Annotated in this window: 54 protein-coding genes and 1 tRNA gene (1 of these 55 running past the window's edge); 40 read left to right on the top strand and 15 right to left on the bottom strand. The window is 42.4% G+C overall.

Features of this window, described 5'->3' with window-relative positions:
- Positions 1 to 257 precede the first annotated feature (257 nt).
- Positions 258 to 533: a zinc-ribbon domain-containing protein gene (locus tag GC102_RS40895; RefSeq protein ID WP_446686381.1), complete on the bottom strand. Its 276-nt coding sequence runs from the start codon at positions 531 to 533 to the stop codon at positions 258 to 260.
- Between the two features lie 233 nt (positions 534 to 766).
- Between GC102_RS40895 and GC102_RS24570 the strand changes: the two genes are divergently transcribed.
- The 8 genes from GC102_RS24570 (at position 767) to GC102_RS39655 (ending at position 11689) form a co-directional block, all read left to right on the top strand.
- Positions 767 to 1525 carry a stalk domain-containing protein gene (locus GC102_RS24570; RefSeq protein WP_171691821.1) on the top strand — a complete coding sequence of 253 codons (759 nt, stop codon included), beginning with the start codon at positions 767 to 769 and terminating at the stop codon, positions 1523 to 1525.
- Between the two features lie 177 nt (positions 1526 to 1702).
- A complete protein-coding gene (locus GC102_RS24565) occupies positions 1703 to 2374 on the top strand; it encodes a DUF4309 domain-containing protein (RefSeq protein ID WP_171691820.1) in 672 nt (223 codons plus the stop codon).
- A 92-nt stretch (positions 2375 to 2466) separates the two neighbouring features.
- Positions 2467 to 3642, top strand: coding sequence for an ankyrin repeat domain-containing protein (locus tag GC102_RS24560; RefSeq protein WP_171691819.1), 1176 nt, complete (start codon positions 2467 to 2469; stop codon positions 3640 to 3642).
- A 312-nt stretch (positions 3643 to 3954) separates the two neighbouring features.
- Positions 3955 to 4647, top strand: coding sequence for a stalk domain-containing protein (locus GC102_RS24555; RefSeq protein ID WP_171691818.1), 693 nt, complete (start codon positions 3955 to 3957; stop codon positions 4645 to 4647).
- A 75-nt stretch (positions 4648 to 4722) separates the two neighbouring features.
- Positions 4723 to 5307 carry a stalk domain-containing protein gene (locus GC102_RS24550; protein WP_171691817.1) on the top strand — a complete coding sequence of 195 codons (585 nt, stop codon included), beginning with the start codon at positions 4723 to 4725 and terminating at the stop codon, positions 5305 to 5307.
- Between the two features lie 802 nt (positions 5308 to 6109).
- On the top strand, positions 6110 to 6835 hold the full coding sequence (locus tag GC102_RS24545; RefSeq protein ID WP_171691816.1) for an NPCBM/NEW2 domain-containing protein: 726 nt from the start codon (positions 6110 to 6112) through the stop codon (positions 6833 to 6835).
- Positions 6836 to 7163: 328 nt separating this feature from the next.
- Entirely contained in the window at positions 7164 to 7577 is a 414-nt protein-coding gene (locus tag GC102_RS24540; RefSeq protein ID WP_171691815.1) for an NAD(P)/FAD-dependent oxidoreductase, read from the top strand.
- Positions 7578 to 7888: 311 nt separating this feature from the next.
- The gene (locus tag GC102_RS39655; protein ID WP_246321096.1) at positions 7889 to 11689 is read left to right on the top strand and encodes an SEC-C metal-binding domain-containing protein; all 3801 of its coding nucleotides are present in this window, start codon (positions 7889 to 7891) and stop codon (positions 11687 to 11689) included.
- 235 nt (positions 11690 to 11924) lie between these two features.
- Here the strand turns inward: GC102_RS39655 and GC102_RS24530 are convergent, their stop codons facing one another.
- Entirely contained in the window at positions 11925 to 14156 is a 2232-nt protein-coding gene (locus GC102_RS24530; RefSeq protein ID WP_171691814.1) for a CHAT domain-containing protein, read from the bottom strand.
- A gap of 508 nt (positions 14157 to 14664) precedes the next feature.
- Between GC102_RS24530 and GC102_RS24525 the strand changes: the two genes are divergently transcribed.
- From GC102_RS24525 to GC102_RS24510, 4 genes are all read left to right on the top strand, one after another.
- The gene (locus GC102_RS24525) at positions 14665 to 15021 is read left to right on the top strand and encodes a DNA ligase-like domain-containing protein (protein WP_171691813.1); all 357 of its coding nucleotides are present in this window, start codon (positions 14665 to 14667) and stop codon (positions 15019 to 15021) included.
- 92 nt (positions 15022 to 15113) lie between these two features.
- On the top strand, positions 15114 to 15803 hold the full coding sequence (locus tag GC102_RS24520; protein WP_171691812.1) for a metal-dependent hydrolase: 690 nt from the start codon (positions 15114 to 15116) through the stop codon (positions 15801 to 15803).
- Between the two features lie 28 nt (positions 15804 to 15831).
- Positions 15832 to 16140, top strand: coding sequence for a Dabb family protein (locus GC102_RS24515; protein ID WP_246321095.1), 309 nt, complete (start codon positions 15832 to 15834; stop codon positions 16138 to 16140).
- 23 nt (positions 16141 to 16163) lie between these two features.
- A complete protein-coding gene (locus GC102_RS24510; RefSeq protein WP_171691811.1) occupies positions 16164 to 16886 on the top strand; it encodes a metallophosphoesterase family protein in 723 nt (240 codons plus the stop codon).
- Between the two features lie 7 nt (positions 16887 to 16893).
- Here GC102_RS24510 and GC102_RS24505 read toward each other — a convergent pair whose 3' ends face one another.
- Positions 16894 to 17283, bottom strand: a complete 390-nt coding sequence (locus GC102_RS24505) for a helix-turn-helix domain-containing protein (protein WP_171691810.1) — start codon at positions 17281 to 17283, stop codon at positions 16894 to 16896.
- A gap of 204 nt (positions 17284 to 17487) precedes the next feature.
- Between GC102_RS24505 and GC102_RS24500 the strand changes: the two genes are divergently transcribed.
- The 3 genes from GC102_RS24500 to GC102_RS24490 all read left to right on the top strand — a co-directional run bounded on the left by GC102_RS24500 (position 17488) and on the right by GC102_RS24490 (position 19699).
- On the top strand, positions 17488 to 17703 hold the full coding sequence (locus GC102_RS24500; protein ID WP_216625547.1) for a helix-turn-helix domain-containing protein: 216 nt from the start codon (positions 17488 to 17490) through the stop codon (positions 17701 to 17703).
- A 238-nt stretch (positions 17704 to 17941) separates the two neighbouring features.
- The gene (gene cdaS, locus GC102_RS24495; RefSeq protein WP_171691809.1) at positions 17942 to 18565 is read left to right on the top strand and encodes a sporulation-specific diadenylate cyclase CdaS; all 624 of its coding nucleotides are present in this window, start codon (positions 17942 to 17944) and stop codon (positions 18563 to 18565) included.
- A gap of 189 nt (positions 18566 to 18754) precedes the next feature.
- A complete protein-coding gene (locus GC102_RS24490; RefSeq protein WP_246321103.1) occupies positions 18755 to 19699 on the top strand; it encodes a spermine/spermidine synthase domain-containing protein in 945 nt (314 codons plus the stop codon).
- Between the two features lie 63 nt (positions 19700 to 19762).
- Here the strand turns inward: GC102_RS24490 and GC102_RS24485 are convergent, their stop codons facing one another.
- Positions 19763 to 20641, bottom strand: coding sequence for a helix-turn-helix domain-containing protein (locus tag GC102_RS24485; RefSeq protein ID WP_171691808.1), 879 nt, complete (start codon positions 20639 to 20641; stop codon positions 19763 to 19765).
- A gap of 131 nt (positions 20642 to 20772) precedes the next feature.
- Here GC102_RS24485 and GC102_RS24480 point away from each other — a divergent pair, with 131 nt between their 5' ends.
- From GC102_RS24480 to GC102_RS24455, 6 genes are all read left to right on the top strand, one after another.
- Positions 20773 to 23283, top strand: a complete 2511-nt coding sequence (locus GC102_RS24480) for a glycoside hydrolase family 2 TIM barrel-domain containing protein (RefSeq protein ID WP_171691807.1) — start codon at positions 20773 to 20775, stop codon at positions 23281 to 23283.
- A 70-nt stretch (positions 23284 to 23353) separates the two neighbouring features.
- On the top strand, positions 23354 to 24463 hold the full coding sequence (locus tag GC102_RS24475; protein WP_171691838.1) for a glycoside hydrolase family 88 protein: 1110 nt from the start codon (positions 23354 to 23356) through the stop codon (positions 24461 to 24463).
- A gap of 110 nt (positions 24464 to 24573) precedes the next feature.
- Positions 24574 to 25695, top strand: coding sequence for an alginate lyase family protein (locus tag GC102_RS24470; protein ID WP_246321094.1), 1122 nt, complete (start codon positions 24574 to 24576; stop codon positions 25693 to 25695).
- Positions 25696 to 25964: 269 nt separating this feature from the next.
- Entirely contained in the window at positions 25965 to 28253 is a 2289-nt protein-coding gene (locus GC102_RS24465) for a chondroitinase-B domain-containing protein (protein WP_246321093.1), read from the top strand.
- Between the two features lie 960 nt (positions 28254 to 29213).
- Positions 29214 to 29465, top strand: a complete 252-nt coding sequence (locus tag GC102_RS24460; RefSeq protein ID WP_246321092.1) for a transporter suffix domain-containing protein — start codon at positions 29214 to 29216, stop codon at positions 29463 to 29465.
- A gap of 83 nt (positions 29466 to 29548) precedes the next feature.
- Positions 29549 to 29845, top strand: coding sequence for a DUF6509 family protein (locus tag GC102_RS24455; protein ID WP_171691806.1), 297 nt, complete (start codon positions 29549 to 29551; stop codon positions 29843 to 29845).
- A 265-nt stretch (positions 29846 to 30110) separates the two neighbouring features.
- Here the strand turns inward: GC102_RS24455 and GC102_RS24450 are convergent, their stop codons facing one another.
- A complete protein-coding gene (locus GC102_RS24450) occupies positions 30111 to 31052 on the bottom strand; it encodes an aldo/keto reductase family protein (RefSeq protein ID WP_171691805.1) in 942 nt (313 codons plus the stop codon).
- A gap of 233 nt (positions 31053 to 31285) precedes the next feature.
- Between GC102_RS24450 and GC102_RS24445 the strand changes: the two genes are divergently transcribed.
- Positions 31286 to 31639, top strand: a complete 354-nt coding sequence (locus GC102_RS24445) for a DUF1304 domain-containing protein (RefSeq protein ID WP_171691804.1) — start codon at positions 31286 to 31288, stop codon at positions 31637 to 31639.
- A 110-nt stretch (positions 31640 to 31749) separates the two neighbouring features.
- On the opposite strand, the gene GC102_RS24440 is transcribed toward GC102_RS24445, so the two are convergent.
- The gene (locus tag GC102_RS24440; protein WP_171691803.1) at positions 31750 to 32889 is read right to left on the bottom strand and encodes a GGDEF domain-containing protein; all 1140 of its coding nucleotides are present in this window, start codon (positions 32887 to 32889) and stop codon (positions 31750 to 31752) included.
- 172 nt (positions 32890 to 33061) lie between these two features.
- Here GC102_RS24440 and GC102_RS24435 point away from each other — a divergent pair, with 172 nt between their 5' ends.
- From GC102_RS24435 to GC102_RS24415, 5 genes are read left to right on the top strand one after another with little or no spacing between them, the layout of a single operon-like run.
- Positions 33062 to 34231, top strand: a complete 1170-nt coding sequence (locus tag GC102_RS24435) for a glycosyltransferase family 4 protein (protein ID WP_171691802.1) — start codon at positions 33062 to 33064, stop codon at positions 34229 to 34231.
- A gap of 19 nt (positions 34232 to 34250) precedes the next feature.
- On the top strand, positions 34251 to 35528 hold the full coding sequence (locus tag GC102_RS24430; protein ID WP_171691801.1) for a metallophosphoesterase family protein: 1278 nt from the start codon (positions 34251 to 34253) through the stop codon (positions 35526 to 35528).
- A complete protein-coding gene (locus tag GC102_RS24425; protein ID WP_171691800.1) occupies positions 35525 to 38758 on the top strand; it encodes an AAA family ATPase in 3234 nt (1077 codons plus the stop codon). Before GC102_RS24430 ends, GC102_RS24425 begins: the two co-directional genes overlap by 4 nt.
- A gap of 26 nt (positions 38759 to 38784) precedes the next feature.
- On the top strand, positions 38785 to 39063 hold the full coding sequence (locus GC102_RS24420; protein ID WP_171691799.1) for a hypothetical protein: 279 nt from the start codon (positions 38785 to 38787) through the stop codon (positions 39061 to 39063).
- A gap of 36 nt (positions 39064 to 39099) precedes the next feature.
- Positions 39100 to 39537, top strand: a complete 438-nt coding sequence (locus GC102_RS24415; protein ID WP_171691798.1) for a hypothetical protein — start codon at positions 39100 to 39102, stop codon at positions 39535 to 39537.
- On the opposite strand, the gene GC102_RS24410 is transcribed toward GC102_RS24415, so the two are convergent.
- On the bottom strand, positions 39469 to 40509 hold the full coding sequence (locus GC102_RS24410) for a YkvI family membrane protein (protein WP_171691797.1): 1041 nt from the start codon (positions 40507 to 40509) through the stop codon (positions 39469 to 39471). The genes GC102_RS24415 and GC102_RS24410 overlap by 69 nt on opposite strands.
- Before the next feature lie 141 nt (positions 40510 to 40650).
- Between GC102_RS24410 and GC102_RS24405 the strand changes: the two genes are divergently transcribed.
- The gene (locus GC102_RS24405; RefSeq protein ID WP_171691796.1) at positions 40651 to 41256 is read left to right on the top strand and encodes a DedA family protein; all 606 of its coding nucleotides are present in this window, start codon (positions 40651 to 40653) and stop codon (positions 41254 to 41256) included.
- A gap of 81 nt (positions 41257 to 41337) precedes the next feature.
- Here GC102_RS24405 and GC102_RS24400 read toward each other — a convergent pair whose 3' ends face one another.
- A complete protein-coding gene (locus GC102_RS24400; protein WP_171691795.1) occupies positions 41338 to 42054 on the bottom strand; it encodes a hypothetical protein in 717 nt (238 codons plus the stop codon).
- Between the two features lie 269 nt (positions 42055 to 42323).
- On the opposite strand from GC102_RS24400, the gene GC102_RS24395 reads away from it, so the two are divergent.
- Together GC102_RS24395 and GC102_RS24390 are read left to right on the top strand one after the other, a co-directional pair.
- A complete protein-coding gene (locus tag GC102_RS24395) occupies positions 42324 to 42893 on the top strand; it encodes a xanthine phosphoribosyltransferase (RefSeq protein WP_057306883.1) in 570 nt (189 codons plus the stop codon).
- A gap of 80 nt (positions 42894 to 42973) precedes the next feature.
- The gene (locus tag GC102_RS24390) at positions 42974 to 43300 is read left to right on the top strand and encodes a hypothetical protein (protein WP_057306882.1); all 327 of its coding nucleotides are present in this window, start codon (positions 42974 to 42976) and stop codon (positions 43298 to 43300) included.
- A 94-nt stretch (positions 43301 to 43394) separates the two neighbouring features.
- Here GC102_RS24390 and GC102_RS24385 read toward each other — a convergent pair whose 3' ends face one another.
- On the bottom strand, positions 43395 to 43712 hold the full coding sequence (locus GC102_RS24385) for a hypothetical protein (protein ID WP_171649184.1): 318 nt from the start codon (positions 43710 to 43712) through the stop codon (positions 43395 to 43397).
- A gap of 156 nt (positions 43713 to 43868) precedes the next feature.
- Here GC102_RS24385 and GC102_RS24380 point away from each other — a divergent pair, with 156 nt between their 5' ends.
- Together GC102_RS24380 and GC102_RS24375 are read left to right on the top strand one after the other, a co-directional pair.
- Positions 43869 to 44129: a hypothetical protein gene (locus tag GC102_RS24380; RefSeq protein WP_171691835.1), complete on the top strand. Its 261-nt coding sequence runs from the start codon at positions 43869 to 43871 to the stop codon at positions 44127 to 44129.
- A complete protein-coding gene (locus tag GC102_RS24375; RefSeq protein ID WP_246321091.1) occupies positions 44119 to 44889 on the top strand; it encodes an adenosylcobinamide amidohydrolase in 771 nt (256 codons plus the stop codon). Before GC102_RS24380 ends, GC102_RS24375 begins: the two co-directional genes overlap by 11 nt.
- Before the next feature lie 28 nt (positions 44890 to 44917).
- Here GC102_RS24375 and GC102_RS24370 read toward each other — a convergent pair whose 3' ends face one another.
- Positions 44918 to 45097: a hypothetical protein gene (locus GC102_RS24370; RefSeq protein ID WP_171691793.1), complete on the bottom strand. Its 180-nt coding sequence runs from the start codon at positions 45095 to 45097 to the stop codon at positions 44918 to 44920.
- A gap of 148 nt (positions 45098 to 45245) precedes the next feature.
- Between GC102_RS24370 and GC102_RS24365 the strand changes: the two genes are divergently transcribed.
- The 3 genes from GC102_RS24365 to GC102_RS24355 all read left to right on the top strand — a co-directional run bounded on the left by GC102_RS24365 (position 45246) and on the right by GC102_RS24355 (position 47979).
- Positions 45246 to 45329, top strand: a tRNA-Leu gene (locus GC102_RS24365).
- Between the two features lie 145 nt (positions 45330 to 45474).
- Positions 45475 to 47247 carry an eCIS core domain-containing protein gene (locus GC102_RS24360; RefSeq protein ID WP_216628148.1) on the top strand — a complete coding sequence of 591 codons (1773 nt, stop codon included), beginning with the start codon at positions 45475 to 45477 and terminating at the stop codon, positions 47245 to 47247.
- 78 nt (positions 47248 to 47325) lie between these two features.
- Positions 47326 to 47979, top strand: coding sequence for a Bax inhibitor-1/YccA family protein (locus GC102_RS24355; RefSeq protein WP_171691792.1), 654 nt, complete (start codon positions 47326 to 47328; stop codon positions 47977 to 47979).
- Between the two features lie 82 nt (positions 47980 to 48061).
- On the opposite strand, the gene GC102_RS24350 is transcribed toward GC102_RS24355, so the two are convergent.
- On the bottom strand, positions 48062 to 48301 hold the full coding sequence (locus GC102_RS24350) for a hypothetical protein (RefSeq protein ID WP_171691791.1): 240 nt from the start codon (positions 48299 to 48301) through the stop codon (positions 48062 to 48064).
- Positions 48302 to 48467: 166 nt separating this feature from the next.
- Between GC102_RS24350 and GC102_RS24345 the strand changes: the two genes are divergently transcribed.
- The 3 genes from GC102_RS24345 to GC102_RS24335 all read left to right on the top strand — a co-directional run bounded on the left by GC102_RS24345 (position 48468) and on the right by GC102_RS24335 (position 49806).
- Positions 48468 to 48749 (top strand): hypothetical protein, encoded by a 282-nt coding sequence (locus tag GC102_RS24345; RefSeq protein WP_171649190.1) that lies wholly within the window; start codon positions 48468 to 48470, stop codon positions 48747 to 48749.
- 79 nt (positions 48750 to 48828) lie between these two features.
- Positions 48829 to 49026 carry a YqzE family protein gene (locus GC102_RS24340; protein WP_171649191.1) on the top strand — a complete coding sequence of 66 codons (198 nt, stop codon included), beginning with the start codon at positions 48829 to 48831 and terminating at the stop codon, positions 49024 to 49026.
- A 129-nt stretch (positions 49027 to 49155) separates the two neighbouring features.
- On the top strand, positions 49156 to 49806 hold the full coding sequence (locus tag GC102_RS24335) for an SGNH/GDSL hydrolase family protein (protein WP_171691790.1): 651 nt from the start codon (positions 49156 to 49158) through the stop codon (positions 49804 to 49806).
- 36 nt (positions 49807 to 49842) lie between these two features.
- On the opposite strand, the gene GC102_RS24330 is transcribed toward GC102_RS24335, so the two are convergent.
- The 3 genes from GC102_RS24330 to GC102_RS24320 form a co-directional block, all read right to left on the bottom strand.
- Positions 49843 to 50793 carry a hypothetical protein gene (locus GC102_RS24330; protein ID WP_171691789.1) on the bottom strand — a complete coding sequence of 317 codons (951 nt, stop codon included), beginning with the start codon at positions 50791 to 50793 and terminating at the stop codon, positions 49843 to 49845.
- 124 nt (positions 50794 to 50917) lie between these two features.
- Positions 50918 to 51916 carry a YqhG family protein gene (locus GC102_RS24325; protein WP_171691788.1) on the bottom strand — a complete coding sequence of 333 codons (999 nt, stop codon included), beginning with the start codon at positions 51914 to 51916 and terminating at the stop codon, positions 50918 to 50920.
- Positions 51913 to 53703, bottom strand: coding sequence for a DEAD/DEAH box helicase (locus GC102_RS24320; protein ID WP_171691787.1), 1791 nt, complete (start codon positions 53701 to 53703; stop codon positions 51913 to 51915). The genes GC102_RS24325 and GC102_RS24320 overlap by 4 nt, the downstream gene beginning before the upstream one ends.
- 683 nt (positions 53704 to 54386) lie before the next feature.
- Between GC102_RS24320 and lipM the strand changes: the two genes are divergently transcribed.
- Positions 54387 to 55226, top strand: coding sequence for an octanoyltransferase LipM (lipM, locus tag GC102_RS24315; protein ID WP_171691786.1), 840 nt, complete (start codon positions 54387 to 54389; stop codon positions 55224 to 55226).
- Positions 55227 to 55751: 525 nt separating this feature from the next.
- On the opposite strand, the gene dat is transcribed toward lipM, so the two are convergent.
- On the bottom strand, positions 55752 to 56582 hold the full coding sequence (gene dat / locus GC102_RS24310; protein WP_171691785.1) for a D-amino-acid transaminase: 831 nt from the start codon (positions 56580 to 56582) through the stop codon (positions 55752 to 55754).
- 423 nt (positions 56583 to 57005) lie between these two features.
- Here dat and GC102_RS24305 point away from each other — a divergent pair, with 423 nt between their 5' ends.
- Positions 57006 to 57623: the 5' end (the start) of an adenosylcobalamin-dependent ribonucleoside-diphosphate reductase gene (locus tag GC102_RS24305; RefSeq protein WP_171691784.1), read on the top strand. Its footprint extends 2010 nt past the window's final position; the window shows 618 of its 2628 coding nt (coding positions 1-618); its start codon is at positions 57006 to 57008; the stop codon falls past the right edge of the window.

Raw genomic sequence — 57623 nt, 5'->3', positions numbered from 1 at the left:
ATAACCTTGCAGCCGCCGTTCGGCGTTTGTTCGCATTGGTAACAAAACATGATACATCCTCCATCCGGTGATTTGCTATTTTCTCTTACACCGATTAGCTTATCAGAAACGGGAGGAAGCTTATGTGACGGAAGTCACACCACACTCAATATTTGGGAAATCTTATGAGCAAGTAAATTTTCCAACAAAAAGAAACCTCCGTTCTTCTCTTATGAGAATGCGAGTGGGTTTCTTATGGGTACCTATCGGCGGGTGCGCTACCGCTTCATAAACGGTTCTGTAGGCAATAAAGGGTAGTTCTTTTCATAATCCCATTCTTTTGCAATATGAGGATACAATTCGAGCAATGATCCAGGTATTTGCGTTGTCATTTTCACACATATTCTGCAATCAACAAATCGTACTCGACTCTTTACTTTCATTCTAATGGAATGGTTTAGACAAAATGTCCACCATACATATACCTCGCTGCGGGGAAATAAGTATTGGGGATTTAAGCCAATGTTCTTTTCGTAATCCCTAAAGTTAAACATAAAGGGTTCCACATATTAGTCATGTGTAATATGATGAGCCCTTTATTTTATCTGATTTTCTTAAATTTTGCTCTTGATAAACTGAGAAAATAAAGTTCTAGACTAGGCAGCGACGTTAAGCTAACGGGCAGTAGAGCGTGGTGTCAGCGGGCTTCTTTTGTTCATAGAAGGAGTTATGTTAATAGTTAAATATGTTTAATTATGGTATATTGGGAGAAAAAGGAGCTTACAAAATGAGGAAAATCCTTCTCACTCTTTCCATCTGCATGTTGATCGGCTTAACTGCAACAGCCGTAGCGGCTTCCAATGATTCAGTACAAGCAAGCATTGCAAAATTTGTGTTCAAAGTGAATGGTGAAGAGAAGGAACTAAAGAACAACCCGTTAGTAGTTGACGGAACATCCTACTTACCATTGCGAGAAGTTGCTGGTCTGCTCGGATACGAGCTTGGTTATGACGATACAACGAGAACAATTAGTTTTGAACAAAAGCAAGTCGATAGCAATCAATATCAAGAATTAACCAAAGCCCCCGACTTATCGGAATGGATTAATTTTCTTGATCTCATTCGATTTTATGATGGGAACGATATAAAAGCATCCTTATCTGGTGATAACTTAACTACTCACCTTACGATAGGTGTTTTTGGAATTGGTTTCCCATTTCCATTTGAAGAGCAATACAAACTAGGAGATATCCCTAGACTGTACCAGAGACCAAAAGGGGAATTCTCCATGCTGGTTTATAAAAATAATATCTTTGTCAATAAATCTGATATCCAAAAATTAGGATTTCCTATTGAGGATGAATGGGTACCAATAGCGGATCTCTCAAAGTCCTCTACAAAATTTGATTTCAGTTTACTCAATGGTGTGAAAAAAATGAAGCCTGTTTTTTTATACACAGAACAAGGAATAATCCGTGCAATGAACTCTAAAACTGGAATATTACTAAACAAAGAAGACTTAAGAGCAAGAGGATTAATTGGTTAATGGTTCTTAATTAATGCATTAAACGACCTGAAAAAGGCTTCCGGCAAATCGGCAGCCTTTTTCTCAATTAACGAGTAGTATGGTGGAATAGTCTAAGTAATAAAAGTTAAAATATGGAAACTTTTGCTTGTTCGTTTCGTCTTATTAATTAGAACTCAACAATAGGAGTGATGAATTATGAAGAAGTTTGTTTTAGGTCTAATATGCGGAATTGGTTTAACCGCGACAACTAGTGTTTACGCCATAGACACAATTCAAGCGTATTTGTTTCCTGCCAAATTTGTATTTAATGGAGTAAACAAAGTAGTGGAGGCTAGTGAATATGTAGTGTTGAATCACCAAGGTCATGCATATGTACCTATTCGTTTCGTAGCTGAAAATATGGGGGCTTTGGTCAATTATAAGGAAGATACAAAGACCATCCAAATCTCCGATGCGCCTTTGAGCAAAAAGTTACAGCTGAATGCTGACTTTCTTAGTACAGCAACAGAAGGGAAGCTCTTAGGTATCGAATTCGGGATTGGATCTGCTAAGGAAGATGTGTTTCAAAAGTGGGGTGAACCTCATCGGATGGGAAAGAGGCAGGTCGGTTTTTACGCATGGTTTGATTACAATTACTTTTTCTCGGGTCCAAACGAAACTGTCGGAGCGATAGGGGTGAGCGGAGAGACAGTAAGATATTCTGTAGAAGAAGTCAAAAAAGCATTAGGTCAACCGAAATATGAGGGTCTTAGCATGATAGAAGCAGGTTGGGAAATGTCTTACAAGGTCGGCGAGTACGTTTTGTTCTTTTCCGCCGATAGGAAGGATGGAAACGTCCACTATATGACATTTAAGAAGATTGAGTGAGATTTTGAAAAGGGTTGAACTAACGGGAAACGAGATGCGGAGATTCCAAATATATTATTTACTAATTTCTCATAGTAGGGGGAGTGATTCGTTTGAAAAAATTTATTTCAGGTTTACTTGTGGGGGCCATTGCTAGTTTCTCTACCGTGGCGATTGCATCAGATACCATACAAGCATTGATCTTCCCAGCAAAAATTAATATTAATGGTGTCACCCATGAAGTGAGTGATGAATATCGGATTCTAAATGTGGATGGTCACGCGTATGTACCAGTTCGTTATATAGCTGAAAATACCGGTTCTATCGTAGGTTACGACCAAAAAAATCAAGTTATTTCGTTGGCCTATGGGCAAATCAATATCCAAGATCCAAATGACAAATCGATTTCCATCGGGGATTTAGTAGTTGAACCTATTCAGGTTAATTTAGAAAAATTAAAAGGACATATAAAAGTAGATCGAACAGATACAAGCTATGTAAATATAACAATTGAATTTTACGATAAAGATGGTAAAATACTGGGTTCTACAGACATTTTTGATGATTTTAAGCCGGGGATTCAATCTTTTGAATCGACACTCTCTGGATTTAATTCCACGGGGTATACAACAGTCAAGGTTCGATTGAATGAAGTACGTGACGGTGTTAAGTCATACCTTGAAAATCTTATTGCTTCTGCTAAACAACATGATGAAAAACAAATTCAGTCTACTCTTTCACAATTGCCTTCGGAAAAACTTGATCTTCTTCTTTTGGAATTTATGAAGCGTTTATTAAACTACGACCAGGATGCTTACTCCTATCTGTATCCATATATTATAAATACAAAAGCAAATGTTGATGTGATCGATAAGGTAACAGGTTATACACCTCTCATGTATGCAAGTTTTTATTTCCCAACGATGATAGATTCCTTGTTGAAAAAAAATGCTGACGTTAATATTGCTACTAAGCATGGTGGGACAGCGTTAATGATAATTGCAGGTAGGAATAATCCTGATGTTGTAAAAAAGTTTCTTGATCTTGGAGCAGATCCAAATGCAAGAACTGATGACGGAGGTAGTGTTTTATATTCGGCTATTTACCCATTATTTAGAAATTATACTGAGGAAACTGTCAAATCAGTTCAGTATCTGCTTGATGCGAATGCATCTATTAATGTTACAGGTCCAGATGGCAAGTCTCTTCTGGAAGGATTTGACGATTTCATGGGCATACCAACTGCGAAACAAATTTATGATCTGTTAGTGGCTAAGGGTGCAAGATAAACCTCAAGATCAACCGAAAATGGTTAGACTTGTAGCAGGAGGTGATTTTTTATGCTATGGATTACGTTGGGGTTCGTTAAACGGAAAACGATATTTGAATAAAAGTGAAGTTTCGTTAACCCATCTCACTATGGGTTTTTCTTATGCCTAGACTTGCCACGACTTCATTACAGGAATTATGAGAGCTAAAGAGGATTAAGTGTTACCAATAGTTTGAGTAGTCACAGTTCTCTAACGGAGAACGATAGTAAATGAGCTAGTTTCGCGGAAGCTTCTTTTTTGATAATTAAAGTAAGGACAGGAAGTGTAAATATGAGGAAATATGCCATAGGTCTTTTTGCTGGATTATTATTATCATTCTGTACGATTGTTAGTGCTTCTGAAACTGTTCAAGCCTACTTGTTTCCTTCAAAAATTATTATTAATGGTGAGCAAAAGGAGCTTGGACCAATGTATGAAGTAATAAATTATAAAGATTCCGCATACGTTCCAATCCGTTTTTTCTCTGAGACAATGGAAGCAAAAGTTGAATATTTAGAGAGCCCTAGAACCATATCGGTAACTTATGAAGACATGTATTTACTGGATCTGAAAATCGTCGATGAAATCTCCTTAAGTGGGGTAAAGTTACTTCAGCCCGAAGATGATGTAATAAGTGCATTAGGTACAGGCCAAAGTATTGATGGTTGTTTTGGATGTGGATTATATACTTATTACCCAGAAAAGAAATTATATGTAATCACATCTAATAACCAAGGAGATTTAAAAAATAAAGTAGTTAATATGATAACCACTAATAAAAATGACAACGTATTAGGAATAAAAATAGGAGATTCACTTAGCGCGGTAAAGTCGATTTTAGATCAATATAAATTTAAGTACGATGACTCTTTGGGTGCCTTCGTTAAAGGTGACTTAATACTTCGACTCATCGATGAGAATCATGATAAAATAATCGATCAAATATATTTTGGATTAAATACAAAGAGTCGATTCATACGATAAAAAAATATAAACATGAAATTTTTCCGGATTAGACTGTCTAACAGAAAGACTTTTAAATAAGGGAGTTGACTTTTTATGAAAAAACTTATTTTGGGTGTCGTGCTCGGCGCTACTTTATCGGGTGTGACAGCTGCTTATGCAAACGATATTCAAACATACTTATTTCCTTCTCATTTTTACATCAACGGGAGTATAACACCTGTAGATCCAGAATATGAGGTGTTAAATTACAATGGACATGCTTATGTACCAGTCCGGTTTATTACCGAAAACATGGGGGGGGATATCGGTTACGAAAACAATAATAATACAAATTCCATTACAATCAATTATTTTCCTGCGGGTAAGGAAGTATTGGCCGATTCGACTAATCCACAAGTTCGTGCCGGGTTAATTAACCTTTTTCTTGATGGAGATTCTACCGTCATTGCTGGTTTGCTCTCTATTGATGTGAGTTCCGATCCCAAGGACACTCTTTATAGCGTTGCATATGAGCTTTCGTTCTACGACAAAGTTGAAAACCTCATTGCTACATATAAATACGATACCGCTGAAAAACCAATTAAAAACAAAGAAATTCAATTTACCTATGGCTCTGTTATTGGGGATGTAACGCATTATGATCATGTGAAATTAAAGGTTATAAAAGTAAATAAGTAAAAAAGAATTTCTGCACTTGTCTCAATCTATTTGGTTAAAGACTTATCTACAACTGAAGCCATGAATAGAAAGCTTGATGATCTTCCTTTAGAAACTATACTTGGCTTACCGACGTTTGTTGAATTACAGAATAGATCACAAAGGTTTTGATGATAGTTCAATACATGAAGGGCTGACCGTATGGCAGTCCTTTACTCAAGTGACGAGCAGTTATGTTCAATAGGTTGAGGAAGACTTAGAAGTAAACCTTGTGAAGACAAACAACGTTTATTACGTGAATAGCTCATATAGGTGGTGTTAATTTGCACATAGTCAGGCATTTAATTCTATGGATTTTTTTTATTATTGTATTCTGTGTTGGAGCATTGTGTTTGGAACTATCAGAAGGATACAAAGTCACCACAACCGAATATTATGGTCTGCGTAATACACGGGCGTCCTTGATGAACTAAAGGATTCAACTAACGAGGAATTGATAGTTCAACATTAGAAGGGCTGCCGAGTTGCAGCCTTTCAATCCGCTAACGGGAAGTCATCTTCAGTAATTCCCCTGTGGTAAAGTAATCGGCGGCATCTTTTCCCCTTTTTATATCCCCTGGTCTACGGTAAAGGCCCCCATCCCCGCTATCGATCAGCAGCTTGAGACCATATTGCTCAGCCAATCATTCAGTGAGAAGAAGATGCCAGTTCTCTTCTCGTAATATTTTTGCCGGACTCACGTTATTCAATGAAGGAATAATAGCAGATTCTGTCGAATAAAGATTACATGCAATAGAAAAATTAACCATCAGGGGTGGACATTTTGAAAGAGAAATTTAAAGGTTTTATTTATGGTTGTATTGTTACATCTATGTTAACGGGGTCAGTAGCTTATGCTGCAACATCAACATCTATCGAGGTATACTTTAAAAATTTAAAGTACAAAATTGACGGTGTAGACAAAGTGCCAACTGAAGGTAAGGGGTTTATTTATGATGGCACCACATATGTTCCTCTGCGGTTTATTGGAGAATCTTTGGGCAAAAGTGTAGCGTGGGATGGTGAAACTGAAACTATTTGGGTTGGTAAAAAAGATGGTAAACATACAGAACTAACTTCACTTAAATTCGCAAGGTATGATGCAGAGGGTAATACTGAAATTTGGACAGACGCAAAAGAAGGCACTATTAATGTTGCAGGAGTTAACTACCAAAAGGGAATCAGTGGAAGAGTTTATAACATTTCAAGTTCTGAAAAGAAAGCGTCCATTGATTATAATGTGAACGGTAAGTATAAAAAACTTACAGCCATAGTAGGTATGGATGATGCTTCAAAGAATGCAAAAACTACAGGAACCATTAGAGTCATAGGTGATGGTAAAGAACTGAAAGTTATTTCTAACTTAAGAGGCGGAGATAATGCTTCTAATATTGAAGTTGATGTCACCAACGTCTTAAAGCTTCAAATCGTCTTTGAAGCTGATTTTAATAAAAACAACAATGTAGAAAAGCTCTGGATCGACTTCCTAGAACCTAAATTGTATGAATAAAAAAATGTTATATATTTCTGTATTGATTGTATAAATGAAAAGAGACCATTACAATTATGGCTCCACCTACTCCTAGCCAGAAGCAGCGAGTAGGTGGAGCCGTTTGTCATTAAACTAATGGAGAACTATAGTTGGAGTACAGCTTGTCTTACAATTCGTAAGACAAGCTAGGTGCAGCGGCAGTCTAGGACTTTATATTAGGACCTAGCCATGCCTTTTTTTTCTTTTATTGGGGTTAGTCTTAAACTTTTGTACGAACCCCTATCGTGCTTCCGGCCCTTATTCTGGTGGTAGAAGGGAAGAGCAGCATCAAGCCATATCCAAAACAATGGAGAATTATGTCCAAGGGATTTTACAACTCATACCGGAAAATAAGCGGGATCAAGTTGTCGAAAGCTTCCCTTTTCCTTTGTTTGGTCGTCCTGTACCGGAGCCAACAACTGTTATTGATTCGGCAGGGTTTAAAGAGCTATTGGAGAGTGGAAAACCAAATCAAAGACCAATGTTTATTTCGATGTACGAGGATGGTGTTGTTTGGGGGGATGGGGAGAAAGAGCACGTGGATGCGATCATATTTGCTACTGGGTTCAGTCCTAATTTATCTTTTTTGGCGGGATTGAATGCGTTAGATGATCGTGGATTTCCAAGACACAGGTTTGGAATTAGCAGTTCTGAAAATAGACTATATTTTATAGGATTATCAGGGCAACGATCAATCTCATCGGCTACTTTTTCAAATTAAACAGTAGTCTAGCTTTAAAAAAAGATATCGATTAGGTAGCTTTCTTAAAATACTTTGACCGTGGAATATGTTATTAATATATAAGTGGATCGTATAAACTGTGATCCCTTATTCTTTATTTGAATTCAATGGAAAATATTAGAATTTTGTTGGTAAATGTGTGGTAAAATAATTATATTTATTCCTACCATATTTTTGATATAACAAGATATGTGATGTGGGTAACTAAGTATATTAAATAAATTCGGAAAATATTTTAAGGAATTTAGGTGTAGTTTATTCCTTAGGAATTTGGGGTAGGGAGGATCTTTATGCAATTGCCCGGCAGAAATGATCCCTGTAGTTGTGGGAGTGGAAAAAAATATAAAAAATGCTGTATAAACAAAACAGACTTTGATAGCTCAATTCGTTATATTAAAGAAATCTTCAAGGATTATAACCCACATTGTCTGTCGATGGCATTGTTTGCTATAGCCTCGTGGTTACCAAATATATCAGCTAACGTTAAGATTCACTTAATATACAAAATATTTCTAAATATTCAGGAGAATGAGTTTTCAGGTAATCAAGAAATAATAGAATACAAGGATTTTCAAAGTTTTTGTAATAGACTATTTGATGTAATACCACATTTTACAATGCTTGAAGATTATTGGCCAGAGCAGGACTTCGGAGAAATTCGATTTTATCATGAAAGTAATTTATATAAGGTCTTCTATGGTGGTGGATTTGAAAATAGCTATGAATACCTTTATATGTTTCAAATATTTTTTCTACCCTTGGAACAAGAGTTTTCCGAAAATATAGATAGATCACCTAGTAATGAACTTACATCTGTTTTACGCCTTCAAGAATACCTAATATCAAACCTGAGTACTAACAGAAAATTAGATAGCGAAGATATCCCAAGTGGATTTTTAGAATGTCCATCAAAAAACTTTTATGAACAAGTTTGTGAGCTGTGGAAAGGGAAACACAGAGATTTATATTTTATAATGGATCAAAACTACTTAGAGGCATATTCGTGCAAGTTTGGCGATGTACATTATAAAGAATTGCAAGAGTCAACTTTTATTAATAATTTCTTTGAAACAACAAATAAAACTTTGTTTATTAATTATTCGGACGAATTAATACCTATCTTTAGTCGTGACTACGCGGTTATATTGTTTAATGAATGGGGAAAGTTGTATGATCAACTTACTCAAAAAACTAAAATCAAAACCAAAAGTGTTTCGGATAAAAGCATTTCAAGATTTATCGAAGATAGATTCTCAACAGATAAAATAGTTTCCCTTATAAGTCCAATTAATGAAGGAAAACCTCTTGAGATTACTTATACAAGTGCGTATATCTCTCAAGATGAAATTCACTTTGTTTATACAATGGATCCTGGAAGCAAGAATTTTGAAGGTGAATTGGATAGTATTAAAAATGATTTACAACAAACATCAAACTTAATTAAATCCGGACAATTTTTATTTGCTCTTCGTGGTAATAATCAAGCAGTTTCCATTGAAACTAAGAAGGTTTTAAAACCAAGATTCATTATAGTAATTCCAAGTCTATCAACAGAAACTATGATTTTGCATGTTCCAAATGATATTTCAGCAGATTTTATTTTCCTAAGAGAATATATTGCGATTGTTGATGAGATTGATGATTTGGATCAATTTAGCGATTTTTTTGTATTTATGGAAGAGATGGAGAATAAGACTTTTCATAGTAGTAAATTGGATTTATTTGGAGCTTTTAAAGACTCAAATTCAGTGTTGATTGAAGGCGCTAATGATTTCAATATGGTTATGTTAGATACTAATTGGGGTTCTCATTTTCGTTATGAAAACTTATATTTATTCTGGACTTTATTTCCCGAAATTGCATATCACAATCATCCCAGATCTTGGACAATCACAAAAGAAAATAAAAGTATTCGCCTTGTAAGTAAAAAGGATCGAGAGGTCAATTACTACCGGAAAATTGGAAACTGTTACTTATTCATTAGTACTAATCTTAATATGAGCTTTGACCAAGCTAGGTTAAGTTTTTTTGTTACAGAATGTTTAGAATACAATCTACATTCATTTAGTAAAGAATTGTTCGAACTTCAATATTTCCAAAAGCGTCAGGTGATTAATGTGAAAATTTATCCTGCGTCTTTGGTTGGAAATAATGAACTATATTCACATGTCCATCACTTAGTACCAAGTGGAGGACTATGGACAATAGATTCTAAGTATAGTCCAGAGGGATTGTATGATATAAATATTGTTTTTGATGAAGAACTAATTCAAAAAAACTTTTTAAGTGTTTTAAACCGACGAGTGGAAAACAAACTAATAACTGACTTCTTATTAAGTATTAAGGGAATAGCTGATGAAGAACATACTCAAAAAATATTATGTGATATTGAAAAAACAACTGATAATAAGCCAGGTTTTGTATTAAATGAATTAAGTTTTGATTATGCTGTAGATGAAAAGGTACATGTACTATTACCTGATGCAATACATTTTAAAAAAGTTCGTAATAAAATTGCTTTATTATGTAAAAATGCTTCATTAGAACCCGGTACATATGATTTTGAAACAGGAATATTAAACTTAAACAAAATATGTAAGCTTATCCTATCTGAACTAAAATGTGAACTGTCACGTTATGAATCAAGGCAGTTATATTGGCTCTTGATTAATCAATCAGACGCATTCATTCATAATAACAATTTGAAACATGGTCAGCTCGGCTATACTCATTTAATGGATGTGGATTTCGATCGAGAAGAAATATTAAAAGAGAATGAAGATGATTTCATTAGATATCATAAAAGTATTAGATATTTAATTGAAAGTTCATTACTGATTGAGAATAGCGGAAATATTAAGCTTGATTTCGGTGCATATAAATATCTTCTAGCTTTAGTTGATTGGTTATTTGTTGTTTATACTGCAAGTGACTCAATGCATTATCAAATTCATATTGACTGTACATTGGAAATAACTAAGGATTTCCTAGTAAATGTTAACTATGACGATGCAACTAAATTAAACATGGATTCCTATCAAACTTTTTTGGCGAGGCAGCAATTAAAACTAAGCCAAAACAAAGGTGAAATTGAAGTTATTGATAATTTAAAGATATATCTCGATGAAATAGATCAAGCATTTTTAAAAGATTTAAAATTTACTTTTAAGAATATGTGTCTTGTTCTGCATGTTTTAAGTACCTGGACTGCACAAAATAATGGATTTTATAGGGAAGCTTTGCTTGAAGACGTTATACAGGAGTGTTTAAGTGTTATCTCAGATATCACCATTGATGAGGTTACAACAATTATTGATTTTTTGAAGTTAGATAAGACTATGCTTCTAAAAACAATGGATTCTAATGGTAGGTTTGAGGATTTAGTGACATTTAAAATTAATGAAGATATTCCGGTTTGGGAATATTCTAAACGTCCGTGGCGATATAGTATAAGACCATTAATATACAAAGATAACTCCATCAGTTGGGGAGTTGTATCAACTGATAAAGCTCAGAAAATTTGGATGCGAGGTCTTAGTAATTTTCATATGCCTTATTCTATACCTAGCAAGGCAATTGACACAGTACTTATATCACAAGAAAAGAAGTTTCAAGATAAGCTTGTAGATGTTACTTTTCAGATTACTAAAAATATTGTACCAGAAGTAATGAAAGAAGTTGAGTTGTTTAAAATAGATAGATCGGGTAATCATCCCAGAAATCTTGGGGATTATGATGTGTTAGCTTTTTGGGAAAAGAAAAACATTATTTTTAATATTGAATGTAAATATATTCGAGATTCATACTGTATGAAAGACGCAAAAAGGGATTTGGATAAAATATTTTTTGGTAAATCAGATAAAGGGAAAAGTTATATTTCTAAACTTCTAAATCGACAATCATATTTATCAGATCATTTTGTAGAAATATGCAATGCTAAAAGAATCAATTTTAATGATCCTTCTTTAGTTAAAGTTATTCCAATATTTTTAACAAAAAGAAGTATGTACTGGACTAAATTCCCACCAATTGAATCCAATATTGTTTTCTTAGGATTAAACGAGCTAGAAGAATATTTGTTATCTTTTTAGATAATGAATACTTAAATATTAATTGGAAATTAGTCAGTTATATCTATAAAAGTCGAGAATTAAAAATCGGTGAAAATTAATATTAGACAGAAAAGAAGCCCATTTTTTAACATAAATGAGCTTCTTTTTTGTAAGTCTAATAGGAGTGCTTTATTTTGCTTGCTAAATTAATTACAAGTAATAACAGTTTCTGATTATATTAAACCTACAAAATATATTACCAGTAACATTTAAGTTACATGAACATTATAGGCGAACAAGAATAGAAAAGATCTTTCATATTTTTACTGGTGTACTCCTTAATAAGGTCGAAATCTTTGTTTATTTTTTTCATTTCTTCAATTACGGTTTCATTACCACATTTCATAATATTAATTGAATCAGACAGTGCTTTGCTGGGTGATGATCCCTTAACTAAAGCATTTGCAAGAAAGCTGCCTAGAATTGTACTAGCAGTAAAATCAACAGTCCATAAATGGCCAATTACGGATTGGTACTCTGATGTAAGCAAAGGTGCCAATCCTAGAAATCCCATTGAATTGAATCGAACAGCTGATGAGCTACTTTGACAAGCATTTAAAACAAGGATTCTTCTAGATTTATCAGAGAAGTCTAAAGAGGATAATTCTCGTGCAGTAATAGGATTATCCATTTCAATAATAAGCTCAGAGTCAGTGGGATCATCTGGATTAAATTTACCATGACACATAAGCCAAATTAAATCATAATCAGGATTGGAATATAATTTTCCGAAAAGTTCTTTAGTACATTGAGAACCTTCAAACAAATCATAAGTAACGCCGTAATTATGAAGTTGCTGAGTAATAAACTCTTTTTCAATAACAGAAAAATTTAAGCTTTGATCTGGATCACACCATATCAATACTTTTTTAATTGCTTTTAATGGAAATGGTTGGTTTGTTACAAGAGAACTAAAGTTATAATTTGTATTACTTTCTAGAAGAGGTATAAAAGGTATATTACTCCAAGATAATTCAAATGTTCTAATTTCTAGAGATTTATCTAATCTTAAGATTTCCTGTTCAAGTAACTTTAAGTTAAAATATTCCTCTATCATTTCTTCATATTTGTTAGATAAGGAAACATCAATATTGCCTAAATTTTGATAATCATATACAAATGAATCTGGATTTTCTAAGCTTACCATCCATGTACCCTCTATTTTACTTTGTAATTCAAAAATCTCTGACAAAGAAATAGAATTTTTTTTCTTAAGTACTTTGATTGTATCGTTCACTCTTAAAATGTGTATAACATTATTGTCGACCATATTACTAATAGTAAATAGAACAACTGACTTCATTTCACTATCATACAATTCATTTACTTTCCATCGATAAGCGAATTCCATTGCCAAATCCCATCGATTTATCTCTAAGCAAAATAATACTAGATCAATAATTACTTGACTATAACTTTGTCTTATCAGTTTATTCAGAATTGCATCGGCAAAACTAGTATTGATTACGTTAAATAAATTTTCATATGCAGAAGTTAGTTCTTCTACATTAAAACTGGATCTACTATTTATAATTCTCAATTTCAATATTAGATGTGCAGCCTCTAATTTTTGCGTATCTAACAGGCCATTAGTTGCAGAATTTAGAGCGATTTGAAAATAAGTCAGATTTTTAGTTATAAGAAATAATGTATTTGCTATGTCAAATACATTATGGTTGTTTTTATTTATTTCGAAATTCAATTGCAGCGACAGTCTATCAATTGTTTCATTTAATCGCTCATCATCCCGGTGGTATTTATTTAAGAATTCACCGAGAGCACATAAATAAATTACATCTGATTTTGTCGCATCATTTCCGAGAATAATTAAATCCTTCATGAATAAGTAGTCATTTAATCCCTCATGGTTAATATCTCCCATAGTTGAACGTAGTTTTAGTTGAAGTATTTCTCTTTGTAGGTATGCTTCTCTTAAATAAGGATTTTCAAGCATATTTGCTCGCCAGTATAAATCGAACATAAAAAATCGAGATTGATTCAAATGAGCTTCACCAATGTGTGTATCTCTGTTGTAGATTTCAATAAAAGGGTCGAAGGATTTCATTAAATATTTGTATGACTCACCTGGCAGTCCAATTTTTTCGAGAATCCATGAAAACCTACAATTAACAATCATTGTACCTATTAATATTTGTGAATTAATTACTTCTTCACTATTTTTTGTATTAAATAAGTCCTCGGGTTTTATTGTTAAAGTTTCAAAATACTTTGTTGTAAATGAATTGAATAAATCAACTGTTTTTCTGAGTTCATAATAATAATGAGGTTCTGTCTCATTAAGTACATAAATAATAATTTGGTGTAATTGTAATACAATCTTCGGTAGTAGTTTTTTTGATAGTATTCTTTTACATTGTCTAATTTTTGATGTATTTAAGCGCTTAATTATAAATAGCTCATCAAAAAGATCATTTAATTCTTTCATTATTTAAATCAACCTTTCGGTACTATTAGTGAAGCAACAGATATATTCTACAATATAATTCTAGAATATTGTAAATAAATATATACAATTTTTCTTGCTCATATTTATTGTTAATATTGTTGCACCATGTAGAAATCTCAATTTATTGATTTTTTGTATTACCATTTCTGATAAAGGACGGAGGATGAAAGAACTCAAATCTATGCATGGCTAGGAATGAATTTAGGAGCTCTCTTTTTTATTCGTCATTCTTTTATAAAATCTCAGGTCTAGAAAAGAAATGAATGCTTGTTGTCATTGGTATATTTAGAAGCAACCTAAGAAACAAATATAAGTGAATTGTACATAAATAAGAAGAATTAAGACTTTAATGTACAATAATTAATTATGTACAGTTTTAAATTATATTTAAATATGATTGATTTACCTTAAATAGGATTAATTTTATAATTATATGTACAATTACTTTATATAGATACTGATTAAGCGAAAGAATTCCAAATACCAAGTGGATACCAAGAGTGACGATTGGCTGAAAATCAAATATTTTAAAACGATTGACGTTGTTATTTTGGGGTACAGAACGAATCCATTTGGCCTTGTTATCGGCTTGAATTTCAGAACGGTGAAGAATAAGCCAGTTGGTGTGGTTGAGTTTGGTTTTCTATCAGAAGATAAGCAAATGTTTTTAATGTTAGCTAAGCAATTGAGCACGTTCATGGAAGACAAAACGCAGTGGATCGAACCACGCTTGTGCTGCCGGATTGACTATTTGGAGCGGACAGATACGCATCAGTTAAGGACTACGGTGTTTCGTGGTTTTTTGCCGGATAAGAAGCCTGAGGAATGTAAATGGGAATCGTAAAGAAGCAAGTGGTAAATAAAGTATGCTAAAATAGGCTGAAGCCAAACCAAGAATAATGAATTGAAATCAGCTAATTACAAAGGAGCGATTTGATGAACGTTATTTTTCATGGACAAAGCTGTGTTGAGATTCGATTAAAGGAGCATACGCTCATCATTGATCCCTTCTTGAACCATAACCCTCTAGCCACTGCAAAACCGGAAGAAATTAAGGCCGATTACATACTCGTCACACATGGTCATGCTGATCATTTAGGTGATTCACTAGAGATTGCAAAGCGCAACGAAGCCACGATTATTGCACCCAATGATTTGGGGAGGTACTTGTCATTCCAAGGGGCAAAAACCCACGGAATGGGGATCGGCGGAGAATATCAGTTTCCTTTTGGTAAAGTGAAAATGACACTGGCGCTGCACGATTCTTCTTATAACCCTCCTGGAACCAAAGAAAATATTTATACAGGAATGGCTAGTGGTTTCCTCATTACAGCAGAGGGGAAAACGATATACCATGCAGGGGACACGGGCCTTTTTGGAGATATGCAATTGCTGGGCAAATTAAATACAATCGATCTTGCCTTCCTTCCAATTGGTGACAACTATACCATGGGCCCCCGCGACGCTGTTATCGCTGCACAATTTTTACAAGCAAAAATGGTCGTTCCGATGCACTACAATACATTTCCGCTCATTAAGCAGGATCCGACGGTTTTTGTTGAGAGTTTGGCTGCTGAGGGAATTAAGGGTGTAGTCATGGAACCTGGTCAAAGTCTAACATGCTAAATTAAACCTAAAGGAGGCTTTTTTAGCCATGATGTTTGAGCACCTGGTTTCGTTCAGATTTAAAGAGCATTTAGATCCACAGAAGGAAAAGGAATTGCTTGAAACCTTATTTTCTTTAAAAAATAAGATCCCTGGTATTGTCGATTTGACGGCCGGCGTAAATGTGACGGAAGAAACAGATAATGTGCAAGGATACACGTTAGGTCTTCGTGTGACTTTTGAAGATCAAGAATCTCTGCGACAATACGGACCACATCCTGCGCACCAGCAATTCGTGAAATCATTAGAGGGAATTATTGAGAATGTTATAGTGATTGATTACCCAATCGGTAAATGAGTGATAAATAGGGGGAAAACCGAGTGAAATTAGCCTTTATTTCGGATATACATGGGAATGCAATCGCACTGGAAGCCGTTCTGGAAGATTTAAGGAAGAATCAGATTGACCGCGTTTATGTGCTGGGTGATCTTTGCTACCGTGGACCGGATCCCAAACGATCTCTTGCATTGGTCCGATCCTTAAACACTCAGATCATTAAGGGAAACGCGGATGAATGGGTTGTGCGCGGTATAAATCAAGGAGAAGTCCCGGAACAGGTCATTGAAATGATGAAGATGGAACTGGAGTGGACGGTTGCGCAATTGGACAAGCAGGATATCGAATATTTGGCGAGTCTGCCCACTGAAATGAAGCTTGAGATTGAGGGTATCACTATTCATGCGTTCCATGCGACGCCAGATAGCTTGTTCGAAATTGTTCTTCCTGGCGCTGGCGATGAGGTGCTGAAGTCTAAGCTTATGTCCGCGTCAGATGCGGATATATTCATTTATGCTCATATCCACAGGCCATTTATCCGTTATATGGATGGCAAAATACTGTTGAATATTGGAAGCGTAGGTCTGCCTTTTGACGGTATGCCAAAAGCTGCTTATGCCGTTGTAGAAATTGAAAATGGACAAATCCGAACCTCGATTGAACGTGTTCCATATCGGATTGAAGACGTGGTTAAGCAATATGAAGAAGCTCAGTACCCGAACGCAGAAATGATGACAAGAATTGTTCGAAACGGTCTTGTGAAATAAAATTGAATCATTGACCGTCGGATGTATTCGTTTGACGGTCTTTCCAAAATAAGACAGTCAGCATACGCTCGACCCATTCTTTATCTTCAGCCGTAAGTACAAAACCATCAAACATAAGCTCATTCTCACGGAGAAAACGTCGCAAATTAACGGGATTACTTTGATATTGCTGTTCAGACGGAGAGGACTCCAGATATCCAGCGATATCCATCAGTTCGGAATAGGAAGTGTTAAGTCCTTCTGACAGCTTCATTAATACTTCCGGTGAAGGTATGCCGCGATTTCCGTTCTCTAGTTGGGAAATATAAGCTGCTGAGACTCCTGAACGGTCGGCAAGCTCGCGGATGGTGAAGCCTTTTAATTTGCGCATATCTTTTAATTTATCGTAGAAATACATAGACTCTCACTCACCTCACTTACAAAAGTAAACATTAGTAAACGATTTAATATTAGCAGTTTACTAATGTAATTACAATTGGAGAAATGGATAAAAATGATCCACATTTGGTTACTTATGTAAACAAAATTGGTTGCATAAGTAAAATTCCAGTGGTATAATGTTTGTGAGGGGAACAAAATGAGAACGGGGGTCTATGGCAGAATGAATATCAAGATCTTGGCGAAGACCGATGTTTTTATTAAAGCGAGAGTCATTAAAGGCTACTCCCAGAGAGAGTTGGCGAAGCACTCGGGTTTAAGTCATGCTTATATCAGTCTGCTTGAACGATCAATTAAATCAGTCGGCCCATCCACAGCTAAGAAATTGAGTGATTTGCTAGATAAGGATTTGGAAGAATTGTTTCTGATTGAGATGTAGTGTAGTTTAAATGAAATGGTAATGAAGAAAAATAAATGTAAACTAAGACCCGCAGCATGTTGCTGTGGGTCCTCTTTTTTTTGGATTGTTTCCGATCTAAGCAGTTTCCGATCTAAGCAGTTTACGATTACATTTAAAGTAATACATATAAGGAAGAATGTACATATTAATTCATAGGTATACTGAAGGTTGATTAACGTATTCGTGAATATAATAATGAAGTTCTGAGGTGTAACGAGTGCAGCAAGTAAATTGTGACATATCCCCGATGAAAGAACAGTTGAAGCGACAATTACGCCACATTTCTGCTGAAATAGAGTGCAGCTTGGATACCTTAGATAATGATGAAAATAACTGTCTTTTAAGTCGATTTGACGACATTCGTGAAGCATTTAAACAAGTCGAATCCATAGCTGCTTCCTTCTATTTGCAATGTTATTTATCCTCTTTCACGACCCATTATTTAGACTTGTCCATTTGCATTCAGCATCTGTCGGAACGCCGGCATGGTGCTTTGATCGTGATCCAGAGGAACGATCTGCTGGATATGTTTATGCACTCTGGCATTAGGTTGGAAGCAACGCTGACTTACTCGTTATTAGAAGCCATCTTTTACCCAGGCAATCCGCTGCATGATGGAGCCCTATTGATTCAATCCGATCGAATCGTTTCGGCTGCGAATGTTTTGCCAGTATCTAATATAACGGTTGACAAAAAACTGGGGACAAGGCATCGTGCCGCGATAGGCTTGACAGAGCGAACCGATGCTCTTGTACTCGTCGTTTCAGAGGAAACCGGCAATGCATCCTTTGCCTATAAGGGAATCCTGCACCCCATTAATTCATTGGATACAATGATCTAGCCGATAACAGCTCGATAGATTCAAATCACTTTTTTTCTGATAAAAAACTGCCCAACTGTCCAGTCATAGGCAATTCGAAGAGAACCGCAGCCCACACTTTCTCGAAAATGATGGCATATCATAATTTTAATTTGTTTGGAAAATTCAAGGAGACTGTAATTATTATGTGAGGTGAAATCATTGCAAAAAATGACAAAGACTCCAAGTAGGATGAAAAAGTTGATACCTAAAAAACCAAACTCTAATCAAATGCGGGGGGATATATGGGATCAATACACACTAAAGCATTTATTGCAAAGGAAACCTAAAATCATATATAAAGGTAAAAGTCGGTATCAAAATATAGTCTTGCTCGAAGCCAGAGATGTACGAATGTATCTGGATAAGCAGCTGCAATTCAGTTCATTGGATGAACGCTTTTATCACGAGGCACTTGTTCACCCGGCAATGACGATGTCGCTTAGTCGCCGAAATGTTTTGATATTAGGTGGTGGCGATGGATTCGCAGTACGAGAAGTGCTTAAATACAAGGATGTTAAAACGGTTGATCTGGTTGAGTTGGATCCGAAAATCATCGAAATGGCTAAAAGAAAGCCCATATCTACATTAAATCATCGTTCATTATTTGATAAACGTGTAAAGGTTCATAAAATGGATGCAAAATTATTTTTCCCTACATCCAAATCCTATCATGTGATTATCGTTGATTTTCCCGATCCATCAGATAGAGTGATTAGTAAGTTGTACACAAAAGAATTTCTTCAACGTGTAGTAAAATCGCTTGCTCCAGGCGGTATCGTTGTCATCCAATCCAATTCCACAGAAGATATGCCGCGAGTATATTGGAGCATTCATCATACGTTGAAAAGCATAGGTATGAAGACGAAAAGCTACAATGTTTATGTCCCTTCTTTCGGAGATTGGGGCTTCCAGATCGCTTCATTTAAAAACTTTATCCCAGGTAGAAAGAAAGTGCCTGTCCCCAACCAAACACTCCCCAAAAACCTTTCAACATTGTTCAAATTGCCGGCAGAAGTTCTTGAATCAAGAAATCAAGCTCTACCAAATAGCTTGAAAAATCTGAGGTTATTTAAATATTATCATCTTGATCAAAAAGTATCCGTAGGGCGCTAAGGAAAAGATAGAGGGCTATGGGATAGTCCTCTTTTGTCTTGCTGTTTTTAATATATGAATCTTTCATGGCTGGTCTGACGTACTTTTAAACTGATAGGGGGTCAATCCCACGTGTTTCTTAAACATTTGGCAAAAATAAGAGAAGTTCCCCAAACCTACAGCCTGCCCGATTCCCTGTATAGAGATGTCACTTGTTTTAAGCAATAAGCAGGCTTGACGAATGCGTCTAGCAGTCAAATATTCGGTAATGCTGCTGCCTACGATTTGCTTAAAGACAGCTGATATGTGATTTGGCGATAAATGAATGGCCTGTGCAAGTTGATTAAGCTCAAATGGCTCCATGTAATGGAGTTCAATCCATTCCATGACCTTCTCAGCAATGGATGAGGACTTTACTTTGGAATTGCGCTCAGTGGATAGGTTGTAGCCGGTTAATGGATAGGAAGTTTTCAAATGATGCATCAGGTTGGTCAAGAAGAACAATTGCTCTTCCAGCAAATGTTCCGGTTTGGCATGCTCAATTGTTTGATGGTGCGCTTGAAGCAAGTTATGCAGAGCCTCTGTGTCTAGTCCGCTGATCTTTTGAATAGACAAGGGGTCTTTCCAAAGCTTCTGGAAAAATTCACGTGTGGAAGGGAACGCCCCCAAACAGCTATCAAGCAGTGCAGGTTCGAATACGAAAAAAGATCGGATGTACGCTTGTTGGGCTAGTTCGTTCATACGAATCCGATGAAGCTGGAAAGGTCTGAAGTAAAAGAGCATGCCAGGTGCTAGGTCGAAAATTTGTTGTTCCACAATGACTGTGCCGGTGCCTTCGTGGACGATAAGGATTTCCATACCTTGATGTGCGTGATAGATTTCAGCAAATGCATTTGTCCGATTTCGGTAAAATTGAAGATGTGCAGGGTGTTGATTAAGGTTCAAGTAATTCATTACCTTCATGGTCCGAATGACTCCCCTCTCTCAAATCTGTTAAATCATAATACAACAACATTTTATCATAAGAGCACTACACTCTGTTCGATTGATTTTTGCTATACTGAGGGCAAGAATTTCGGTGGGAGTGATTGACATTGCTAGGTCAACGGTTGAATCAGAATTGGGAGCATTACTGTGGAAGTCTAGGAGGCGTGTGGGAGGTATGGCGGGGCGATAAGCTCCAAAATCACTATAATGTCCCATGGAAGCAAGTAGAGCTTCCGCATTCTTACAATGCTTTGGATACGATGGACCCAGACAGTAAGTACTATCAAGGTCAGGGCTGGTATCGCACGAAGCTGGAGGTGAACAATCCGTATCCGAACGGCCGAACGCTCTTGCACTTCGAAGGAGCTGGACAGCGTTCTAGCGTATTTGTTTATACCGAGCAGGTGGGCGAACACCTTGGGGGTTATGATGAATTCACGGTTGATATTACGGAAGCTGCTGCACGAGCGCAGGGAATTGAACGCTATGAGGGTAAAGTCGCCGTAGCCGTCATGTGCGATAACAGCCGTGAGCTTGAGACGATTCCGTCAGATGCTAGTGATTTCCACCTATATGGCGGTGTGTATCGCTATCTGAATCTGGTCTATGTGCCAGCGATGTCGCTGGAGAAAGTACATATCGAGACCGACACGCAAGCCTTGCAAAAGTCGACGGTAACCGGCTCGGGTTCGATATCCTCCTGTACGGTGAAAGTTCGCGCTGCGTTATATAATCCGAAGGGCTTGAACGAAAACCTGCAATTGACGATCCAATTAATGGACCCGACGGGAAAAGTGATAGCGGTTTCAAATGTGAGCTCAATGCCATGGGAAGGTGAAAAGGAGCTAACCGTGTTCGAGCTCGATACACCTCAGCTCTGGTCGACGGATCAACCTGTTTTGTATGGTTGTAAGGTGACTCTTTCGAGCGTCCATGGAGAGACTACGGTTAACGAGAAATTCGGGGTTCGTTTCTTTGAGTTCATGAAGCAAGGTCCTTTCAAGCTTAATGGTGAGCGGTTATTGCTTCGCGGTACACATCGACATGAGGATCATGCCGGTGTTGGGCCTGCAATGACAGAAGAAATGATTCGTGAAGAAATGCGATTGATTAAGAGCATGGGGGCTAACTTTATTCGGCTGGGGCATTACCAGCAATCGAGAATTGTACTGAATCTTTGCGATGATCTCGGCATTTTGGTTTGGGAGGAAATCCCTTGGTGCCGTGGAGGGTTAGGGGGTGAAGCTTACCGGCAGCAATGTCGCGATATGCTAAGTTCGATGATCTCTCAGCATTACAATCATCCGTCCGTGATTCTTTGGGGGCTTGGCAATGAAAATGATTGGGAATGCGATTTTGATTATTTTGATCAGGAAGAAATCCGTGGCTTTATGAAAGAGCTTCATGACCTGTCACACCAGTTGGATGCAGGGCGTCTGACCGCGATACGTCGATGTGAGTTTTGCAAAGATATTATTGATGTCTACTCGCCATCCATTTGGGCAGGGTGGTATCGAGGTATATACACAGACTACGAGAAAAGCTCCAGGATGGCCTTTGAACAGGTAGACTCCTTTTTCCATATGGAATGGGGGGCTGATAATTTGCCAACTCGGCATGTGGAGAAAACATACACCGGTTTCGAGTATATCCCTCGCGGAAACGGAGCTACAGAAGAGCGAGATGGGGATTATTTACTTACAGGTGGCGAAACGCGTGTCTCTCGTGATGGGGATTGGTCGGAGACCTACTTCTGTGAAATGATCGATTGGTATTTAAAATGCCAAGAGGGAATGGATTGGCTAACAGGAGCGGCACAATGGTCTTTCAAGGATTTCGCCACGCCAGTCCGCCCGGATTCACCGATTCCATATCTGAATATGAAGGGAATCGTTGAACGTGATTTGACGAAGAAGGAAGCTTTTTATGTCTTCCAATCCTATTGGTCTAAAGAACCTATGGTGCGTATCTACGGTCACACGATGCCAGTCCGTTGGGGGGCTAAGGATGAGCAGAAGTGCCTAAAGGTTTATTCCAACTGCTCTAAGGCAGAGCTTTTCCTTAATGGGGTTAGTTTAGGCGTGAAACAGCGTAATTCCAAAGACTTTCCATGTGCGGGTCTACGTTGGAATACTGCCTTCAATCCTGGCATGAACCATGTGCAGGTCATCGCAGAGAAGGAAGGCATCATCGTGAAAGATGAGATGACTTTCAACTACCAGACAGAGACATGGGGGGAGCCGACGGAGCTTCAGCTTACGTCAATGAAGCAGGATGATGGTCGTATCTATGTGGAAGCGCGTATGTTTGACGAGAAGGGTGTTTTTTGTCCAGATAATTCTCATTTCATTCGTTTCGGACTTAGTGGCGATGGCAAGCTGCTTGATGGTCTTGGCACGATCCATGGCTCGCGGCTCGTACAGCTGGCAACTGGATGTGCGGGGATTTATATCGATCCGCAGGGTGGAAGTGCAGCTGCCATTGGTGAGACTGCGTTCATCTCTGCGGGCGGACCAGCCATGGCTGCTTTCAAAGCAGGCAAGGTAGCTCATCTACCGACTTCGGTAGTTAGCGCGAAGTGTGAAGGTATGGCTACTGCTTTTATCACTTTACAATAAAACCAAAGGAGCAAATCGAATGGAAAACAAGACAACTATTCAAGCTGACAAGTGGAAGAACGCGGCAAGTATGAAGGAAGCACTGCCCCTCGTATGGGAGGCGCTGCAGGTAAAAGTAGATAGAATGATCGAGCAGCTCGGGGATAAATCTCCGCATGTGGCTAAGGAAGACGGTATCTACGATGACATGCGCCACGATTGGTGGACATCCGGTTTTTGGCCAGGCATCCTGTGGATTATGCACGAAATGACAGGCAAGGATCATTACAAAAAAGCGGCTTGGAGCTGGGACGAGAAGTTTGAAAAGAAGATGATCGAGGCTAACAACTACCATCATGATGTAGGCTTTCAATTCCTGCCGACGGCGATTATCAAATACAAGCTGACAGGCGATCAGGACGGCAAGCGCCGGGGGCTGTTTGCGGCAAACTTCTTAACGGGACGCTTCAATCTGGCTGGTCAGTTTCTGAGAGCTTGGAATCAAGAAAAAATCGGATGGTCTATCGTGGATTCGTCTATGAACTTGTCTCTGTTGTTTTGGGCTGCACAAGAGTCTGCTGATCCGCGATTTGAGCATGTAGGCAAGGCGCATGCAGATACGGTGGTGGAACACTTTATCCGAGAAGACGGATCTGTGAATCACATTCTTAGCTTTGACCCAAGGTCAGGTGAACTCATCGAATCTCTTGGTGGGCAAGGTGCAGGTCCTCACTCTTCCTGGAGCCGTGGGCAAGCATGGGCGCTGCATGGTATGGCCAACACGTATCGCTACACAGGGGATACCAAATATCTCCATGCGGCTAGGCGCGTAGCACACTATTTCCTTGCTTGCTTGCCAGAGGATCATGTAGCGCATTGGGATTTCCGCGCAGACGAATCGTTGGAGGGCCTCCCGCGCGACACGTCTGCAGCAACCTGCGCTGCGTCTGGTTTGCTTGAGCTGGCTGATGCACTTCCACCCGTAGAGGGCGCACTTTATCGGCGGGCAGCTGAACGGATCCTGCTATCCTTGACCCAGAACTATGCGACATGGGATCAACCGGAGCATGAGGCGATCCTTCGTGGCGGAACTGGCAATTTACCCGCTGGGCAGAACATTGATGTTTCCTTGATCTATGGAGACTATTACTATGTTGAGGCTATTGCAAAACTGCTAGGCTGGAAGAATCGTATTTTCTAGCAAACAGGCCTGTGACCTGCTGATTTCATTATGGAATTAGCAAGTCATAGGCTAATTGCTTTTACAAATGTTGCATCGTAGAAGGATATTAGTTTGCAGGGAGGGGCCTAATGATGGAGATCTTAAAGTTAAACAAGGAACAATGGAAAGATTACTTTGATATGGACAGAATTCTCCATGATGCGGAGGATTCGCTTCACGCTCCGGTGATACATATAACAGATCATATTGCTCCTGGAAGTCCTGGAGGCTTGCATGATTATTATTCGAATGGAGACTACTGGTGGCCGAATCCGGATACGATGGACGGACTTCCGTATATTCGCCGCGATGGTGAAAGTAATCCTGGCAATTTCGATCACCATCGGAGCACGCTGCGGCTTATGAGGTCGCATGTGGTCAGGTTGGCTTCGGCCTATCGGATTACTGAGGACGAACGGTATGCGGCAAAAGCGATACAGCTTTTGAAGGGGTTTTTCTTGGATGAACAGACCCGAATGTATCCGCATCTGCTGTACGCCCAAGCGATTCCTGGCGTATGCGAGGGAAGGGGAATCGGGATTATCGATACGCTCCACTTGATCGACGTTACGGTTGCCGTAAAAGCTTTACAATCGGCATTATCTGTGGATAAATCGACAAGGTTGGGCCTCGCGGATTGGTTCTCCAGTTATTTGAATTGGATAAGCACGCATCATCAAGGTATTGAGGAAAGGGACGCGTCCAATAATCATGGGATCTGCTGGTTTGTGCAAGCAGCGGCATTTGGATGGATGACTGGAAATCAACAAATGCTTGACTTTTGCCGGGAACAATTCAAGACCCGTCTGCTGGCTGAACAAATGGATCAGAACGGCAGTTTGCCGAGGGAATTGGCGCGAACTAAGCCTTATGCTTATTCCATCTTCGCATTGGATAATCTGGTCACTCTCTGCCATATCCTATCGACTCCGAACGATAACCTATGGGATTATCAATTACCCGATGGAAGAGGAATTCGGAAGGGAATCGATTTTCTGACACCATATTTGATGAATAAAGCTGCATGGCCTTATAGACATGATGTGGAGTGCTTTGAAGAGTGGCCTGTCGGGATATCATTGCTATTATTCGCGGGGCTTGCTTACGAAACTGATGATTTGCTGAAGCTGTGGCACGAGCTTGATAAAAGCCCGGCGAGTTCAGAGGTGCGTCGAAATATGGCCATCCGACAACCGCTGCTTTGGTTATAAGAATGTGGGGGCAAGGCCGCGAAGGGATGTCTGGTAACTGAGGACACTCCTTTTTTGCGTTTACATCCATATTTGAATAGCCAGAATAGGTAATGAGGGTGTGGAGTTTCGATTTTAAAGATGAATTTACGATTATGAAGATTTATTATCTCCATGATTTATTTAAAATTGAAGGAGAGTGCGCACTCGACGACAATGAAAGGAGTTTAAAGGTTGGAAAGGATTGGTTGGTTCGAAAATGAAACCAAGTTAAGAGGAGGATGTAATTAATGGGAAGAGGAAAAAAAGCAGGCATTGTTATGTTATTGGTTAGTTTGTTTCTTGCCATGATTCCTTTTTCAGGTTATGCGGCGGACGCTAAATTGTCGGTTGCAGCATCTGGCGTGACTGCGAGTGCGGATGATGGGAACGTACCTGCCAATACGGTGGATGGAAGCTTAACCACCCGCTGGTCTGCAAGTGGTGACGGGCAATGGATCAAGTTCGATTTGGGCTCCGTTAAAAAAGTATCTTTCCTTAAAATTGCTTTTCTAAATGGGGATACGAGAACATCCAATTTTGATATTCAAGTATCTACGGATAATGTTACTTTTACGACGGTTCAGGCTAACGTGATGAGCAGTTTGAATACAAGCCTGCAGATTTTTGATTTTCCGGATGTAGACCCCGTCCGTTATGTGCGGATTGTTGGACATGGCAACTCTGTCAACGCATGGAATAGTTACACAGAAGTTGAAATTTACGGAGACACTTCTGTAAGCGCTTCCGTAGACGCGAAGTTTTCCGTCCCCGGGTCTTCCGTTACCGCTAGCGCGGATGATGGGAATGTGCCTGCTAACACGGTGGATGGAAGCTTAACCACTCGCTGGTCTGCTAATGGTAATGGGCAATGGATCAAGTATGATTTGGGTTCCAGTGTCAAGGTTGCCTTCATTAAGATCGCATTTTTAAGCGGGGATACAAGAACTTCCAGCTTTGATATTCAAACTTCAACCGATAACGTGAATTTCACAACGGTTCAGTCCAACGTGACCAGCAGTTTGAATACAAGCTTACAGACATTTGATTTCCCTGATGTAACGCCAGTCCGTTATGTGCGAATTGTTGGACATGGCAACTCCGTCAACGCATGGAATAGTTATAATGAGGTAGAAATCTATGGCGTTGTTCCAGTTACTCCTGGTATTCCTGTTTCCACATCCGCAGAGTTAACAACGGCCTTGAGCAATGCAAGTGCAGGTACCACGATTGTTCTCGCTAATGGGACCTACTCACAAACAGGCCCCTTCGTTTTGAGCAACAAAAACGGCACAGCGAGCAGCCCCATCACGATCAAGGCAGCTTATCAAGGGCAGGCGATTATTTCTGGTGGGGCGTCTCTCCAGATTCAAAACTCGTCCAATGTCGTTATCGAGGGGCTTAAATTTACAAACTTAGGAAATACAGCTCTTCTCTTAGATGGATCCAATAATATTCGAGTAACTCGAAATCAATTTGCACTACAAGCAACCGGAGGAACACTAATCTGGCTTCAGGTTAGCGGTGTCAATAGTCATCATAATCGAATCGACCATAATGACTTCGGTCCCAAGAGTGACACGGATCCTCTAATTGCCTATCAAGGCGATAATAATGGGAACATTTCTCAGTATGACGTCATCGAATATAATTACTTTCATGATGTGGGTCCATGGGTTGCTAATGGCAAAGAAACGATACGACTTGGATTATCGGGAATCTCCTTGTCTAATGGGTTTAATACCATACAGTACAATCTATTTGAGAACTGCGATGGCGAACCCGAGATCGTTTCGGTGAAAAGCAGCAATAACACAGTTCGCTACAATACCTTTAAGACATCCAAAGGAGGACTAACATCAAGACATGGGCATAACAACTCATTTTACGGAAACTTCTTCCTTGGCGATGGTGTAGAAACGGAAGAAGCGGGCATCCGTATTTATGGCAACGACCATAAGATATACAACAATTACATGGAGAATCTTACGGCTAACGCCATTATTCTTGACAATGGTAATTACGATGGAGGTACGAGTGGGTATCCCTCCAATCCAACGGCTGATGACTTGAGAGCGCAGTGGAAAATTTACAGAGCGCAAGTCGTCAACAATACGATTGTTAACAGCACGACGGGAATTATTGTTGGTTCCAGTAAAACGTATGCAACTCAGGACAGCAGAGTGGCTAATAATATCGTAAAAAATTCCACGGGTACCCTCTATGATGAAGTTGTGACGACCAACACCATATTCGAGGGGAATATTGGGTTTGGCAGTACAGTAAGCAATAATAGTTCGAGGACGGCCGCCCAAATTTGGGGAATAAATCCGTTGCTTACAACTGTAAACGGGTTGCAAAAATTGTCCGCTACCAGTCCGGCAATAAACGCTGCATTGGGAACCTACACCTTTGTGACAGAGGATATGGATGGAGAAACACGCTCCACCACTGATATTGGAGCAGATGAACGGTCTTCAAGCACGTCATTTGGGAAACATCCGTTGGTGGTAACAGAGGTAGGACCGAATGCGCCTTAAGTAACCAGTATGGCTAGAAATGAAGATCGCAACAGCTTAGGCTGTGCGGTCTTTTTTTCATACCAGTCCCCTAACCGTAAACCGCTCAACCGTCCATTTCGTGTCGATTTTCCCATATAGTCGCTCCTTAGCAAGTAGCCAAACAATTAATGTTCACCCACCTGTGAACATATTCTTGATTTTCTACCTGCCCTCGCACTCAACTTTCTACAATAAACACCGTTAAAGGAGCACGTCCATCTCATGGCACAATCACAGGCAAACCGCACCCATAGTTCTTCTATCAGCATCCCAAATTCAACCCGCGCACGGTCTCACCAGATTTTCGCGGAACGTAGAAGCCTTATTTTACTCAAAAACGCCTATATCACGTTTTCGCGGAACGAGGAGCCTCTATTTCCCGCTTTCGAGGCGTAAAAACCGGTAAAACGCCAAAATAGCGCCCCCACGTTCCGCTTACCGGCCCAGAGTCGGCATAATCACCGAAATAGCGGCTGCTCGTTCCCTATGATCCGCAGATTAGCAGCTTATATGTCCGAAATCGCTCCTCAGAGTTGGATTCGATCAGCTGTTTATCAGTATTTGAACAGAATACTATCTACCTGCCGTCGCACCAAACTTTTCACTATACCCTCCAACAACAGAGCACGTCACATGGTTTACAACCGGTCAAAAAATTAATGTTCACTCACCAGTGAACTTATTCTTGCTTATCTACCTGCTCTAAGCACTCAACTTTCTACTGTATACTCCAATAAAGGAGCACATCCATCTCATGGCCCAATCACAGGTAAGCCGCAACCATAGTTCTTCTATCCGCTTCCCAAATTCAACCCGCACCCGTTTGTTTTCTGATCTGTGGGAGAAATGGGGAGTAATCTGTTTTTCTGTCAAACTTGATAATGTTGGAAAAGGCAAGTAGAGTTGTAGGGTAGAAGTTGATAGTAGGGGGTTGTTATTTTGAAAAAACTGGGTATTGCAATGCTAGTCGTCTCTGCGATAGCTCTTTTGTCGGCATTTACGATTCCATTCTTCGTTCATACCGGAGGTGGGATTGCTCGTTGGATAGCTGGTCTTCTCATTGTTAGCGAGATTGCGTTCTGGACAGGCGGCATCATTCTAGGTAAAGAAGTGGCGAGAAAATATAGACGGTACTTAAATCCTAAAAACTGGTCGCGAAAACAGCATAAGTCGAGTAACGATGGAGAATAAAAGAAAAGATACTTCCGCGAAAGTTTAGTTTTTTTCTTATTTTCAGGTATACTATAACCTGCAGATGAAAAAGGGGTGGTCCAATGTTTACAATGACAAGTTACACTGTGGAATTAGTGAAAGATCCATTTGGGATTTTGACGGGGCAGCGATATGAGTTTCTCATTGATATTGAAGTTGAGGAAGATGACGAATTATACTCGGAAAGCGGATTATATATCAGAGCGATCTATAGCGTGGAAGAGGAAAAGTCTGGGATTATGAAGTATGAGCTTTATGAGAAAACGACACAACTCTATCTAGATTTTGATCTAGAGGATGATGAAGTTGCCGCAGTAGAAGCGTTTTGCAAAGAGCACGTTCAAGAAGGAAATGAATAAGTAAGTGAACAGCCATTCGAGATGCATGCATCTTGGATGGCTGTTTTTCATCCTATTGAATCAAGTATCAACATGGGAAACTTCACCTCTTCAAACAAATTTTCCAATGGTTCAACTATTATTCACCCAGAATGATCTGTTAGCGCCGTGTGTATGGCACCGTTCAAATCTTTAGGGCTCGTTGTTTCCAAAATAGCATCCGAACATAAAAAGAAAAACCCCTCACATAGTAAGGGATTTTCATCAAGCTAATCAGGTGTACTTCTTATCCTTGAAGGATGTCTTCGACCTTTTGTAACACATCTTCCGTCAAGCGGATGCCGCTTGCTGCGCAATTTTCAACGACTTGCTCAGGGCGGCTAGCTCCAACGAGGGCACTTGCTACATTGTTTTGTCTGAGAATCCAAGCAATGGCCAGCTGAGAGACCTTGATGCCAAGCTCATCGGCGATTCCAGATAATTGTGCCACTTTATTCAAAGAAGCTTCGTTTAATTGCTTGTCGCTCCAATTCTTGCTGCTTGCTCGGCTATCAGCAGCGATGGGTTGTCCTGCACGATATTTGCCTGTAAGAAGCCCCTGCGCAAGCGGTGAGAAGACAACTTGACCGAATCCCTTAGCTTCGCCAAGTGGGATAATTTCTTTTTCGATGTAGCGATTGAATAGGTTGTAGATCGGTTGATTGACAATGAGCTTATCTAACAGAAGCTTGTCTGCGATTGCGTAAGCTTCAACAATCTGAGCTGGCGTCCATTCGCTGACACCGATGTAGAGCACCTTGCCTTGTGTGACTAAATCGTCCAATGCGCGTAAAGTTTCTTCAAGCGGAGTTTCAGGGTCATAACGGTGGCAATAGTAAATATCAATGTAATCCGCATTCAGTCGACGTAGACTGGCTTCGGCCTGCTCTTTAATATGTTTGCGGGATAAACCGCGATCATTAGGACCATCGCCCATCGTATTAAAAACTTTTGTGGCTAGAACATAGGATTCCCGTGGATAGGAAGAGAGTGCTTTGCCCATCACTTTTTCTGCTTCACCACGTTCGTATACGTTAGCTGTATCAAAGAAATTAACACCCAAATCATAAGCTTGTTCAATAGAACGGACGGCAGGATCATCCCCGACATAACCGCCGTATGTGAGCCAACTGCCAAGACTGATTTCACTGACTTTGAGACCGCTGTTACCGAGTTTGCGATATTGCATGATTGTTATCCTCCTAGTGCAATATGGGATAAATACTAACTATCTATATTATAGAGACATTCCCCGGTTAATGTAAGAACTGACAAATAGGTGATTAAGTTACCTGGAGGTGCGACGCTTACTTCAAGGTAAGTACATATGTGATCGGGAAATAAAGTGAGATGAAGGCAAATCTGCTGTGTAGCCAAGTGCCATCTTTTAACGTAAAATGACTGTGAAAGGAGGAGGTATTTATGTTAGCTTCCCTATTTGTTGGCATCGTAGCCATAGAGCATATTTACATTCTAATTTTGGAAATGTTTTTATGGACGACACCTCGTGGTTTGAAAGCCTTCGGAATGACGAAGGAACAAGCACTGGAAACCAAATCACTTGCGGCTAATCAAGGCTTATACAATGGATTTCTTGCTGCTGGTCTTATTTGGGGGCTCGTTCATCCTGATGCATCTATTGGTCGTTCTATCGAGATCTTCTTCTTAATCTGTGTCATTATTGCTGCCTTGTATGGTGGGGCAACAGCGAAAAAGTCAATTTTACTGGTACAGGGGTTGCCTGCTGTTATCGCTCTTCTTTTTGTCCTTCTGTAAGATCACGACCAACAATACATAAGTAAACAGTCATTCACAAGACTTACATAAGTAAGGTTTTATCGCAATAAATAAGGGAAGTCCCAAGTAGCTATAGGGACTTCCCTTATTTATTGCGCATACTTCACTACCTTATTTTTACCACTCGTTTTTGCTCGATACATGGCTTCATCTGCCTGTTTGATGAGCTCCTCGGCACTCAGGCCGTTCTTATACTTGCTGTAGCCGATACTTGCGGTTACAATCGTTTCCTTTTCGATACGACTGCGAACACGTTCTGCAAACGCATCCATTTTGACACTAGGATCTGTGACCATGACGACCATCTCTTCTCCACCGTACCGGCCTGCAATGCCGCACTCCTCGGCTTCTTCTTTCATAATCAGCGCAACCTGCTTGAGCACATCGTCTCCCATCTGATGACCTTGGGTATCATTTAGCTTCTTGAAATTATCAATGTCGCTAAACAGTATGTACACGGGCAAATGCCGTCCAACATATTGGGCAACGCGATTATAGAAAAATTTGCGATTATATAGTCGGGTAAGCCCGTCCGTAATGGATGAATTGTAAATGGCCTGCATAAGCTCTACGACACGTTCAAATAACAGCATAAACAATAAAAAATAATAAATAATTGGTAAGACATTAGCTGCTATGGATAACAACGGTTGAACATTCCCATACATATAGGCATTTACAAGGTGGACGGATTGAATGAAAAAGTAAACCGTCAATGCCATTTGATATTTGACCTGTTGGCCAATGTACGGCGGGATCGTATAGAAACAAAGAAAGATCAGGACAAATACATAGAGCTCGAGACCAATATCCTGAAGCAATCTAACTTGCTCATGGGTGCCGTTATACATATTTGGCACACTGAAATGAAGGATAGAAACAACTATACCCATAATCATTAAGCCATAGAAGAAGATGTACTGTTTACGATTCGTGCGATTGTATAACTGATAGATCCCCATATTAATAAGGATGAAGGAAATTATTTTAAGCATTAGCAGCATGTAGGCGGTTAAACTAGTATCTATGCCGCTAAGTGTTAAATATAACTGGAGAAGGTAATGAATGCCTACGATAACTAGTGAAATGGTCATCGACATGTAGCCTTTTTTGCGACGGTCTAGAAATAAACGAAGAGAGATTACGAACATAAGGGCAACAATGACAACGATAATGGCATTCGATAATAATGAAGCTAAATCACCGAAAAGCAGATCAACAACGTTCATACTTTCCTCCAAAATCCCCTGTTTTTCGACATGTAATGACTCTATTATAAAGGAAAATGCGAGAGAGGGATAGAATCGATTGTAAGGGCACGATGGTGTTCTCTTTTCTATTCGGCGCACACAAGTTACAATAAGAAGGTAAGCTCAAGGATTTGGGAGAGGGGCTCATGCAATGAACATCTTGCAAGCATTGTTTTTCCCCCCGGAACAGCCGGGTGGGGTGTCATCCATGGTTCCCTATATATTGGACCGTTTTAATAAAAAAGGCTGGGAAATGGAATTATTTTCACTACCAAAGCGGATTCGGGGTAAGGGTACTGAGGAAGTGGAGTTTGTCACTTTTGATTGGCGGAAGTATGCCGGAAACCCGATCGTTGATAAATACATTCAGACGTATAAGGATTATGTTTGGTGGACGAAGCTGAGAATTTCCAAGAAGTATGATATCATCCATGCCCACCATCCAATTGCGGCACTTGCCATGAAGCAGATTTATCCGGAAACACCTGTCATCTTGACGATTCACTCCAGTTTTGAGAGAGAGCTTATTTTGAATGGACGCATTCAGGAGAATGGTGTGGAGCATCAATTCCTAACTCAAATTTACGGGGAGCTTGAAGCGAGAGTCGATCAGATGATCACGGTCTCTAACTCGTTCAAGCAATATATGGCGGAATATGTACAGGATAGTGAACGGATTGGCGTTATTCCAAACGGTTTTGACGAAAAGCGTTTTCGTCCGATTTCACATGAAAATCCAGTTACGCAGTTCATAACCGTTTGCCGTTTAGTGCCTGCCAAAGGGCTCGATACGCTGCTGATTGCGTGCGGAGAGCTGAAAAAACGCGGTCATCCCTTCGTTTTACATATTATAGGTGATGGACCAAGCCGAGAAGAGCTTGAGAAGCTGGCGATTCAGCATAATATTTACGAAGAAACGATTTTCTACGGCTATATGCTGCATCCAGAAGAGTTTATGCCGTTCTTTGATGTATTCGTTCTGCCATCGCGTGCAGAGGCGTTCGGGTCTGTATTTGCGGAGGCAGCTCTGTGCTGGTTGGCGCTAATCGGAACGGACGTCGGAGGGATTGCTGAGCAAATCGAACATGGACATAACGGCTTGCTTGTGCCGGTTGGTGATGCGATGGCGCTTAGCCATGCTTTGGAAAAAGTTGTCATTGATCCGACTTTCCGCTACAATTTGGCACGAACTGCTTGGGAAAAGGCGAAGAAAACCTACTCATTGAACCGTGTGCTGCGGCAGCTGAAAAGTGTGTATGAAAGTTATCAAGTCACAGTACACCCAAATGACGATGATAGTGCGGATAGTGAAAAAACCTGAATAGGAAGGCGTTAGAGCGATGAAACGACTGCGGTTTATGCATGCCGCCGACCTGCATCTGGACAGTCCGTTCAAAGGCATGTCGGCGCTGCCTGAACGGGTTCGTGAGCGAATACGAGAATCGACGTTTGAAGCGCTCAAGGAACTCGTGGCTTTAGCGATACAAGAGCAGGTAGATTTTGTACTCATAAGTGGGGATGTTTATGATTTATCCGATCGTTCTTTGCGCGCTCAAATTCGCTTCCAGAAAGCACTGGAGCAATTAGCTAAGCAGGGAATTCCTACTTACATTATTCATGGTAATCATGACCCGGAGGATGGACGTGCCGCGAAACTGGATTGGCCGGCAGCAGTCCATTTTTTTGCGTGCGATCAAGTGGAGACGATTAGCGTGGAAAAGCCGCATCGCGGCGTCATTGCCCAGATTCATGGCATTTCGTATCGAAGCGCTGGGGTAACGGATAATTTAGCTGTTAAATTTAGAGCAGGGCGAGAAAACGTCTGTCAGATCGGCCTATTACATACGAATGTCGACGGTGATCCCGGTCATGACAATTATGCCCCTTGCAGCAAGCAAGATTTGCTTGAAGCGGGTATGAACTACTGGGCGTTAGGCCATGTACATACGAGGAATGTGCTTCATCAACAGCCAGCGATTGTTTACCCAGGGAACCTGCAGGGCCGAAGTATTCGGGAAACAGGACCACGTGGGTGTTACATCGTCGATATGTCTGAGGATGGACGAGCTGAGCTCACCTTTCATGCGTTGGATCAGGTTCGTTGGTTCCTAGAGCGGCTGTCTGTGGCAGGCCTACAGACAGAGCAGGAATTGAAAGACCGGCTCGGTGAGCAGCTTGAACGGATTCGGACAGAGGCGGACGGCAGAGATGCCGTCGTCCGTCTTGTTCTGGAAGGGCGCAGCGCGGTGCATGGTTTGCTGCGCAAAGGGCGGGCTCTACAGGAGCTGACCGCCGAACTGCGTGAGGATGAAGCAGAGCGGAGCCGCTTCGTTTGGGTGGAATCGTTCGAGGACCGAACGGCAAGTGAGCTCGACCTCGAGGCTTTGCAGCTGGAGAAGAGCTTCCTTGGCGATCTCCTGCGGTATTCGGCTGCGCTGCAAGTCGACGACGAAGCGCTTGCTTTGTTTGCAAGCGAGGCATTGGCCGCGCTGCAGAGCTTGCCGCAAGCAGCCGGTGACCCGGCTGCGGCGGAGCCTGAACGGCTGCGCGAGTGGCTGCGCGCTGCACAAGAATTAGCCGCGGACCTGCTGTCCGCGGATGGGGGGGGACATGGATGAGAATCGTATCCATGCAGGTTCAAGGCTTCGGCAGCCTGCGCGAGCGGCAGCTTGATACGGACAGCCCGCTGGTGCTGTTTTATGGCGCCAACGAAGCGGGCAAGAGCACGCTTATGGGCTTCGTCCGCGCGGTGCTGTTCGGCTTTCCGACTCGTCAAAGCCGGTTGGAGCGATACGAGCCGCTGGGCGGCGGCGCCCATGGTGGCGCGCTAACCCTGCTGGATGAGCAGGGTCAGCTCATTCGCGTCGAGCGCTACGATGCGCCCGCCGCAGGCGGCAAACGAGCCTCTGCGGGGCTCGTTAAGGTCACGCTCGGTGATGGCACCACCGGGGGCGAAGACCTGCTGAACACGCTGCTGGGCGGCCTATCGGCCGACCTCTTCCGCAGCTTGTTCGCTTTCGGTTTAACCGAGCTGCAGGAGCTGCGCACCCTGCAGACGGACGAGCTCAGCGGCTATCTGTATAGCGCTGGGCTCGGTGTGAGCGGCTCGGCTATCATGGAGGCCGAGCGCAAGCTGACGGCGCAGGCCGACGGCCTGTACAGACCCCGCGGGCGCAATCAGGAGATGAACCGTCTCCTGAAGGAGCTTGAGGGTCTGGAGCAGTCGCTGCGCCGCAGCCGGGACCCAGCAGCCGACTACGATCGGCTGCTGGCGGAGCGCCGCTCCGCGGAGGAGCGCATTGCTGCCCTGGAGGGGCAGCAGGAGTCGCTGCGCGCGGAGCTGCACAAGCTTGGCCTGGCCGGCAAGGCGCGCAGCGGATGGATCCGCTTGCGTCAGATCGGCCAGGAGCTTGCGGCGCTGCCTGCGCTGGCGGGCTTCCCCGAGCATGCCTCGGCGAGGCTTGACGCGCTTGAGGCAGAACTGGAGCGCATCCATGCGGAGCGCGCTCGGCTCCTGCTGAGACAGGAGAGCCTAACGAGCCAGTTGCGCGTCATAGAGCTTGTGCCTGATCTGCTCGAGCATCAGATCGAGCTGAATCATTGGCTGGAGCAAGCAGCCACATATGAAGAGAATAAACGCAGCGTGGATCAAATGCGCGTGGAGCAGGAGCACCAACGCGCGCAGGTAGACAGGCTGCTTAAACAAATAGATGTTCACTGGGTGGAGACAGATTTAGCCTCTTTCTCGGTAACGATTTCCCTGCGTGAACAGGTACGAGCTCACAAAGAACGGTTTCATAAGTCCAAGGAGAGTGAGCTGCGCATCAGAACAGAGCTGGAGAGTCTGCAGCAGCAGGTCATTCGAGTTCAAGACACGGTAAGGAGTTTGGAATCCGAGTTACATAAAAGCGGGGTAAGTACTGATGGTTCTACCTCTCCCGGTTGGGGGGGAACAGACCCATCTTCCACCTTGCACCAAATAGCGAGAGATTATGCCAGGTGGCAGCTGCTTGTGAGAGAGCTTGCACATCAAAAAGAACGCGATGCTGTGGAAAACCAGTTCCAGCTTAGTCTGGAAGAAGCAGCAAAAGCAGGCAAAACGGCCTCACGTAGATTACGTCAACGCATCGTTGTCATTACCGGCCTATTGGCCGTCTTGACGCCATTATTGTTGTTATGGCAGGGCAGCTGGGTGGCAGCTCTCTGTGCCTTTCTTTTATTTGCTGGTACTGCGCTCTATTTGCTTGTTTCTGATCGTGCGGAGACAGGGAGTCGCTCTTCACGAGCGATGACTTCGTCCCCGAGCAGGGATGAAAGTCTGAGTGATGAACTTCGCTTGCTGGAGCGCCGCCTTCAAGAACAAATCCAACCTTTTGCCCAACAGCAATTGGGTTATGGTCAAGCTGCGGCAGCATCTGCTATTGATTCTCTGAAGCCGGGCCGTTCTGCATCAATGCCTCTTGAGGTGCTCCAGCCTCAACTAGATGCATGGATGCGTGAAGCCGAGCAAAATAAACAACAACGCAGCGAACTGCTACGTAAGCTTGAGAAGCTGCAGGATACGAAGGAGATGCTGCAATCTCTTCGGCAGCAAGAAGATCAGCGCAGTGGATATTTCAAGGAGCTTGTGATGGAGTCAGATCAGCTCCAGTCGGAGTGGAATCATTGGCTGCAATCGCTGGGACTAAGTACACAGTTATCAGCCGACGCCCTGCTAGAAACGATCCAGACGATTGAGCAAGGGCAGGAAAGTCTTCGTCAGCTTCATAAGCTGGAGTCCAAGCTTGAGACGTTAGTAACAAACATCGATCATTACGAAAAGACAGTCGGTTCACTCCTTCGGCTTTCACCGGCGGTACGGCAAGAACCCGTGTTCGCGCTCAAACGCTGGAAAGAACAGGAGCAAGAACAGGTGAAGCTGCTTGCGGAGAAGAAGCATGGCGAGCAGCTACATTCGGAAACCGAGCAAGAGCTGCAGCTTCTACAGACCAACGAGCAGCGTACTCAAGGCCGTTTGGACCAGCTTTTACAGGAAGCGTCTGCCTTTGACGGTGAAGAACTGCGTATTCATCAGAGAGAGCAGGAAGAACGCAGAAAACTGACAGAAGAACAAACATTGCTGGAATCCTCGCTCGAAACGTTACTTAGCCGCTCCTTACTTGCCAGCTACACCGAGCTTTTGGAAACCCATGGAGAAGAGGATATCGCACTTCAAATGGCATCTCTCCAAGGACAATTAACTGATACCGCGCATGAAACGAATGAACTTCGAGAGGTTGTTGGCAAGCTAACGGGACAAATTGAGAAGTTGGAGCAAGGATCGGAACAGGCAGATCATCTTCTCCAAGCTGAAGCTTATCGAGCAACCATACGACAGCAAGTAGATCAATACGCCGTAGCTTCCTTCGCTTCTCTGCTTATGAAGAAAGCCCGCGATGTTTATGAGCATGAACGTCAGCCCGGCGTGCTTTTGCGAGCATCGGATTATTTTGCGAAGATGACGAACGGTGCATTCACCCATGTCAAAGCACCATTCGGAGAACAGCGTTTAGTGGCAATACGAGCAAATGGAGAGTCGCTTGATACAAGTCAGCTTAGTCGGGGAACGGCAGAGCAGCTCTACTTATCCATGCGTTTCGCACTCGCCCAAGAGTATGCTGGAAAGGCTATTTTACCCCTGGTGATGGACGATATTCTCGTCAATTTCGATGAGGAACGGATGGAGAGCTGTTTGCGTGTTCTTGCAGACTTATGCTGCAGGCATCAGGTTCTGCTCTTTACTTGTCACGGCCACGTGCGAGATGCGGCAGCTAGAGTTATTCCTGGAAATCGCTTAATTCGTTTGTAGAAGCGTGCACAATGGAGGAATCGAAAGTGGAATCAGGAAACGATAAGAAGAAAGACCATCGGGAAATCACTTATCAGGTCGGATGGAAGAAAGGGAAGATCGAATGGAATGAAGGGGCATCGGAAGCTTTATCAGTCAAATCATCCATGGAGGATGAGGGGCATGTTGGAGAAAAGCGTCTCCAGCTGTTTTGGCTTCCAGCCATGAGTCTTCCAAGTTGGCTGCTTCTCCCCTTACTTTATTCGATTCCCGCCTTCTGTTTTCTATTAACGCTTGTTCTCATTTATGGGTTGCGTCATGGCTAGCAGCAAGTAAGGATTGAAAGAAGGGGGATCAGCTTTATGAACATGCTATTAGCTATTATAGGTGGCCTGTTGGGCCTTTTCGTAACAGGGGTTGCCATATATACAGCTTGGATGGTTCATCAGCTTTGGAAGCAGCAGGCAGCAGCCCCAAAACCAGCAGGTCAGGTGGAAATTGCCGTCAAATACTTTTCCAAATGGACGGTCTTTGATTACGCGGTCATCTTATTATTTATCATCGGGCTTTTACTATTGTTAGCCGAGTTATTTGCTGTTTGGCGAGATCAAACGGTTATTGCCAATTTCCATTTCTCCTACCTGCTCACAGGAATCATTATTTCTGCTATGGGCATGCTTCTGTTGTTTGTACGTTTGATTGTCGTTCTTGGTTTTATTCAGTCAGGTGCCTTACATCGCACGGTTACGGTTGCGCCAGATCATCAGAACGAGCCAGACAACACTGATAAAGCCGAATAAGGGATACAAAGCGGAAAGCAGTATTTTGAAACCAATTTGACTTATCACGTAGCTTAGCGCCAGGATACTGATCAGGATAACCTTAGGGTTTAGTTTCATGCGCTGCTGAAGCTGCTGGGACAAGCCGTAGGCGTCAGCAATAAAGGTTGTGAAAATTTCACCGTAAATAACGAGCAAATAAGCAACTTGCGGTACGGACCCTAGTCGGGTAATAATATTTCCCATTGGGATTTCGAATTGTGCAATACCTGGCATTTGTGCAGAGAGTGCGTAGTGTGCTGATAATAGAAGCAGACCAATGCCTGCACCGCCAAGCAGTCCGCCCCAGTATAGAACAGATCGATTTTGAATAGATGCTCCCATTGGAACGAGCACGGCTTGAGCCATCGCTAAGTTAAAGGCGGTATAGAGGAAAGGTGCGAACCATATTTTTTCTAGTGGATCATCGCTTGTAATGCGCAGCCAGTTTCCTGAAGAAGGCGAATGCCATGTATAAACGACGATGACGAGGCTGAAAAGCAGCATGATGGGAACGACGATTGAATTCACGGTCATAATGGCGCCAATTCCGCGGGACAATACGAAATAGGCGAGCACCAATGTCACGAAGAGTCCTGTTTGGTAAGAGAGGTGCAGCTGTTCCTCAAATACCGTTCCGCCCCCGGCGAGCATGACGGTTGTAATCCCAAATAGAACGATCATCATAAACAAGCTAATGGCGTTACCAATTCTTTGGCCAAAAATGGCACGATTCAAATCCTCATAAGATGCGGCTTTCAGATCATGGGCCATCAGCATGAGTTTAATACCAATCCATATGAAAAGTATGCTGGATAAAGCAATCGTCAACGTGGCGAGCCAGCCGTAACGTGTGAAAAATTGCAGGATCTCCTGTCCAGAAGCGAACCCTGCTCCAACAACCGTTCCAATGTAGGTAAAGGCAACACGGACGATCTGTGAACCTGTTCGCATAGATTGCCCCGCTTTCTTTCGTTTGATATAGTACAAGGTATGTTCGTGATCCCATGCGCATGACTGGAACTTGGGGCAAGCTGTCGTTTCTGCTAAAATGGGAATGAATAAGACGAAGTACAATGCGGGAGTGAGTTTTTTGTGAAGGAATTTCTATATGATTTCATAAGTCATTATGGATATATTGCTTTATATATTTTGCTATCTGCCGGAATCGTTGGGGTACCCGTACCAGATGAAACCCTAATGGCTTTTGTGGGTTCGTTAACGGCACTTGGGGGTCCCTTTGATTTTGGAACAACGTTAATTGTGATTTACGCAGGCACGATGACAGGGATGGTTGTTAGTTATTTAATCGGTCATCGTGTTGGTAAACCCTTTCTTTATCGGTATGGCAAATGGTTCAAACTAACACCGAACCGGATTGAGCGGGCTGAGGGCTGGTTTAAAAAGTATGGGCTCTGGACTGTTTTCTTTGGGTATTTCGTGCCGGGGGTTCGTCATTTCACCTGTTATTTGTCAGGCGTAAGCGGAGTCAAGTTTTATAAGTATTTGTTCTTCGCGGGTACAGGAGCACTGCTGTGGTGTACAACCTTTTTAACATTAGGGCATTTTATTGGCAGTAACTTGGAGGGTTTATTCCAATTAATACATAAATACATGGGAATAAGCTTAGTGACTATAGCGGTTATAGCCATTATTGGAACAGCCCTTTACTTCCGATTCCGGAAGCGGGGAGCGGTCTGATTCCCAGACACATGAAATAAGACCATGAGTGTCATCCTATAAGAGGAGCATTCATGGTCTTTTTTTTGTATTCTTTGTGAATTAATGGTTAGCGAAAAGCTTTATCGATTGGATGGTGCTCTCATTTGGATCAATATCGAGCTTGAGCAGTGTTCCTTGCGACTTGTAGGAGAGAACATAGGTTGAGTTAGTGTCCGGTTTGCCTAAAATTGCAATTGCATCTTCCACTTTCTGACCGAGGCGCAATCCGCGAAGACCTGGATCAATCTCCGTGGAATGTACGTCAACGAACTCAAGAACATCCTTCTTATTGAAGCCTACAGAGAAATCCGTGAAGTCATAGACTTGAATGGCGTCTTCATCTGCATCCATAACGAATTGTTTCTTCGCCTTCCCAAAACGTTCGAGCACAACGTCCTTACTCGTCCCGAGCTTCAAGCCCATCAACGTTGGTTTCTCCTGTTGATACGCATCCTCTGCTTTAATCTTCGGCTTGGCCGTTGGCTTCGCACTTGCAGATAATTGCGGGATGTCGGTTAAATCCGTTTTGGACGAGCCAGCGACTTGTGCCTCGTGCTTGGCCGTGTCTTCCGGTGTTGATGAAGGTGCTGCCGTCGCAGTTGAAACTACGATCGCAGGGGGTGTGCTAACTGGACTCAAGCTATTTTGTACATGGTTAGTTGGATCTATAGTAGGCTGTCCGGAAGGAGCAGATGACTCTTGGCATCCAGCTAACAGTAAAGAAGCAAATGCTACTGGCACAATGCCAAGCATGATAGGTCTAAGCAGGTTGTTCATCGTCATCTATCCTTTCTGCCGAATAATTGGTTTGAAAAATGCAACATTACTAATCATACTGTTTTCTGGTTCTATTTCAATGCATCAAGTTACCCAAATGTGAGCAATTGTAGACAAATTTCAAAATGCTGAAGCCTATATACATATAGACACCTTATACAGAGTAAAAGTTTCACTTCAAAACAGGGATAATCACAAATTGGGACTTGAAACCTACTTCATCAATATGGTAACTTACTCATAATAGACAGGTTTAGGGGGCTAGAATCATGGAATTGTTAAAACAGCGGATCCTAGAGGTCGGTGTAGTCGTATCGGATCAAGTGCTAAAGCTGGATGCCATACTGAATCATCAGGTTGATCCTGTGCTCATCATGGAGATGGGGAAAGAATTTGCAAGATTGTTTAGAGAAACGAAGCCTGATAAGGTGCTTACCGTAGAATCGTCCGGTATTCCGATTGCCTATACGACAGCATTACATCTTGAGGTTCCTATGATATTTGCACGTCGCAAGAAGACGTTGACCATGGATCAAGATACTTATAGTGAACGAGTGCCTTCTTTTACAAAAGGGATTGTCACGGACATTATGGTATCCTCTCATCTGCTTCACAAAGGCGAGCGTGTTCTGCTGATCGATGATTTTATCGCAAATGGAGACGCGGCACGCGGATTAATTCGTATCATTGAAAAGGCAGAAGCTGAACTTGTTGGTGTCGGTATTGCGGTAGAAAAATCATTCCAAGCTGGTGGAAGCTCGATTAGAGAGCGTGGAATTCGTGTGGAATCTTTAGCTCGTATTTCCTCACTGGCGAATGGCCAAATCACTTTTAACTGATTTTACAATTTGTTCATGTCTTCCCTCAAACCGATTTATCCTTTATAATGAATACATGGTATGAGAGGAGGCTGACATCTATGGGTATCGAAAATGGTTCCATTGAATATTTCATGACAAAGCTTGGGGAAGCCAAAACACATTTTGAACGTGCGCTAGATTGTAAACATACAGAGTTTGATGATCTGTATCCGTATATGATCGAACACCCTCAATTTTTCTGGTACAAACGATATGTAGCATGGTCCGAGTTGTTAACGATCGTAAAGCTCTGCACAGAGCTGACTATCGAATGGGAACAACATTTCTCCGCCGCACAAGTGGAGTATATTCAGAAGCGCGTAATGTCTAGCAAAGTCCTTGATTTCTGGTACGAGACGAATGATTCGAAGGAACATGTTAGTTAATTTATGCCCATATAAGGAAGAGGCCAATGGATCCGAAGAGGATTCGTTGGCCTTTTTCTATGATTTAAAATGGTGTTGGTTTCGTGGTTTAAGCTCAGACTCCATTTTCTAGAATGTTCATGCTTTCAATATGCCTTTTCGTTTGTTCAGAACCAAGCTTGTGCAGGGTTCGATACACTTCAGTTAAATAATAATCGTATTCCTGATTGACCTCATTGGAGTAATAAACTTTCCAAGGAAGCCAGGAAGTTGCGTAGCTGCCTTGTGAGGAGTTATCGGTTTCCTCGAAAAGCTCTTGAAGCTTATCAATTTCTTCTTCGGTTGCCGAGATCTCGAATTCGAAATTAAGTGCTCCTTTGTCTTCCAAAACTTCCCCCGTGCCAACGTTAATGTAGTACGTTTTTTTATCCACTATAGAACCTCCCATGGAGTAAGTTTGCTTTTTTGTGTTAGCTTTGTTTCGTCATTAGTTAAGTTAACCTCAGTAAAGCGGTTTTATGTAAAGTTTGATCTAAATGCGAATTGGTGTATGCTAAAGAAGTACATATGAATTTTTGGAGGTACGATGATGATATCTGAAGAACAGCTTGATCAATATAGAGTTGATAGTACATTATTGCGTGTTATTCGGGACGTCAGCCCAACGAATGATGTGCGTGGAATCGTAGTTGCTTGGGATGATGAGAGCGTGTTAATTCGCAAAAAAAACCGCAAAGTAGTCAAGCTCGCACGCAATTATATCTATCAACCATATGAGAACGAAAGACCTCCTGAATTCATGCTTCCACAAGATCCCATCGAACCAGATGGCATTTCTGATGACGAATAAGGATTCATGGATGGGATACATGGAGGTTCCTATCTCTGGTATTCGCATGGAGTTGGTTAGTTCCCACCAAGGTAAGTACCTGCGGATTTGCAGTGAAAACCCGCTGCGAACGCTGAATTCTTCGCCGTGGGGCGGTGGATTCGGCACGCACAAGGTGATGATGAATCGGCAGGTGGACAAGCTGTATAATGAGGCGGATCCGCTCCGTGAGATGGAGGAATTCATCCAACGTGAGGGTTTGAATCCCCAAGAAACAGCGGGTATGCTGACCGCGGCGAAGGTAAAGGACGTTGGCTACAGCAGCCTTACCTGGGAAACGGGCGAAGACGGTGATATCAGCGAATTCGACCAGAAACTTGTGATGAAGCCAGAGCATGAGCCCCTTCAAGTTTGCTCGTGGGTCACGGTGGGGCTGGGGAATAAAGCAAGAGCAGGAGCTGAACTCCCTGCCGCTTCCCTTTACCCTGGAACGATTAACACGATTGTCGTTATCAATGGTTGCTTAACCGATGCGGCCATGGTTAACGCTGTCATAACGGCAACTGAGGCCAAAGCTGCGGCTCTTCAAGCATTAGGTATCCTCGTTGAGGGTCAGCCTGCGACAGGAACGACAACCGATGCCGTACTTATTGCTGCAACGTGCCGTGGCAAGACCTATCCTTACGCAGGTACAGCGACTGCTTTAGGTTACTTGGTAGGAAGAACGGTCTATGAAGCTATCATGTATTCAGGTCAATTGTATGAACAAACGCCCTACTAATCCGTGTGGATAAGTAGGGCAATTTTAGTTAAGTTCTACGGAAAACTCCATAGGCAGCTGCGGTTGCAATGGATCCTAGCCCAGATTCATCCTCATCTTCACTTTTGTAGTTCGGATCATGCACAATGGCTTCAGCTTCACCTTCTGTAAGATGCCTTTGATTGCCTGTATATTTCGGTTCCAAAGCTTTGATTTCTTCCTCATTCATAGTCATTCCTCCTTTGCGAATAGGGTTAGGAGTGAAGGGATGAATTATTCACGAATTGTAAAAAGTACCGTTGACTAGCTCTCATCTCCCATGTTATATTAAATTTTGTCGCAGCTATTATGACTTTGTTCATAGAGCAGTCCTATACGCGATCATGGCGGAATTGGCAGACGCGCACGGTTCAGGTCCGTGTGGGCTTACCCCCGTGGAGGTTCGAGTCCTCTTGATCGCATACGAAGCAACAACCCTTTCAGATACGTCTGAAGGGGTTGTTTTGTTTTTATGAACTATGTTCGCATTTTTCCATAATATGTTACAATATTTTAGAACCCTTACATAAAATGAGTTATTAATTTAATGATAAAGGAGTTTTTCTATTGCGCGATCACCCATCAAAAGTAACTAATAACTCGATTCATAACACATATCAAGGCAACTCATCGCATAGCCCTAAGGTTACTATGACACCTTCACATATGATGCAGCTCCAAAAAACGATCGGAAATCGTGCTGTTGCGCAAATGATACAGACACGCGCCCCCTTAGAGAAGAAAGAGACTCCTCCGTCAACGGGGAGCAACCAGACAAGCATGCCAGCAAATTTGAAATCTGGTATTGAGAACCTTTCGGGACTGTCTATGGACGATGTCAGGGTGCACTATAATTCTTCTAAACCTTCCGAGCTCAATGCTCTAGCTTATGCACAGGGTAGTGATATTCATCTCGGTCCTGGACAAGAGAAGCATTTGCCACATGAAGCTTGGCACGTTGTGCAGCAAAAACAAGGCAGAGTGCAGCCATCTAGACAATTCAAAGGAACGGATGTGAACGACAATCCCGATCTAGAACAAGAAGCTGATGAGATGGGGGCTTTGGCGGAATTGAATATGACTGAGATAGCTGATGCAGGTGAGACACCAATTGCAGGTAGTCCGTTAACCCCGCCAACTTCTTCATCTAACGGGACTGCGCAGCTTTTTGCAGATAAGCATAATGAAGATAGATTGAAAGCTGCTCGTACAGCTTCGGGCGTACAAAAAATGCAGCTGGATCATTCCGTTTCACAAGATACGATGAAAAAACTAGATACAAATATCCAAAAATTAAAGCTTTCGATGACACCTGCCAAAAATTTATTTACGCAAACGAAAGAAGCCTATGACCGATTCATGGTTCAAAGTGGTGACATGGATGAAGCCGCGACACATGCCGATAATTTGAGAACCATGCTTCTTAATTTGAGAAACAATATTACGCCAGGATTTCAAGAAACAACAGGCAATCCAGGCTCGGGATTTGATCCTCAAATCGAAATGGATGGAGAAAACTCGGTGCAAAACGAACTTAGCGCACATTTATTGAAGCTGGATACGAATGCGCGTAAGCTGGAGAGACTCCCTATCCCTTATCAACATGAGGTTGTTCGTATAGAAAACTATAATAAAAAGCTGGATGATGAAATTGCCAATACACTAGATGCAATTACGGAGAGTCTAGCCGCAATAAAAGATGGGGATAAACCCGAATATGATCCAGAAATTTGGTACCGCAATGGCGAGGGCGCAAGTGATAAATACGTGAAGCGCGTTGGGGCGGAATGGAAAGATGCCAAGCCTGATAATTTAGGTGAAGAGGAGGGGCAATATCCTACACTAGCAGAAACGGATTTTGAGTGGGAGTTCAAACTTCCTAATTTTAAAATCTCCGATAAAAATACGGAATTAAATGGTGAGAATCAAATTGAAGGAGAGGATACCTACGAGGAAGATATGGATGTCTACGTATCGGTGAAGATACCCGTTAAGTGCTGGGAGCATATCTATGATCGACATTATATACCGACCTTTAAGGGAGACGTTCAGGCCATTAATACTTTTTGGAAAGAAGACCCACTAACTGCTATCACTGCTGAGCTGCTGGAGCCGGAGATTAATCTGCTGTTAGACCGAAAAATCAATTTGCGAAATATGATAAACAATGAAAATATAACAGAAAATGTAAATGAATTTGTCAATCAATTATTTTTCCAAGGATCCATTGGCGCTACCTACTCTTATGGAACGTTTACGGTGGACGCTGTTCTCAAATCCATTGCTCCCCAAGACTCGAATTTGGGATATGGTATTGAGCCTAATGTTTTGAACTCATAGGGTGTATAGCGGCTTTCATGAAAACTAGGTATAATACATAGTATAGATTGTACATCATTACAAAGGGGCTGATGTTTCATGGATAGAACGATTACGGTTACACATTCTGGTAGTTTTGCTCATGTGCTTCAAACGTTTGCTATTTCCCTGCTGGTTTCCTTCTTAGGGACATTGATTGGTGCCATTGTCGTTCCACCGTCGATGATTATGCTTTTCATCATTGCTGAGGTAGTCATGCTGGTGGCAGCCATTATCATTCGAGTTCGCGGCAAACATATCGGATACGGCTTTCTTTATGCATTTACTGCGATTTCAGGGGTTACCCTGTACCCAGTCATTATGGCTTATGGCGGTATGCTGGGGGCAAACGTTGTATCTGGTGCGTTCTTCGCTACTGCAGCAATTTTCGGCGGACTTGCCTTCTATGCTCATCGTTCGCAGCGTGACTTCAGTTTCCTAGGCGGCTTCTTGTTTGCAGGAACGATTGGGCTTGTGCTCATGAGTGTGGTCGGTATGTTCGTTAACTTTGGTTCCGCGATGAATCTAGTATGGTCGATGATCGGCATCTTGATATTCAGTGGTTGGGTTCTCTACGATGTGGCTCAATACCGAAACGGTGTATCCGCAGAAGAGGTTCCACTTGCAGCATTAAATATTTATCTAGATTTCATTAATCTCTTCTTGTATATCCTGAAGTTCCTAGCCTCAATTGTTGGGTTAAACAGGGATTAAACAGATCGTTAGAAACATCAAAAAGCACTTTCGTATCTCACCCTAGGGTGGGAATCGAAGGTGCTTTTTTTGTTGAAAGCTATCATAGGAGATCGAGCTCAGGCTTGATCTGATCTTGTACGGAATGAAAATAGGAGATATCTCCGCGGAAGCTTCGATTAATTTCGAGCAGAGTATGCAGGATTTGGATGAGTTCAGCATGGTTCAATCGAACGATGGCTGTCTCTTCTTGCTCGGTTCTGCTCAATCTAACCTCGAGTAGATGATTGGATTCGTCCATTTGAATCTCTAGCTGCTCCGTCAGCAGCATCTGTTTCCACATCCAAGCCAACACCTCTCTCTCTCTACTTGCTCTATTGTATGCTTGGATAACGTGAATAGAAGTGTAAAACTAAGCTATGATCAGTGGATTTTAAAGAAACAAGCACGATTTGCTTTCTCAGTTCATACAATTTAATGATCCTATAAGGGGAGAGAGGAGATGACCTATGGCGGCTTGCAGCACATGGACGTATAGAGGGATTTCGTCTTCGGTATTCAAATCCTTACAACAAGTCGGCAGAAAGCAGGGCTTTACGATTCCTAATGCAGCACAAGGCAAGTTTATGATTACGGTGGTTGGCATGAATGTCGGATTCCAATATGCGTGGGATACAAACGCTCATACTTTGTTATTGCAGTGTGACAATAAACCGATGCTGCTCGGATGCAGCACAATTAAATCTTTTGCAGACAAAATCATTGCGGAGAGTGGCGGAAAACTCGGTTAATCCCCTATTTCCACCTGTCTTTTGCAAGTTTAAGCTCCTGTCTCTGTGGTTAAAATAGGGATAGAAGGCAGGTGGACATATGGCAAAAAGCGATGATCTGGTTAAGTACATAACACAGCAAGTCGTCACGTATATAGAAACACCAAGGGAAGTTCGACAGCAAGTCAAAGCCATAAGCAAGGAACAGCGAGAAAGCTGGCAAACACGCTGGTTCGGTATGCTGCCGCTGGCCACACGGATGCTAATTGATCAGGCAAAACCCAAAAAGGTAAAATGACAAGGCCTCTTCACCTATAATCGGGAGATTTGCTTCATCCTGATGATTGGTGCGAGAGGTTTTTTTGTTTACATATCGAATATAGTCAGGGGACGAACGTACTACCAAAAATTGGGGGAAGAAGTCATAATGAAACTTGAAAAAAACAATAAGCTTGTCATGATTGGTGATTCCGTTACGGATTGTGAACGATCAAGACCGATTGGCGAAGGATTATTCGGTGCTTTAGGTAAAGGCTATGTTTCTATTGTGGACGGGCTGATCAATGCAACGTATCCAGAGCTTCAAATTCGTACCGTTAATGTGGGTACCAGCGGCAATACCGCACCTGATCTCAAAGCCAGATGGCAAACGGATGTCATCGATTTGAAGCCGGACTGGTTGTCTATCATGATCGGTATTAATGACGTATGGAGGCATTTTGACGTACCGCATCAAAAGGAAAGGCATGTGGGCATTGAGACTTATGAAAAGACGTTAAGGGAGCTAGTCGAACAGACACGTCCTCTTGTCAAAGGGCTTGTATTGATGACTCCCTTTTATATAGAGCCGAATCCTCAAGATGCCATGCGTTCCAAGATGGATCAATACGGGGCAATCGTGAAACAGATAGCTGAAGAAACGGGCTCCCTCTTCGTGGATACACAAGCGGCTTTCGAACCTGTTCTTCAGGCTTACTACCCTGCCTACATCGCTTGGGATCGTGTCCATCCGAATAACGTTGGTCATACCATTTTAGCTAAAGCTTTTCTTAAAGCTATTGATTTTACTTGGAAATAATACGGAAAGCCTTAGACCAGCGGTCTAAGGCTTTTTTTACGGAAAAATATGTCCTAACTTTAAAGCGTTCTCCAGCAGCACATAACGTGGTCCAACATGATCTAAAGTCAGGTAGGTATCCCCAGATACCCATTGTTGATAACCCAGAATGGCCAGCGGCAGCGTGACTTGACCATCATAGAGCTCTGTGACATAAGTTAACTTTGCTTGAGGGTTCAAAGCCTTTTGGAGTTCACTTAGTTTAGTTACCGGAAGCGGTTTTCCTTGGACCCATGGGAGTCGATCATAAGGATCAAAGGCAGGATATAACGTCGTTTGAGCTTTGCTCGACAGATCTGTTGCTACAAGCCGATCCTCTTTGATCCTCGGGGTAGGGTCCTCTTTGAGCGGAAGCAGCTCTCCGGATTTAGCATCCAAATAATAGGTTTGGTCTTGGAGAATTATTTTCCACACAGCGGTTAGTTGGTCCATATAAAGTCTTTCTAAAATAATCGTTTCATTTTGAACAAAATCAGAGTAAGAAGTAGTAGTTGGAATGAGTTCCTGCTGTACCAAAGAACGATACAGCGTAGTCAAGCTGAATAGCGGATTGTTACCAGTTCCGTATTCGGTTAATCGGAAGGACCCGTTGTCAGTGGCATGTACGATCATGTAGCCAACATCCTGTCCATGATCGGTGAGGATAACCACCCAGCCATGTGTGCCTGGCCCGAGCGGATAACTGTTCCAGACTGCCGTCTGCCAGCTTTCAAAACCCGATTCACGAGCGAGAGTTGTTCGCCAATTGTTGATCGTAGCGGTCAATGAGGATTCGCTCCGCAAATCTGGTAATGGCTTCGTCTCTGTGTTACTAGCTATTGTTTCCCTTGCCGTCTGCGTATAGCTTGTCCGTTCTACGGGGTCGCCTGCAGAGGTTTGGAGCGGTAAGAATAATAAACTGCCCACACTAATGAAGCAGGCCGCCGTCAATGTTGTCCACAGCTTCAACCTCGTTCACCTACCTATCGTTAACCTCTAGTGGTATGAACCTATTAATCTATTGTAATTCTTATGCCTTAAAAAGATTGTTAGAACCTGTAGTGTTAATTTTGCGATGTTTTAGCGACTGAAGTCAGTTCCTGGGTGTTCTCCCAGCGTTCAAATGAAACAAACCGCAATTGATGACAGATACGACAATACGAGGTTTGTGCTGCCAGTCAATCTCTTGCAGGCGGTTACGGCATTGGGTTTCGATTTCGTCTCTTTTGTCAGGCTCTGCGCTCAGCAGGAGACCGTTGTAATAAGCTTCCACACGATCGATTTCGCTGCGGTGCTGCTCGTTAGCTTCATCGGCCCAAGTATGATCATAGGCACTGACCTTACGTTCGAGCATCATTTCAAGGGCATTAATGGCTTTGGGCAGTGAAATCGTGTCAGGTAAAATATGACTATTCGCAGGAAGCTTCGGAGAGAGGCTCTTGGTAAGCATATGTTTGTGAAAATGTTCCCGAATTTCACCGCTATTCAGTTGAATAGCGAGAGAGTGAATCTCGCTCCGTTTGCGGTCGCAAGCAAGCTCTACCTTGTAATTGACGCAGAACCAGGTGTCATAGACAAGTGGGGCATGATAGGTAGCACTCATCGGGAAGGGTTCCTCAAACAAATGAACGAATCGTCCGCGCTCACGGACAATAGTAAACATTTGCTCCAAACGTCTACTGCCGAAGGTCACTTCGTCCTGTGGAAGCCGCTGGGAGATGACTGTTGTAGGTACGAAGCCGAAATAGCGGCCGAGAATGCTGTCTGAGTTTCCGTCTGGTGTCTGGGGAGCTTGGCCCTGGCCCTGAGTAGGCGGCCCCACGTTAGGTGGGCTTTTGACAGCTGTTGCAGTGGTCTTCGCTTTCGTCTCTAGCTTCATCTGTTCAGGATCGAAGATGAACTTGTAGGTCATAGTCTCGGCTGCAGCCCCTGTTCGTTCTACGAAGCTCCAATAATAAGGGCGACCTGTCATCTCCCTGTCTGCTTCAGGAGAAAGCTTTGCAGTGACGTATGCTGGTGATTTCTCTAGAATCGTGCAGTTATAAGCTTCAAGAAAACGCATGACGAACGTGTGAATGTTGCGTTTGTTCATGGCCTAACCTCAATGTTTTGCGTGCCGCCAACAGCATCAAGAATGCCTTGGAAAGCTGCCCCGTAGACAGGATTTTGTTCAATTTCCGATTTGACCTCGGTAAATGAATGACCTAGCTCATCGATTTTTCTGCGTATATCTTCGCTTGAGCCTGCCTCCATGACCATGCGGAACAACGATGTTTCGAGTGAGCCTTTTTTCTCGATTTTTTCAAGGATAGTATCGAGTTGGCCGATAACCAGCTCAAACATATTGATTTTCTCATGCAGCAAAGAAAGAATATGCTCTTCAATCGTGTTTCTGGTGGATAGGTTATAGATGTTGACATCATGCGTTTGTCCGAGTCGATGTACACGGCCAATTCGCTGTTCAACCCGCATGGGATTCCAAGGTAAATCGAAATTAATCATGTTATGGCAAAATTGTAGATTAATCCCCTCGCCGCCAGCCTCTGTTGCGACAAGGACTTGTACACGATTACGGAATAAATCCATCATCCAATCTTTTTTACCGCGATTCATACCGCCTCGATAAGGGACGGCTGTTATTTTATGCTCCTTCAAATAATTGAGAAGATATTCTTGGGAAGCTCGGTATTCGGTGAAGATGATGACTTTATCATTAATATCTTGTACGAGCTTCATCGTGGTCTCTGCTTTGGTGTTCGCTTTAATACTGCGGATCAGCTCAACAAGCTCCCATATTTTGGCGCGTTGCGGCGAGTCCTCAGCTGTTTTCTTGAACAAATTGACGAGCGTGATGAATACGGCATCCCGAGAACTGCAGACTTCGCGCTGCAGAGTGATAAGCGAGAGCATACTGCTGAGATCACCAGCGCTCTCTTGATAACGCGTTCGAACGAAATTCGTTACCCCATCGTAGAGTGCCTGTTCATCATTTGAGAGCGTTAGAGGAATGTTCCTAACAACCCTTTTCGTATAATGAACGCCGCCGTCGCCGCGACGATTGCGAATCATAACCTTGGAGAGCTCCTGTTGAAGCTGACCCTCGTTTTTCGGTGTCCTTTTGCCAACCACATAGTTGGTTTTGAAGCTGCTATGAATCCCAAGCTGACCTGGTTTGAGCAGGGTGATGAGATTGAAAAGCTCTTTCAGGTCGTTCTGCACCGGTGTGGCGGTGAGCAGTAGGCAATATTTTTTACGCAGCTCGTTCACGAAGGTGTAATTGGTCGTTTTCTTATTTTTGAGCTTGTGGGCCTCGTCGACGATTAACATGTCATATTCAAGACCCATGACAATTTCGCGATGCGGGTCACGTTTGGCGGTGTCCATGGAGGCAACAATGACGTCGCTTTGCTTCCACATATAGGCTTTTTTATGAGCAACAGCTGGGATGCCGAATTTACTATTCAATTCCCGGACCCATTGCAGCACAAGGGAAGCGGGTACGAGGATGAGCGTTTTGCGGACCAAGCCGCGGATCATGTATTCTTTTAAAATCAAACCAGCCTCAATCGTTTTCCCAAGCCCAACTTCATCGGCCAAAATAGCCCGACCACGCATCTCGTTAAGCACTCGTTTCGCTGTATCAATCTGATGAGCCATAGGTTCAAGCTGCCCCAGATGAACGAGGCACTGCATCTCGTCAAACGTAGAAATTAGCCCCGATTCTTCCGATTCGTAGGCTAGCTGGTAAAGCGTCCAGTCGTCCCAAGGACCACCGCCGCGCACACGATTATCCAGCTCAGTAAACCAGTCCCTCTCAAAGTGCATATCAAGCTGATTATGAATGGGGCGAATGTTCTCTTGCTGTTCATGTTGACGCATCGATGTGCCCTCCTTAAAGTTTTCGTTAGAAAACTAACTTCGTAAGCATGAGCTGAGTTTTCGTTTTAAAATTGAGAGTGAAACAATACTGTGTTTCAGAGCAGGAAAATAGCTCCAAGTTCACTAGTTTTACGTCGAATACGTGTTAGTATGTCCAGAAGAGGCGCTTTCATAACTTTTCCTTGGAAGTTGATGTGAACGTTATCGAAGATAAAAGTCCACCAAGTGGCGCGAAACCTGAAAAGATGTAAAAAGCACATCAAATTCAGCCTGTAGCAGCGTATTTGGAAGAAATGCTGCAAAAAGTGCAGCTAATCTGGCAATTACTGCTCTTTTTGCGCTAGAACTCGGATATTTAATGCACAAAATGCATCATAATTACTTATTAATGAATATGGATGATAATTTGCTGCACATTTTGCATCTACTTATAAGAAGACAGCAGCACCTGACACTCAAACTCATGAAAATTCCGTAAAACCATCTAATTGTAGCTCCCCGTGTAGAGATTTGATTACTTAGAGTAGCTAGCTTTATGCATTTGGAGTTTTATGTACTTATTTCGGATATCATTAGCAAACAGCAGTGGTTCTCCACCGACACTAAAATCGTAAGTATGTACGATTTTATGATATGATATAGGTTGTCTTCGGATAGCAAAGTGGGAAAGGGTGCAGAAAGAGATGACGACATGGCGATTTATACATACAGGAGATCGTTCTCCTGCTGAAAATATGGCATTAGATGAAGCAATATTGACCGCCCACAGTGAAGGAATCGTTCCTCCAACGGTGCGTTTCTACGGATGGAATCCGGCAACGCTGTCGATTGGCTACTTCCAAAAGGCAGCGGAAGTCGATCAGGAAGCGGTAGCAAAGGAGGGAATTGGCTTCGTGCGGCGCCCAACCGGGGGGAGAGCCGTGCTGCACGATAAGGAATTGACGTATAGCATTATCGTTGCCGAGGATTATCCAGGCATTCCGCGTAATGTGACAGAAGCCTATCGCGTGCTGAGCGAAGGGCTTTTGCAAGGGTTTCGGGCGCTCGGATTGGGCGCAGAAATGGTGCAGCTTGCAAGTGATGAGGAGAAGGAGAAGTACGCATCCGCCGGATCAGCGGCCTGCTTCGATTCCCCCTCATGGTATGAGCTGGTTGTTGAGGGACGCAAAGTCGCCGGCAGTGCGCAGGTTCGGCAAAAAAATGTCGTGCTGCAGCACGGTTCCATCCTGCTCGACATGGATACCGATCAGCTATTTCGGATGCTGCGTTTCTCCAACGAGAAGGTTGCGGATCGGATGAAGACGAGCTTTTTGAAGAAAGCTGTTGCGATTAATGAGCTGCTTCGAGCGCATGGAAAAGAGGCGGTAACACTTAGACAAGTGGAGGAAGCGTTTCGTCGTGAAATCGCGCTTGGTCTTGGTGTGGAGCTTGTTGAGGAATCGCTAACACCTTATGAAATTGAGCTCTCTGAGCAACTTGTGCGTGAGAAATATGGCACGGATGAGTGGAATTTACGTCGTTAAAGCGCGCGAAAGAGCAAAAAAGCACGGACCTTTCTAAGAAAGGATCGTGCTCTTTTTTACATAGAATTTATATGTTTTGGGTTTGGGATAAGCAAAGCTTACCCATAGATTAAGCGCGTTTTCCGAGCTTAATCTGCATTGACGCGCGTGACAGTCTGCTGAGAAGTCGATTTTCAGCTTCTCAGACTCTGTTGGCTCGGCGAGCTCTCCTTGAAAGCGCGGTTTTCGCGCTTATTTGTCCTTGCGCTCCAGAATAAGTGCGTTTTCCGCGCTTATTCAGCGCGGACGCGCAGGATGGTCTGCCGAGAAGTCGATTTTCAGCTTCTCAGACTCTGTTGGCTCGGCGAGCTCTCATTGAAAGCGCGGTTTTTACGCTTATTTGTCCGTGCGCTCCAGAATAAGCGCGTTTTCCGAGCTTAATCTGCATTGACGCGCGTGACAGTCTGCTGAGAAGTCGATTTCCAGCTTCTCAGACACTGTCGGCTCGGCGAGCTCTCCTTGAAAGCGCGGTTTTCGCGCTTATTTTTATTGTGCAAAAGTACGTTCAAACTCACTCTGCAGACTGCGAGTAATCGGACCCGGCGCGCCAGTTCCAATTGCTTTGCCATCAATCTGTAAAATAGGTGTATTTTCCACGGTAGTTCCCGTGATAAAAGCTTCATCAGCCAGCAGAAGCTGCTCTGTCGTAAAGGGTTCTTCTTTAACTGTGATTTCTTGTGAGAGAGCTAATCTCAAAACGACAGCCCGAGTAATACCATGAAGGATCAAATGGTTAGCTGGGTGTGTGTAAAGCACGCGATCTTTGATCATCATCAAGTTAGAGGCGCTGCATTCTGTGACAGTGCCATTTCGGTGCAGCACGACTTCTTGCACCCCGTGATCGAGTGCTGCTTGTTTGGCCATGACATTTGGGAGAAGATTGAGCGTTTTGAGATCACATCTCAGCCAGCGGATGTCCTCCAACGTGATTGCATTAATGCCATTATGTATCGTAGCGATGGGTCTGCGCACCTCTGTGCAGTAGGCCAGCAGAATGGGCTCGACTTGAGCGGGGAACGGATGTGCCCGGGGAGCTTCGCCCCTGGTGATTTGCATATAAACAGTACCCTCATTGAGACCATTCTTTTCAATAAGCTGCGTGAGAATATGACCCATTTTTTCAATAGTAAAAGGTAGTTCTATCCGCACTTCACTTGCGGTTCTTTGGAGTCTCTGCATGTGAGCAGCTTGTTCGTAAATTTTCCCGTTATATACTCGGAATACTTCATATATCCCATCTCCAAAATAGTACCCACGATCATCTGGTGAAAGAAGAACGTCCTTCTTGTTGACGAATTTATTTTTAAAGAAATACATATCCAACATCTCCTCAAGTGTTTTCATATGAAAGTAGTATTGAAATCTTATCCCATATTTTTATAAAAGTATTTATCGAACAGATGTTCTAAAAAGAAATAAAATGTGGTATCCTATCTATAGGTTAGCAGAGGATTTAACGATCGTCAAAACGATCTGCATGACCTAACACATCTTGCTTGGTTGAATATTATATTTGGTTATTCTGGGCGCGAAAAAGAGAGAATTAGTAAGTAAGGATTAGCTAGTATGATTAAGGGTTGTCTTAATAGCGAAATTTGGTTCTTTAGTTATTAGAAGATCAATATATAGTGAGGTATAATGGATTTCGCACACCACATATTGTAATTTTACATAAACTTCATAAAGTAACTTTAATTTTAGTTGTAGCTGAATCTGTAGCTTATTGGGAGGGACTTATGCATGGGGATTGTAGAGTCAAATAAGAGGTTGGATGGTTTAAGCGAGAAAATATTTTTGGATCGTTATGCACTGAAAAATGCAGATACGAGTTTCGCCAAGGTGGGGGATACTGTTCTCGTTTTGACGAAGGATGACCCCAAATTCCCAGCTAAAGAAGTTGGAGAAATTGTGAGTCGTGTAGGAGATACCGTTAAAGTAAAAACACGGAGCGGTGAGACTGTTGAATCCGCAGTTGAAAAGCTCACTTTAAATATTGAGAAGACACCGGAAGAAATGTGGGACCGCTTGGCAGGTGCAATGGCATCCGTAGAGGCAACTCCTGAGAAACGTAAAGAATGGACAGATAAATTCAGATACATCCTTGATGATTGGAAGCTTGTACCAGGCGGACGTATTGCTGCTGGTGCCGATGCAAGTGATGAACTGACCCTTTTTAACTGCTATGTTATTCCGTCACCACACGATAGCCGAGGCGGAATTATGAGTACACTCTCGGAAATGACAGAAATTATGTCACGCGGCGGTGGAGTCGGTATCAATCTGTCTTCGCTTCGTCCACGCCGTTCCGTTGTGAAAGGTGTTAATGGATCATCCAGCGGTGCTGTTTCTTGGGGAGGT

The sequence above is a fragment of the Paenibacillus germinis genome, assembly GCF_013141785.1.
Taxonomy (GTDB): domain Bacteria; phylum Bacillota; class Bacilli; order Paenibacillales; family NBRC-103111; genus Paenibacillus_E; species Paenibacillus_E phytorum.
Note: the sequence above shows the minus strand (reverse complement) of the source record. Positions and strands in the feature narration are given on the sequence as shown.

Excerpts from the sequence above, each read along its gene's own strand:
- GC102_RS24445 (WP_171691804.1), top strand. The coding sequence starts at position 31,286 with ATGTTAGCTTCCCTATTTGTTGGCATCGTAGCCATAGAGCATATTTAC.
- GC102_RS24410 (WP_171691797.1), bottom strand. The coding sequence starts at position 40,509 with ATGCGAACAGGTTCACAGATCGTCCGTGTTGCCTTTACCTACATTGGA.
- GC102_RS24530 (WP_171691814.1), bottom strand. The coding sequence starts at position 14,156 with ATGAAAGAATTAAATGATCTTTTTGATGAGCTATTTATAATTAAGCGC.
- GC102_RS24570 (WP_171691821.1), top strand. The coding sequence starts at position 767 with ATGAGGAAAATCCTTCTCACTCTTTCCATCTGCATGTTGATCGGCTTA.
- GC102_RS39655 (WP_246321096.1), top strand. The coding sequence starts at position 7,889 with ATGCAATTGCCCGGCAGAAATGATCCCTGTAGTTGTGGGAGTGGAAAA.
- GC102_RS40895 (WP_446686381.1), bottom strand. The coding sequence starts at position 533 with ATGTTTAACTTTAGGGATTACGAAAAGAACATTGGCTTAAATCCCCAA.
- GC102_RS24430 (WP_171691801.1), top strand. The coding sequence starts at position 34,251 with ATGAAACGACTGCGGTTTATGCATGCCGCCGACCTGCATCTGGACAGT.
- GC102_RS24370 (WP_171691793.1), bottom strand. The coding sequence starts at position 45,097 with ATGAATGAGGAAGAAATCAAAGCTTTGGAACCGAAATATACAGGCAAT.
- GC102_RS24555 (WP_171691818.1), top strand. The coding sequence starts at position 3,955 with ATGAGGAAATATGCCATAGGTCTTTTTGCTGGATTATTATTATCATTC.
- dat (WP_171691785.1), bottom strand. The coding sequence starts at position 56,582 with ATGTATTTCTTTAAAAATAAATTCGTCAACAAGAAGGACGTTCTTCTT.
- GC102_RS24350 (WP_171691791.1), bottom strand. The coding sequence starts at position 48,301 with ATGTGGAAACAGATGCTGCTGACGGAGCAGCTAGAGATTCAAATGGAC.
- GC102_RS24400 (WP_171691795.1), bottom strand. The coding sequence starts at position 42,054 with ATGAACAACCTGCTTAGACCTATCATGCTTGGCATTGTGCCAGTAGCA.
- GC102_RS24455 (WP_171691806.1), top strand. The coding sequence starts at position 29,549 with ATGTTTACAATGACAAGTTACACTGTGGAATTAGTGAAAGATCCATTT.
- GC102_RS24515 (WP_246321095.1), top strand. The coding sequence starts at position 15,832 with ATGATGTTTGAGCACCTGGTTTCGTTCAGATTTAAAGAGCATTTAGAT.
- GC102_RS24325 (WP_171691788.1), bottom strand. The coding sequence starts at position 51,916 with ATGAACAAACGCAACATTCACACGTTCGTCATGCGTTTTCTTGAAGCT.
- GC102_RS24345 (WP_171649190.1), top strand. The coding sequence starts at position 48,468 with ATGGCGGCTTGCAGCACATGGACGTATAGAGGGATTTCGTCTTCGGTA.
- GC102_RS24505 (WP_171691810.1), bottom strand. The coding sequence starts at position 17,283 with ATGTATTTCTACGATAAATTAAAAGATATGCGCAAATTAAAAGGCTTC.
- lipM (WP_171691786.1), top strand. The coding sequence starts at position 54,387 with ATGACGACATGGCGATTTATACATACAGGAGATCGTTCTCCTGCTGAA.
- GC102_RS24450 (WP_171691805.1), bottom strand. The coding sequence starts at position 31,052 with ATGCAATATCGCAAACTCGGTAACAGCGGTCTCAAAGTCAGTGAAATC.
- GC102_RS24485 (WP_171691808.1), bottom strand. The coding sequence starts at position 20,641 with ATGAAGGTAATGAATTACTTGAACCTTAATCAACACCCTGCACATCTT.
- GC102_RS24340 (WP_171649191.1), top strand. The coding sequence starts at position 48,829 with ATGGCAAAAAGCGATGATCTGGTTAAGTACATAACACAGCAAGTCGTC.
- GC102_RS24415 (WP_171691798.1), top strand. The coding sequence starts at position 39,100 with ATGAACATGCTATTAGCTATTATAGGTGGCCTGTTGGGCCTTTTCGTA.
- GC102_RS24440 (WP_171691803.1), bottom strand. The coding sequence starts at position 32,889 with ATGAACGTTGTTGATCTGCTTTTCGGTGATTTAGCTTCATTATTATCG.
- GC102_RS24320 (WP_171691787.1), bottom strand. The coding sequence starts at position 53,703 with ATGCGTCAACATGAACAGCAAGAGAACATTCGCCCCATTCATAATCAG.
- GC102_RS24490 (WP_246321103.1), top strand. The coding sequence starts at position 18,755 with ATGACAAAGACTCCAAGTAGGATGAAAAAGTTGATACCTAAAAAACCA.
- GC102_RS24390 (WP_057306882.1), top strand. The coding sequence starts at position 42,974 with ATGGGTATCGAAAATGGTTCCATTGAATATTTCATGACAAAGCTTGGG.
- GC102_RS24475 (WP_171691838.1), top strand. The coding sequence starts at position 23,354 with ATGAAGGAAGCACTGCCCCTCGTATGGGAGGCGCTGCAGGTAAAAGTA.
- GC102_RS24550 (WP_171691817.1), top strand. The coding sequence starts at position 4,723 with ATGAAAAAACTTATTTTGGGTGTCGTGCTCGGCGCTACTTTATCGGGT.
- GC102_RS24425 (WP_171691800.1), top strand. The coding sequence starts at position 35,525 with ATGAGAATCGTATCCATGCAGGTTCAAGGCTTCGGCAGCCTGCGCGAG.
- GC102_RS24380 (WP_171691835.1), top strand. The coding sequence starts at position 43,869 with ATGATATCTGAAGAACAGCTTGATCAATATAGAGTTGATAGTACATTA.
- GC102_RS24435 (WP_171691802.1), top strand. The coding sequence starts at position 33,062 with ATGAACATCTTGCAAGCATTGTTTTTCCCCCCGGAACAGCCGGGTGGG.
- GC102_RS24470 (WP_246321094.1), top strand. The coding sequence starts at position 24,574 with ATGATGGAGATCTTAAAGTTAAACAAGGAACAATGGAAAGATTACTTT.
- GC102_RS24335 (WP_171691790.1), top strand. The coding sequence starts at position 49,156 with ATGAAACTTGAAAAAAACAATAAGCTTGTCATGATTGGTGATTCCGTT.
- GC102_RS24355 (WP_171691792.1), top strand. The coding sequence starts at position 47,326 with ATGGATAGAACGATTACGGTTACACATTCTGGTAGTTTTGCTCATGTG.
- GC102_RS24395 (WP_057306883.1), top strand. The coding sequence starts at position 42,324 with ATGGAATTGTTAAAACAGCGGATCCTAGAGGTCGGTGTAGTCGTATCG.
- GC102_RS24465 (WP_246321093.1), top strand. The coding sequence starts at position 25,965 with ATGGGAAGAGGAAAAAAAGCAGGCATTGTTATGTTATTGGTTAGTTTG.
- GC102_RS24540 (WP_171691815.1), top strand. The coding sequence starts at position 7,164 with ATGGAGAATTATGTCCAAGGGATTTTACAACTCATACCGGAAAATAAG.
- GC102_RS24520 (WP_171691812.1), top strand. The coding sequence starts at position 15,114 with ATGAACGTTATTTTTCATGGACAAAGCTGTGTTGAGATTCGATTAAAG.
- GC102_RS24500 (WP_216625547.1), top strand. The coding sequence starts at position 17,488 with ATGAATATCAAGATCTTGGCGAAGACCGATGTTTTTATTAAAGCGAGA.
- GC102_RS24375 (WP_246321091.1), top strand. The coding sequence starts at position 44,119 with ATGACGAATAAGGATTCATGGATGGGATACATGGAGGTTCCTATCTCT.
- GC102_RS24565 (WP_171691820.1), top strand. The coding sequence starts at position 1,703 with ATGAAGAAGTTTGTTTTAGGTCTAATATGCGGAATTGGTTTAACCGCG.